This is a genomic window from Kitasatospora sp. NPDC088134, assembly GCF_044741705.1.
Lineage (GTDB): Bacteria > Actinomycetota > Actinomycetes > Streptomycetales > Streptomycetaceae > Kitasatospora.
Genome location: NZ_JBIUTD010000019.1, coordinates 1 through 57113, shown reverse-complemented (window position 1 = coordinate 57113; position 57113 = coordinate 1). Strand labels below are relative to the sequence as shown.

General features: G+C 75.3%; 47 protein-coding genes (1 of these 47 running past the window's edge). 24 read left to right on the top strand and 23 right to left on the bottom strand.

Annotated elements, in window-relative coordinates; genetic code table 11:
• The 3 genes from ACIOHG_RS25950 to ACIOHG_RS25940 all read left to right on the top strand — a co-directional run.
• Positions 1-512, top strand: the 3' portion of a protein-coding gene (locus ACIOHG_RS25950) for a DUF4262 domain-containing protein (protein ID WP_400954011.1). The gene continues 43 nt to the left of window position 1, outside the view; 512 of the gene's 555 nt are visible here — the last part of the coding sequence; the start codon falls outside the window, past its left edge; it ends in the stop codon at positions 510-512.
• 78 nt (positions 513-590) lie between these two features.
• Positions 591-1577: a GlxA family transcriptional regulator gene (locus tag ACIOHG_RS25945; RefSeq protein ID WP_400954010.1), complete on the top strand. Its 987-nt coding sequence runs from the start codon at positions 591-593 to the stop codon at positions 1575-1577.
• Positions 1578-1649: 72 nt separating this feature from the next.
• Positions 1650-2270, top strand: coding sequence for an isochorismatase family protein (locus ACIOHG_RS25940; RefSeq protein ID WP_400954009.1), 621 nt, complete (start codon positions 1650-1652; stop codon positions 2268-2270).
• Here ACIOHG_RS25940 and ACIOHG_RS25935 read toward each other — a convergent pair.
• Together ACIOHG_RS25935 and ACIOHG_RS25930 are read right to left on the bottom strand one after the other, a co-directional pair.
• The gene (locus ACIOHG_RS25935; protein WP_400954008.1) at positions 2260-3579 is read right to left on the bottom strand and encodes an MFS transporter; all 1320 of its coding nucleotides are present in this window, start codon (positions 3577-3579) and stop codon (positions 2260-2262) included. The genes ACIOHG_RS25940 and ACIOHG_RS25935 overlap by 11 nt on opposite strands.
• 64 nt (positions 3580-3643) lie before the next feature.
• On the bottom strand, positions 3644-5059 hold the full coding sequence (locus ACIOHG_RS25930; RefSeq protein ID WP_400954007.1) for an MFS transporter: 1416 nt from the start codon (positions 5057-5059) through the stop codon (positions 3644-3646).
• A 146-nt stretch (positions 5060-5205) separates the two neighbouring features.
• Here ACIOHG_RS25930 and ACIOHG_RS25925 point away from each other — a divergent pair, with 146 nt between their 5' ends.
• Positions 5206-6156: a LysR family transcriptional regulator gene (locus ACIOHG_RS25925; RefSeq protein ID WP_400954006.1), complete on the top strand. Its 951-nt coding sequence runs from the start codon at positions 5206-5208 to the stop codon at positions 6154-6156.
• A gap of 67 nt (positions 6157-6223) precedes the next feature.
• Here the strand turns inward: ACIOHG_RS25925 and ACIOHG_RS25920 are convergent, their stop codons facing one another.
• Positions 6224-7060 carry a GntR family transcriptional regulator gene (locus tag ACIOHG_RS25920; RefSeq protein WP_400954097.1) on the bottom strand — a complete coding sequence of 279 codons (837 nt, stop codon included), beginning with the start codon at positions 7058-7060 and terminating at the stop codon, positions 6224-6226.
• 251 nt (positions 7061-7311) lie between these two features.
• Here ACIOHG_RS25920 and ACIOHG_RS25915 point away from each other — a divergent pair, with 251 nt between their 5' ends.
• Positions 7312-8949, top strand: a complete 1638-nt coding sequence (locus tag ACIOHG_RS25915; protein WP_400954005.1) for a beta-N-acetylhexosaminidase — start codon at positions 7312-7314, stop codon at positions 8947-8949.
• A 62-nt stretch (positions 8950-9011) separates the two neighbouring features.
• Here ACIOHG_RS25915 and ACIOHG_RS25910 read toward each other — a convergent pair whose 3' ends face one another.
• Complete coding sequence (locus ACIOHG_RS25910) at positions 9012-10778, bottom strand: oleate hydratase (RefSeq protein WP_400954004.1); 1767 nt, start codon at positions 10776-10778, stop codon at positions 9012-9014.
• A gap of 240 nt (positions 10779-11018) precedes the next feature.
• On the opposite strand from ACIOHG_RS25910, the gene ACIOHG_RS25905 reads away from it, so the two are divergent.
• Positions 11019-11462, top strand: a complete 444-nt coding sequence (locus ACIOHG_RS25905; protein ID WP_400954003.1) for an NUDIX hydrolase — start codon at positions 11019-11021, stop codon at positions 11460-11462.
• A gap of 138 nt (positions 11463-11600) precedes the next feature.
• On the opposite strand, the gene ACIOHG_RS25900 is transcribed toward ACIOHG_RS25905, so the two are convergent.
• Positions 11601-12044 carry a hypothetical protein gene (locus ACIOHG_RS25900; protein ID WP_400954002.1) on the bottom strand — a complete coding sequence of 148 codons (444 nt, stop codon included), beginning with the start codon at positions 12042-12044 and terminating at the stop codon, positions 11601-11603.
• A 386-nt stretch (positions 12045-12430) separates the two neighbouring features.
• Here ACIOHG_RS25900 and ACIOHG_RS25895 point away from each other — a divergent pair, with 386 nt between their 5' ends.
• Positions 12431-13003, top strand: coding sequence for a hypothetical protein (locus ACIOHG_RS25895; protein WP_400954001.1), 573 nt, complete (start codon positions 12431-12433; stop codon positions 13001-13003).
• Positions 13004-13069: 66 nt separating this feature from the next.
• Here the strand turns inward: ACIOHG_RS25895 and ACIOHG_RS25890 are convergent, their stop codons facing one another.
• The 3 genes from ACIOHG_RS25890 to ACIOHG_RS25880 form a co-directional block, all read right to left on the bottom strand.
• The gene (locus ACIOHG_RS25890) at positions 13070-14053 is read right to left on the bottom strand and encodes an ABC transporter ATP-binding protein (RefSeq protein WP_400954000.1); all 984 of its coding nucleotides are present in this window, start codon (positions 14051-14053) and stop codon (positions 13070-13072) included.
• Positions 14054-14216: 163 nt separating this feature from the next.
• Positions 14217-16934 (bottom strand): hypothetical protein, encoded by a 2718-nt coding sequence (locus tag ACIOHG_RS25885; protein WP_400953999.1) that lies wholly within the window; start codon positions 16932-16934, stop codon positions 14217-14219.
• Positions 16931-20197: an FtsX-like permease family protein gene (locus ACIOHG_RS25880; RefSeq protein WP_400953998.1), complete on the bottom strand. Its 3267-nt coding sequence runs from the start codon at positions 20195-20197 to the stop codon at positions 16931-16933. Before ACIOHG_RS25880 ends, ACIOHG_RS25885 begins: the two co-directional genes overlap by 4 nt.
• Positions 20198-20452: 255 nt before the next feature.
• Between ACIOHG_RS25880 and ACIOHG_RS25875 the strand changes: the two genes are divergently transcribed.
• Together ACIOHG_RS25875 and ACIOHG_RS25870 are read left to right on the top strand one after the other, a co-directional pair.
• Positions 20453-21127 carry a peptidylprolyl isomerase gene (locus tag ACIOHG_RS25875; RefSeq protein WP_400953997.1) on the top strand — a complete coding sequence of 225 codons (675 nt, stop codon included), beginning with the start codon at positions 20453-20455 and terminating at the stop codon, positions 21125-21127.
• Positions 21128-21240: 113 nt separating this feature from the next.
• Entirely contained in the window at positions 21241-22560 is a 1320-nt protein-coding gene (locus tag ACIOHG_RS25870) for an MFS transporter (RefSeq protein WP_400953996.1), read from the top strand.
• Positions 22561-22600: 40 nt separating this feature from the next.
• Here the strand turns inward: ACIOHG_RS25870 and ACIOHG_RS25865 are convergent, their stop codons facing one another.
• A complete protein-coding gene (locus ACIOHG_RS25865) occupies positions 22601-23296 on the bottom strand; it encodes a 2-phosphosulfolactate phosphatase (RefSeq protein ID WP_400953995.1) in 696 nt (231 codons plus the stop codon).
• A gap of 180 nt (positions 23297-23476) precedes the next feature.
• On the opposite strand from ACIOHG_RS25865, the gene ACIOHG_RS25860 reads away from it, so the two are divergent.
• On the top strand, positions 23477-23932 hold the full coding sequence (locus ACIOHG_RS25860) for an SSI family serine proteinase inhibitor (RefSeq protein WP_400953994.1): 456 nt from the start codon (positions 23477-23479) through the stop codon (positions 23930-23932).
• Between the two features lie 7 nt (positions 23933-23939).
• Here the strand turns inward: ACIOHG_RS25860 and ACIOHG_RS25855 are convergent, their stop codons facing one another.
• From ACIOHG_RS25855 to ACIOHG_RS25845, 3 genes are all read right to left on the bottom strand, one after another.
• Entirely contained in the window at positions 23940-26867 is a 2928-nt protein-coding gene (locus tag ACIOHG_RS25855) for a hypothetical protein (protein WP_400953993.1), read from the bottom strand.
• Between the two features lie 177 nt (positions 26868-27044).
• Entirely contained in the window at positions 27045-27677 is a 633-nt protein-coding gene (locus ACIOHG_RS25850; protein WP_400953992.1) for a hypothetical protein, read from the bottom strand.
• Positions 27678-27770: 93 nt separating this feature from the next.
• Positions 27771-28472: a TetR/AcrR family transcriptional regulator gene (locus ACIOHG_RS25845; RefSeq protein WP_400953991.1), complete on the bottom strand. Its 702-nt coding sequence runs from the start codon at positions 28470-28472 to the stop codon at positions 27771-27773.
• 196 nt (positions 28473-28668) lie between these two features.
• On the opposite strand from ACIOHG_RS25845, the gene ACIOHG_RS25840 reads away from it, so the two are divergent.
• The 3 genes from ACIOHG_RS25840 (at position 28669) to ACIOHG_RS25830 (ending at position 31863) form a co-directional block, all read left to right on the top strand.
• Positions 28669-29967 carry a YncE family protein gene (locus ACIOHG_RS25840; protein WP_400953990.1) on the top strand — a complete coding sequence of 433 codons (1299 nt, stop codon included), beginning with the start codon at positions 28669-28671 and terminating at the stop codon, positions 29965-29967.
• A 71-nt stretch (positions 29968-30038) separates the two neighbouring features.
• Positions 30039-31007, top strand: a complete 969-nt coding sequence (locus tag ACIOHG_RS25835; RefSeq protein WP_400953989.1) for an SMI1/KNR4 family protein — start codon at positions 30039-30041, stop codon at positions 31005-31007.
• Positions 31008-31092: 85 nt separating this feature from the next.
• Positions 31093-31863, top strand: coding sequence for an NPP1 family protein (locus ACIOHG_RS25830; protein WP_400953988.1), 771 nt, complete (start codon positions 31093-31095; stop codon positions 31861-31863).
• A gap of 273 nt (positions 31864-32136) precedes the next feature.
• Here ACIOHG_RS25830 and ACIOHG_RS25825 read toward each other — a convergent pair whose 3' ends face one another.
• Positions 32137-32751: a hypothetical protein gene (locus ACIOHG_RS25825; RefSeq protein ID WP_400953987.1), complete on the bottom strand. Its 615-nt coding sequence runs from the start codon at positions 32749-32751 to the stop codon at positions 32137-32139.
• A 65-nt stretch (positions 32752-32816) separates the two neighbouring features.
• The gene (locus tag ACIOHG_RS25820; RefSeq protein WP_400953986.1) at positions 32817-33467 is read right to left on the bottom strand and encodes a hypothetical protein; all 651 of its coding nucleotides are present in this window, start codon (positions 33465-33467) and stop codon (positions 32817-32819) included.
• Positions 33468-33755: 288 nt separating this feature from the next.
• On the opposite strand from ACIOHG_RS25820, the gene ACIOHG_RS25815 reads away from it, so the two are divergent.
• Positions 33756-34952 (top strand): aminotransferase class V-fold PLP-dependent enzyme, encoded by a 1197-nt coding sequence (locus tag ACIOHG_RS25815; protein ID WP_400953985.1) that lies wholly within the window; start codon positions 33756-33758, stop codon positions 34950-34952.
• Positions 34953-34992: 40 nt separating this feature from the next.
• Here ACIOHG_RS25815 and ACIOHG_RS25810 read toward each other — a convergent pair whose 3' ends face one another.
• Positions 34993-35382: a hypothetical protein gene (locus tag ACIOHG_RS25810; RefSeq protein ID WP_400953984.1), complete on the bottom strand. Its 390-nt coding sequence runs from the start codon at positions 35380-35382 to the stop codon at positions 34993-34995.
• A gap of 385 nt (positions 35383-35767) precedes the next feature.
• Here ACIOHG_RS25810 and ACIOHG_RS25805 point away from each other — a divergent pair, with 385 nt between their 5' ends.
• Positions 35768-36292 (top strand): hypothetical protein, encoded by a 525-nt coding sequence (locus tag ACIOHG_RS25805; protein ID WP_400953983.1) that lies wholly within the window; start codon positions 35768-35770, stop codon positions 36290-36292.
• Between the two features lie 98 nt (positions 36293-36390).
• Positions 36391-37113 (top strand): methyltransferase domain-containing protein, encoded by a 723-nt coding sequence (locus tag ACIOHG_RS25800; protein ID WP_400953982.1) that lies wholly within the window; start codon positions 36391-36393, stop codon positions 37111-37113.
• Between the two features lie 49 nt (positions 37114-37162).
• On the opposite strand, the gene ACIOHG_RS25795 is transcribed toward ACIOHG_RS25800, so the two are convergent.
• Positions 37163-38410 (bottom strand): cytochrome P450, encoded by a 1248-nt coding sequence (locus tag ACIOHG_RS25795; RefSeq protein WP_400954096.1) that lies wholly within the window; start codon positions 38408-38410, stop codon positions 37163-37165.
• Between the two features lie 249 nt (positions 38411-38659).
• Entirely contained in the window at positions 38660-39520 is an 861-nt protein-coding gene (locus ACIOHG_RS25790) for a helix-turn-helix transcriptional regulator (RefSeq protein WP_400953981.1), read from the bottom strand.
• A gap of 103 nt (positions 39521-39623) precedes the next feature.
• Here ACIOHG_RS25790 and ACIOHG_RS25785 point away from each other — a divergent pair, with 103 nt between their 5' ends.
• Entirely contained in the window at positions 39624-41030 is a 1407-nt protein-coding gene (locus tag ACIOHG_RS25785; protein WP_400953980.1) for an MFS transporter, read from the top strand.
• A 273-nt stretch (positions 41031-41303) separates the two neighbouring features.
• A complete protein-coding gene (locus tag ACIOHG_RS25780) occupies positions 41304-42185 on the top strand; it encodes an alpha/beta fold hydrolase (protein WP_400953979.1) in 882 nt (293 codons plus the stop codon).
• A 94-nt stretch (positions 42186-42279) separates the two neighbouring features.
• Here the strand turns inward: ACIOHG_RS25780 and ACIOHG_RS25775 are convergent, their stop codons facing one another.
• Positions 42280-42981 carry a DUF899 domain-containing protein gene (locus ACIOHG_RS25775; RefSeq protein ID WP_400953978.1) on the bottom strand — a complete coding sequence of 234 codons (702 nt, stop codon included), beginning with the start codon at positions 42979-42981 and terminating at the stop codon, positions 42280-42282.
• Positions 42982-43240: 259 nt separating this feature from the next.
• Here ACIOHG_RS25775 and ACIOHG_RS25770 point away from each other — a divergent pair, with 259 nt between their 5' ends.
• Positions 43241-44431: an acyl-CoA dehydrogenase family protein gene (locus ACIOHG_RS25770; protein WP_400953977.1), complete on the top strand. Its 1191-nt coding sequence runs from the start codon at positions 43241-43243 to the stop codon at positions 44429-44431.
• 105 nt (positions 44432-44536) lie between these two features.
• Here the strand turns inward: ACIOHG_RS25770 and ACIOHG_RS25765 are convergent, their stop codons facing one another.
• Both ACIOHG_RS25765 and ACIOHG_RS25760 read right to left on the bottom strand, forming a co-directional pair.
• Positions 44537-45337 (bottom strand): SDR family NAD(P)-dependent oxidoreductase, encoded by an 801-nt coding sequence (locus ACIOHG_RS25765; RefSeq protein ID WP_400953976.1) that lies wholly within the window; start codon positions 45335-45337, stop codon positions 44537-44539.
• A 265-nt stretch (positions 45338-45602) separates the two neighbouring features.
• Positions 45603-46463, bottom strand: a complete 861-nt coding sequence (locus ACIOHG_RS25760; protein WP_400953975.1) for a hypothetical protein — start codon at positions 46461-46463, stop codon at positions 45603-45605.
• 185 nt (positions 46464-46648) lie between these two features.
• Between ACIOHG_RS25760 and ACIOHG_RS25755 the strand changes: the two genes are divergently transcribed.
• The gene (locus tag ACIOHG_RS25755; RefSeq protein ID WP_400953974.1) at positions 46649-46972 is read left to right on the top strand and encodes a nuclear transport factor 2 family protein; all 324 of its coding nucleotides are present in this window, start codon (positions 46649-46651) and stop codon (positions 46970-46972) included.
• Between the two features lie 34 nt (positions 46973-47006).
• Here the strand turns inward: ACIOHG_RS25755 and ACIOHG_RS25750 are convergent, their stop codons facing one another.
• Positions 47007-47720, bottom strand: a complete 714-nt coding sequence (locus ACIOHG_RS25750; RefSeq protein WP_400953973.1) for a DUF2278 family protein — start codon at positions 47718-47720, stop codon at positions 47007-47009.
• A 429-nt stretch (positions 47721-48149) separates the two neighbouring features.
• Between ACIOHG_RS25750 and ACIOHG_RS25745 the strand changes: the two genes are divergently transcribed.
• Positions 48150-49469, top strand: a complete 1320-nt coding sequence (locus ACIOHG_RS25745) for an alpha/beta hydrolase (protein ID WP_400953972.1) — start codon at positions 48150-48152, stop codon at positions 49467-49469.
• Positions 49466-52030, top strand: coding sequence for a rhomboid family intramembrane serine protease (locus ACIOHG_RS25740; RefSeq protein ID WP_400953971.1), 2565 nt, complete (start codon positions 49466-49468; stop codon positions 52028-52030). Before ACIOHG_RS25745 ends, ACIOHG_RS25740 begins: the two co-directional genes overlap by 4 nt.
• 71 nt (positions 52031-52101) lie before the next feature.
• Here ACIOHG_RS25740 and ACIOHG_RS25735 read toward each other — a convergent pair whose 3' ends face one another.
• Positions 52102-54231: a glycoside hydrolase family 27 protein gene (locus tag ACIOHG_RS25735; RefSeq protein WP_400953970.1), complete on the bottom strand. Its 2130-nt coding sequence runs from the start codon at positions 54229-54231 to the stop codon at positions 52102-52104.
• Between the two features lie 215 nt (positions 54232-54446).
• Here ACIOHG_RS25735 and ACIOHG_RS25730 point away from each other — a divergent pair, with 215 nt between their 5' ends.
• Complete coding sequence (locus tag ACIOHG_RS25730) at positions 54447-54680, top strand: hypothetical protein (protein ID WP_400953969.1); 234 nt, start codon at positions 54447-54449, stop codon at positions 54678-54680.
• 29 nt (positions 54681-54709) lie between these two features.
• Here the strand turns inward: ACIOHG_RS25730 and ACIOHG_RS25725 are convergent, their stop codons facing one another.
• A complete protein-coding gene (locus ACIOHG_RS25725) occupies positions 54710-55474 on the bottom strand; it encodes a sporulation protein (protein WP_400953968.1) in 765 nt (254 codons plus the stop codon).
• A gap of 204 nt (positions 55475-55678) precedes the next feature.
• Here ACIOHG_RS25725 and ACIOHG_RS25720 point away from each other — a divergent pair, with 204 nt between their 5' ends.
• A complete protein-coding gene (locus tag ACIOHG_RS25720) occupies positions 55679-55882 on the top strand; it encodes a hypothetical protein (RefSeq protein ID WP_400953967.1) in 204 nt (67 codons plus the stop codon).
• The last annotated feature ends 1231 nt before the right edge of the window (positions 55883-57113 follow it).

Here is a 57113-nt window from a genome sequence, read left to right as displayed (position 1 = left end):
ACTACGGGGACCGGGCGGCGGCCGGGCGGTCCGAGCGGTGGGCGGTCGAGCAGGTCCGGCAGCACGGCTGGGGCGTGGTGATGGTGCCGGCCGACGAGGAGGGGCCGGGGTTCGCGTACACGGTCGGCCTGTGGCACACCCACCGGGCGCCCGAGCTGGCGATGTTCGGACTGGCGGACGTCCACGCGATGCACACGGTGCTCAACGCGCTCGGGGAGCGGGCCGGGGCGGGCGGGCTGGTCGCGGGCCGGGAGCAGCACGGGGTGCTGGCGGACCGGCCGGTGCTGCTGCGGACGGCCGACCTGCGCTGGTACCGGGCGTTCTTCGGGCAGGCGATCGGCTTCCACCGCCGGCCGCCGTTCCCCGTCCTGCAGGTGGTGTGGCCCGACCACCGCGGCCGCCACCCCGGGGACCCGGCCGCCGACCCGGGCTGCCGGGACGCCCAGCCGCAGCTGTGGTTGCGCCCCGCCGAGCACCCGCGCGGGGTCTGGACGGACCTGGCGGAGGGCTGAGCGGGGGCGTCCGTCGTGTCCGGATCCGACAGATCGTTGTCATTGCGGACGGCGCGGGCCCCGGCCGAGGATGGGGGCATGCAGACGGAGCGGCGGGTGGTGATCGCGGTGTTCCCGGACGTCGACCTGCTCGACGTGACCGGGCCGGCCGAGGTGTTCGCGCTGGCGAACCGGGAGAGCGGCGGCCGGGCCGGGTACCGGGTGGAGCTGGCCGCACCGGCCGAGGGGGCGGTGCGCACCTCGGCCGGGGTGCGGCTGGTCGCCGACCTGACGTTCCGCCAGGTCCGGGGCGCGCTGGACACCCTGCTGGTGCCCGGGGCGGTGGAGCCGGGGCCGGACGGGCCCCGGGCCCGGATCGACGCCGAGGTGGTCGACTGGGTCCGCGAGACCGCCCCGCGGGCCCGGCGGGTGGCGTCCGTCTGCGTGGGCGCGCACCTGCTGGCCGCCGCCGGACTGCTGGACGGCCGGACCGCCACCACGCACTGGTCCACCGCCGCGCAACTCGCCGCCGACCACCCCGGCGTGACGGTCGACCCCGACCCGATCTTCGTCCGCTCCGGGCGGGTCTGGACCGGCGCGGGCATCAGCGCCTGCATGGACCTGGCGCTCGCCCTGGTGGCGGAGGACCACGGCGAGGAGCTGGCGCTCGCCGTCGCCCGGCAGCTGGTGATGTACCTCAAGCGGCAGGGCGGGCAGAGCCAGTTCTCGGTGCCGCTCAGCAGCCCGCCCACCGCCCGCCGCGACATCGACGAGCTGCGCCTGTACGTCGCCGAGCACCTGGACGCCGACCTGTCCGCCGCCGCGCTCGCCGGACGGATGTGCCTGAGCGAACGCCACTTCGCCCGGGTCTTCCGCCAGGAGACCGGCAGCACCCCCGCCGCCTACGTGGAGGCCGCCCGGGTCGAGGCCGCCCGCCGCCTGCTGGAAGGCACCGACCACCCGCTCGACCGGGTCGCCGCCGCCTGCGGCCTCGGCTCCGTCGAGACCCTGCACCGCGCGCTGCGCCGCCGCCTGGGCACCACGCCCGCCGCGTACCGCCGCCGCTTCCGCACCGCCGACGCCTGAGCGCAGGCGCATCCCCCCAGGACTTCTGACCGACGGTCAGGGACCCACCCGCACGACGAGGAGATTAATGTCATGAGCACGACCGAAGCGTCCACCACGCTGCGCCGGGTGATCGGACTGGACGACACCCCGCCCCGGCTGGCCGACGCCACCCTGGTCCTGATCGACTACCAGAACACCTACCGCGAGGGCGTGATGGCGCTGGCGGGCGCCGAGCAGGCGCTCGCCGCCGGGGCCCGGCTGCTCGCGGCGGCCCGCGCCGCCGGGACCCCGGTGGTGCACGTGGTCAACGACGGCGGCCCCGGCACGCCGTACGACGTCCGGGCCGAGATCGGGGCGATCAGCGGGCCGGTGGCCCCGGTGGCGGGGGAGCCGGTGGTGGTCAAGGGGTTCCCGGACGCCTTCCACGACACCGGGCTGGCGAAGGCGCTGGCGGCCGCCGGGGCCGGTCCGGACCGCCCCGACCTGGTGATCGCCGGGTTCATGACCCACATGTGCGTGCAGTTCACCGCCCAGGGCGCCTTCCGCGAGGGCTACCGCCCGACGGTGGTCGCCGAAGCCTGCGCCACCCGCGCTCTCCCCGGCCCGGACGGGACGACCGTGCCGGCGGCCGCGCTGCACGAGGCGGCGCTGACCACCGTCGGGGACCTGTTCGGCACCGTGGTCCGGACGGTCGCCGACCTCAGCGACTGAGGACGGCGGCCGGCCCGGTGGCGGCCCCGGGCGCGGGGGCGGGGGCCTGCGCGGCCAGGCGGGCGGCGGCGGAGCGGCGCTGCGCGTAGGCCGCCGCCGCGGTCGCCGCGCCCAGGGCGAGCCAGCCCGCCGGGCCGGCGGCCAGCACCGCGCCGGTCAGCAGCAGCGGGCCCGCCGCCTTCTCGGTGGACTGCGCCATCCCCGCCACGCCCAGGTACTCGGCCCGGGCCCGCTCCGGGGCGAGCGCGACCGACAGCTCCCAGGACACCACCGAGCGCAGCAGCTCGGCGAAGGTCACCAGGACGGCCGCGAGCAGCAGGAGCAGCGAGGCGGCGACCGGCCCGCTCGGCGCGGCGAGGGCCGCCGCCGCGCAGGTGCCGAGCACCGCGAACCCGTACAGCGGGACGGCGCGCACCGCCTGACGGGGTGTCCGGACCAGGGCCGAGACCCGGAGCTGGCTGACCACCACCAGTACCGTGTTGAGCGCCAGGAAGGCCGGGACCAGGGCGTGCGGCGCGCCGGTCGCGTGGATCAGCCAGAGCGGCAGGCCGACGTTGAGGATCGCGTCGTCGATGGTCAGCGCGCAGTCCAGGGCGACGAAGCGCAGGTAGCCGCCGTCCCGCCACGGGCTGGGCCGGGGCCCGTCCGCGGCGGCCGCCGCCGGCCCGGGGCGGTCGCTGCCCGCGACCACCCGGGCGTCCCGGCGCGGCTCGCGGATCGCCGCCACCAGCGCGGTGGCGACCAGGTAGGAGGCCACGTCGGCGAGCAGCAGTGCCCGGTACGCGGTCGGGGTGCCGACCGCCAGGCCGATCGCGGCCAGGCCCGCGCCCGCCGCGTAGCCCGCGTTCATCGCGGTCCGGGACAGCGCCCGGTAGACCGAGCGCCGCTCGCCCGCGACCTCGGTGGCGAACAGCATCTCCATCGCCCGGGCCGCCCGGTCGCCCAGCGCGTTCACCGCGACCGCGAGCAGCAGCGGCGCGAAGGAGTGGCAGAACAGCACGGCCGCCAGCGCCAGCGCCCGCAACAGGTGACAGCCCATCAGCACCGGCCGCCCCCCGAAGGACGCGGCCAGCCGCCCCGCGATCGGCGACCCGGCGATCCCCGCGACCGAGGCCGCGCCCAGCAGCAGGCCGACCCGGCCCGCCGTCAGGTGGCCGACCTCGGTGAAGTACAGCACGCAGGCCGCCGCCCAGACGCCCGAGCCCGTCCGGTCGGTGAACAGCGACACCAGCATGGTGCGCCCCGCCCGGCCGCCCGGCGGCCTCCGCACCTGGGCCAGCAGCCCCGTCCGGTGCCCGTCCTCGCGCATGGTGCTCCCCGTTCCGTCCGGCCGTCCGTGTACGGGAGCACTCTGCCGCAGAATTGTCTTGATATCAAGATGCTTGATGTCGAGAGGAAGCGGTTCGACGGCGTGCTGGGGAGACCCGCCCCCGCCGGCGGACCAGCACCGCCGCGCCCGCGCACACCGGCACCGGCAGCAGCAACGCCAGCGCCGCACCCGGCCGGTCCGGCGGCGCCGACGCCGCGCCCAGCACCGCCACCCCCAGCGAGGAACCCACCTGTCGGACGGCGTTCAACAGGCCGCTCGCCGACCCCGCCGCCCCGGCCGGGGCCGCCCCCACCACCGCCGCCACCAGGGCCGGCAGCGCCAGCGCCACCCCGAACCCGACCGCCCCCAGCGCCACCGCCAGCACCGGGTACGGCGCCCCGCCGCCCACCGCGGCCGCCGCCCCCGCACAGCCCGCCGCCAGCAGCACCAGCCCCGCCGCCACCGGACGCCACGGCCCCAGCCGCGCCACCAGACGACCCGTCAGCAGCAGCGGCACGCAGGCCGGCGACAGCGTCATCGGCAGGAACGCCGCCCCCGCCCCCGCCACCGACCAGGACCACACCCGGACGAACAGCAGCGGCAGCACGAACAGCACCCCCAGCAGCGTGAACCCCACCGCCGCGCCCGCCAGCAGCGCCGTCCGCATCCCCGGCACCAGCACCGTCCGCGCCAACTCCCCGCCGCCCCGCCGCTCCCGGCGGACGAAGCCGCCGCCCGCCAGCAGCGCGCCCGCCCCCGACAGCACCGCGTGCCACCCCGCGCCCGCGCCCGCCGCGATCAGCGCGTCCGTCAGCAGCGCCAGCGCCGCCGCCAGCGCGCCCTGCGACCACCAGTCCGTCCGCCGCGCCCGGCGCGGCACCCGCAGACCCCGGGACGCCGTCAGCGCCAGCACCAGCACGGTCAGCGGCACGTTCAGCCAGAACACCGACCGCCAGCCGAACCAGCCCACCAGCGCGCCGCCGACCACCGGACCGCAGGCCATCGCCGCGCCGCTCACCCCCGCCCACACCGACACCGCCCGGGCCCGCTCCGCCGCCACCGGGTACAGCACCCCCAGCAGCGCCGTCCCCGCCGGCACCGACAGCGCCGCCGCCACCCCCAGCAGCGCCCGCAACCCCACCAGCGCCCACAGCCCCGGCGCCAGCGCACACCCCAGCGAGAGTGCGCCGAACGCCGCCGCGCCCCACCGGAACAGCCGGTCCGCGCCGCACCGGTCCGCCGCCGCGCCCGCCGCCGGCAGCGCCGCCCCGAACGCCACCAGGTACGCCGACACCACCCACTGCAGCGCCGCCGTCGAACTCCCCGGCTCCCGGGCCAGCCCGGGCTCCGCGACCGCGAGCACCGTGGTGTCCAGCAGCACCGCGAAGTAGGAGAGCGCGAGCCCGAGCAGCACCCGGGAGCGGACCCGCCCGCCCGGCGGGGCGGCGACGGCAGTGGCGGCAGTGGCGGTACTGGACACGGAGCATTCCCCCGGTGGAGTTCGACGTCGATGCGGCCCCAACTCTGCTGGCGACGGCGTACCTTGATCCACCGGCGGCGGCGAACGCGGCGTTCGGAAGAACCGAACGCGTATCCTGGGCAGCCCCGGCGGAAAGGGAACGGGCCATGGAACTACGGCAGCTGCGGACCTTCGAGGCGGTCGTCGCGCACCGCACCGTCACCGAGGCCGCCGCCGCGCTCGGCCTCGCCCCCTCCTCGGTCTCCGAACAGGTCCGCGCCCTCGAAACCTCCCTCGGCACCGCCCTGTTCGACCGCCGCCCGCGCGGCATGACCCTCACCCCCGCCGGGCGGCGCCTGCTGCCCTGGGCCGCCCGGCTGCGCGAACAGGCCGAACGGGCCCGGCGCGAGACCGTCGCCGCGCACCCCGTCGTCCGGCTCGGCGCGCTGGAGACCCTGGCGGCCGTCCACCTCCCCGCCCTGCTCGCCGAACTCGCCGACCGGCGGCCGGAGTTGTCCACCGAAGTGCACACCGGGCAGGTCCGCGACGCGCTGCTCGCCGAACTCGCCGACGGCGCCCTCGACGCCGTCCTGCTGCTCGACACCGCCGGACCGCTCGGCGAACTCGGCTTCCCCGTACCGCCCGTGGCCCTCGACCACCTCGACCTCCAGGACGTCCCGCTCGCCCTGGTCGCCGCCCCCGACCACCCCCACCGCCGCACCACCGGGCTGCGCCCCGCCGACCTCCGCCCCGCCCGCCTGCTGGTCGGCGACCCCGCCTGCTCCTTCACCCTGGCCGGCCACCGCCACTTCGGCCCCCACCTCGAACGCCTCCGCACCGGCGGCCCCGCGGTCACCCGCGCCTGCGTCGAACGCGGCCTCGGCGTCGCCCTGCTGCCGGAGTTCACCGTCCACGACCACCTCGCCGCCGGCACCCTCACCCGCCTCCGGCTCGCCGACCCGCCACCCCCGCTCCGGCTCCGGCTGGTCTGGCGCCACGGCGAGGACGCCACCCTCCCCGGCCTCCGCGAAGTCCTCTACGCCATCGGCGCCACCACCCCGGCGGGCGGGACGCCCCCCACTGAGCGCCCGACGCACGCGGTCGGCCGGCAGCCGTAGCGGCCGGGCCCGGGCACGACGTCCCCACGGCGCTGTCCGTGCTGTTCACGGGACCTCCGGGCTGGGGTCAGAGCACCGGTTGGATGTCGCCCGTGGTGACGGTGGCGCGGGTGGTCAGGTCGCCCGGCGGGATGCCGGGGTGGTGGCGGGGGCCGCCGGGGGCGGTGGGGGAGGGGGCGGCCAGCGAGATCCGGGAGACGATCCGGTAGCGGTCGCCCCGGTAGAGGGAGTGGACGTACTCGACCGGGCGGCCCGTCGCGTCGGTGGTCAGCCGCTCGAAGCGGAGCGCCGGGGAGAGCGGCGGGACGGACAGCACCCGGGCCTCGCGCTCGGAGACGACGGTCGGCTCGATCGCCTGGACGGCCTCGTGCACCCGGACCCCGTGCGCCGCCAGCAACTCGTAGAAGTCGCCGCCCTCCAGGTCCGCCGGGGACAGGCCGGGGACCAGCTCGGCCGGGACGTGCAGGTGCTCGATCGCCATCGGCTCGCCGTCCACCAGCCGCAGCAGCGCGACCCGCAGGACGCCCGCGGCGGGGGAGAGCCGCAGCTTGCGGCCGATCGCCGCCCCCGCCGGCAGCGGGGTGAACTCCAGCACCCGGCTGGTCCAACTCCCCGCCGCGCGCGGCACGGTGAAGGCCGGCTCCGGGCCGCCGGCCGGGGCCAGCTCCTGCACGATCCTGGCGGGGGCGACGAACATGCCCCGCCCGTGCTCGCGCACCAGCAGCCCCGCCCCGACCAGGTCGTCCACCCCCGCGCGCAGCGTCGGCCGGGAGACGCCGAGCCGGGCGCAGAGCGTGCGCTCGGACGGGACCGGGTCGCCGGGCGTCAACGACTCGACCAGCTCGCGCAGGTACTCCCGGACCTGGTCCCGCTTCAGCCCCGCGCCGCCGGACACCTCGGACACCTCGGACACCGTGGCCCACCCCTTCGCCGCCCACCGGTCACGCCGTACCAGACCAGTTCACGGATGTTACCAGTGCGGGGGAGCCGCGCCGAGTGCCCGGCAACAGATGGTTTCAGCAGGTGGGACGAAGTTTCGGGGGCCTTGACGAGGGGTCACGTCCGTGCCACCGTCTCCCAAGGTGCACCTGACCAGTTGGCACAACTGGTAAAGCGCCGGTTCCCCGCCGCTCCCACCGGAAGAAGAGCACCCCCGTGATCCTGCCGACCCCGGTCGACCTCGTCCCCGCCGCCGGGCGGTTCACCCTCACCGAACGGACCACCGTCCGCGCCGAGGGCGAGGCCGCCGCCGTCGCCGACCTGCTGCGCACCCTGCTCCGCCCCGCCACCGGCCTGCCCCTGGCCCCCGGCGCGGACAGCACGGACGACGCCGACGGCGCGGACGGCACCGTGGTCCTCACCCTCGACCCCGCCGCGCGGGACCTCGGCGAGGAGGGCTACCGGCTCACCGTCGACCCGTCCCGGGCGGTGCTGCTCGCCGCCCGGCCCGCCGGCCTGCGGCACGCCGTCCAGACGCTCCGTCAACTGCTGCCGCCCGAGGCCCTCGGCGGACGCCCCGCCCCCGGCACCGCGTGGAGCCTGCCCGCCGTCCGGATCACCGACCGGCCCCGGCACGCCTGGCGCGGATTCATGATCGACACGGCCCGGCACTTCCAGCCGGTCGACCGCCTGCTCGCCGCCGTCGACCGGATCGCCCTGCACAAGCTGAACGTGCTGCACCTGCACCTGACCGACGACCAGGGCTGGCGGCTGCCCGTCGACGCCTACCCCCGCCTCACCGAGGTCGGTTCCGTCCGCGCCCGCAGCATGGTCGGCCGGGCCGGCTCCCCGCACTACGACGACCTGCCGCACGGAGGCGCCTACACCAAGGCCGAACTGCGCCACCTGGTGGCGTACGCGGCCGAGCGCGGCGTCACCGTCGTCCCCGAGATCGACATGCCCGGCCACACCCGGGCCGCGCTCGCCGCCTACCCGCACCTCGGCAACCACCCGGAGCGGCGGCTCGACGTGTGGACCGAGTGGGGCGTGTGCGAGACCGTGCTCGGCGTGCACGACGAGGTGCTCGCGTTCTGCCGCACCGTGCTGGACGAGACCATGGAGCTGTTCCCCTCCCGCTACGTCCACCTCGGCGGGGACGAGTGCCCCAGCACCGAGTGGGAGACCGCCCCCGCCGCCCGGGCCCGGGCCGCCGAGCTCGGCCTGGCCGCACCCGCCCGGCTGCGCGGCTGGTTCCTCGGCGAGGTCGGCCGGCACCTGCTGGCGGCCGGCCGGACCCCGGTCTGCTGGGCCGAGGCCGACGGCGCCACCCTGCCCGTCGAGTTCACCGTGATGCCCTGGCGGGACGCCGAGCACGGCCGGGAGGCCGCCCGGCGCGGCCACGACATCGTGATGGCCCCGCACCGCGCCACCTACCTCGACTACCCCCGCTCCGACCGCCCCGAGGAACCGCTCGGCCAGGCCGGACACGTCCTCGACCTGCCCACCGCGCACGCCCACCGGGCCGCCCCCGCGCACTGGAGCGACGCCGAACGGGCCCGGGTCCTCGGCACCCAGGCCCAGCTGTGGACCGAATTCGTCACCACCGCCGAGCACTTCGACCGTCTCGCCTACCCCCGCCTGTGCGCCCTCGCCGACCGCGCCTGGAACCCCGACAGCGACTACGCCCGGGACTTCCTGCCCGCGCTCGCCGCCCACCGCCACCGGCTCGCCGCCCTCGGCGTCCAGGGCGTGCTCGACGGCCGGGACGTGCTCGACGGCCGGGACGTGCTCGACGGCCGGGGCGTGCTCGGCGGTCGGGGTGGGCTCGGCGCCCGGTCCGACGTCCGCTGCTGACGGCCGGTCACCGGCACCGGGGCGCCCCGGGACCGCACGGTCCCGGGGCGCCCCGCGGCGGATCACTCCGGCAGCAGGTTGTACTCCTTCAGCAGGGCGCCGATCTCGGTGGTCTCCAGCCGGGCGTCCAGCCGCTTGCGCAGCACGTGCGGCCCGGGCAGGCCGACCGGCTTCCCGTCCCGCAGCCGGCTGGCCGCGTTCAGCAGCGACCGGACGTCGTACGTCGACCCGAACACCTCCGGGACGCCGCGCTCCACCCCCAGCAGCCGGTAGGCCGCCTCCATGCCGGTGCGCACCGAGTACTCGGTGGTGAAGATGCAGTCCCGGTCGCCCGCCTCGGCGAACTGCCCGATGAACGCGAAGTTCACCGCCCCCGGCGGCACCACGTCCGGCCGGTCCCCGGCCCGGCGCGGCATGAAGAACGAGGTCACGTACGGCATCATCACCGGCACGCACTTCGCCGCCTCCGCCGCCAGCGGGTCGATCAGCTCCACCGGCACGCCCAGGTGGTAGAGCCACTCCCGGGTGATCTCCTCGCCGGTGCACTCCTGCATCGGCTTGCGCACGTAGTCGCCGGGCCGGTCCACGAACAGCGAGTACAGCCAGACCACGATCTGGTCCTTCGGCTGCTGCTTGAAGTGCGGCTGCCGGTTCACCGTCCAACTCAGCAGCCAGGACGAGTCCTTGACGGTCACGATGCCGCCCGTCACCACCCGGCCGGAGAACGGGTCCCGCCCGCACACCTTCCGGATGTACTCCGGGACGCGGTGGTCCAGCGTGGTCACCGTCGCCGACTCCCACTTGGTCTCCGGAATGTGCGCCCCGAACACGTCCGGGCGGCCGAAGTCCGGATGCTTGGCCGCGATCCGCCGCCACAGGTCCCAGGCCGGGGCCGGACCCTCGTCCAGCTTCGCCGGGGTGTGCTGGTCGCCGTTGTCGGAGTTCTCGGTCAGCGAGCCGATCGTCGTGAACAGCAGGTCGTCGTCGGTGAGGTCGACCCCGCCCGCCTCGCCCGCCGACACCCAGTGCAGGCGGGTCGCGTGCTTGCGGCCGTCCGCGAAGTCGAAGTCCACGTCGGTGACCTCGGTGTCGAACCGGAACACCACGCCCTGGTCCAGCAGCCAGCGGTACAGCGGCAGCACCAGCGACTCGTACTGGTTGTACTTGGTGAACTTCAGCGCCGAGAAGTCCGGCAGCCCGCCGATGTGGTGGACGAAGCGGTGCAGGTACAGCTTCATCTCCAGCGCCGAGTGCCACTGCTCGAAGGCGAACATGGTCCGCCAGTAGAGCCAGAAGTTCGACGCCAGGAACTCCTCGCCGAACACCTCGTCGATCCGCTTGCCCTCCATCTCCTGACGGGTCGCCAGGAACACCTTCAGCAGGTCGCGCTGCGCCCGGTCGCCGAGCGCGAACAGGCCGTCGGTGCCCGCGTCCCGGCCCTGCTGGTGGGTGACGCGCCGGAGCGAGAAGTTCGGGTCGTCCTTGTTCAGCCAGTAGAACTCGTCCAGCACGGACGCCCCCTCGACCTCGATCGACGGGATCGAGCGGAACAGGTCCCACAGGCACTCGAAGTGGTCCTCCATCTCCCGGCCGCCGCGCACCACGAAACCGCGCTTCGGCTCCTTGATGCCGTCCAGCGCACCGCCCGGCAGCTTCAGCCGCTCCAGCACGGTGATCCGCTCGCCCGCCAGCTGCCCGTCCCGGATCAGGAACGCCGCCCCCGCCATCGAGGCCAGGCCCGCCCCCACGAACCACGCGCTCTTCCCGTCCACCCCGGCCGGCTTGCGGGGCCGGGCGAACGCCTCGTAGTTGCCGCTGCTGTAGTACACCGACCGCACTCCCTCTCGGTACCCGGCGGACCCCGGCCGGGCCCGCCCGGGCACCACCCAACCCGGGCCCGCGACCCGGCGCGCCCGCGGTGCGCCGTCCGGGCGAGACGTCCGGGCAGGCCGTGCGGGCGGGCCGTCCGGGCCGTGCCCCCGGTGCTCCGGCGGGGGGTGACCCGGGGCGCGGGCGGTGTCGGCGGCGCTCGATAGGGTCGGGCGAGGGACCGACGGAGGGGGAGCGGTGTGACGCGTTTTCAGGAGCTGGTCCGGCAGGGGCGGGCCGAGGGCATCGAGGCGTTCCTGGTCGGGGTCGTGGTGCTGGACGGGCAGGGGCGGGCGCTGATGGTGCGGCGCCGACCGGAGGACCGGTTCGGCGGGCTGTGGGAGTTCCCCGGCGGCTCGCTGGAGCCGGAGGAGGACCCGGAAGCCGGGGCGGCCCGGGAGCTGGCCGAGGAGACCGGGCTGACCGGGCTGGAGCTGACCTACCTGCGCGCGGTCGACTTCACCGGCCGGCACGGGCTGCGGTTCCGCCAGTTCGCCTTCACCACCGCCGTCCCCGACGGCACGCCCGTCGCGCTCACCGAGCACGACGCCCACCACTGGGCGCCGCTCGACGACCTGCCGCAGGTCGGCGGCCACCACGCCGAGGTCCTCGACCACCTGCGCCGGCACGGAGCAGGGCGATAGACCCCGAAGCAATCGTTAGACCTTATAACGCACGACAGAGGGCGTAACGAACGCTTGATGCCGTAACGGGCGAGAGGCCCCGGAACGGCGGACGGCCCGCCCCCGGCGCAGGGGGCGGGCCGTCCGGCTGACGAGGTGTCAGCAGGGCACGACCGCGTCGATCGAGACCGGGTGCGGCGGCAGGCCGTAGGACTGCACGGAGAAGGTGCCCTGGACGGGGGTGTTGCAGGCCACGGTGCCGGTGACGTCGCCGACCGTGATGGTGGAGGCGTTGTAGACCGGGTTGCTGGAGAGCGTGCCGGCCGGGCTGGTGCCCGTGATGACGGTGAACAGCTGCTGGCTGGGCGGCCACGGGGTGCCGGGGGAGACCGGGCCGGCCAGGCTCACCACGCCGTAGAGGCGGACCTGGTCGCCGTTGCGCTCAGCGCACAGCTTGGTGTTGCGGCCCGCCTGCAGCGCGGTGGCGCCGCAGACGGTGGTGGAGGTGGTGCTCGCCTCGGCCGAAGTGGCGGCCGTCGCGGGAACCGCGAGGGTCAGGGACAGCGCGGCGGCGCCGGCCAGGGCGGCCAGGGGCTTGGTCATGTGCGTTCACTCCCGGTGACTCGGTGCGTGGCGGCCGGGCTCAGTCCCGACCGCTGTGCAATGTCATATGTGATTTCTGTGCCGGATCGGTAATCGAGCGGCAGCGGAACGCCACATTCCAGCCAAACGATCGGGTTCGGTGCCCCGGCAGGGAAAACCGGCCCGCACGGGGCCGGCGCCGGGCCGCGCCGGGTCGCGAAGGCCGGTTCCGGCCGCCCGACCGATTTGTCCGCCCTGGCCGCTTCCGGCCACCGTTCCGGGAGCTGACCCGGCGTCATGTTCAGGCCACCGCAAGGGCGGTGTGGGCACACCCCGCAGTGGATATCCTTCGAGGCAGCACGGCCGGAAGGAGTCTCGGCCGACCATCGAGGGGGAAGCCGAATCCCATGTCGTACCTGCGCACATTCCTGCCCTGGATCGTCTTCGCACTGATCCCGTCCGCCCACTGGCAGTGGGGCGCCCTGGCCGGCCTGGTGGTCGCCGCCGCCGTCACCCTCCAGCAGCGCGCCGCCGGGACGGCCTGGGACGCGCTGATCATCGAGACCGGCTCGGCGCTGTACTTCGCCGTCCTGGCCGCGATCGCCTTCGCCGACCCGCACTCCGGCGTCCGCGACTACTCGGCCACGCTGTCCTCCGCCGTCCTCGCGCTGATCGCCGGCGTCTCGCTGCTGATCGGCAAGCCCTTCACACTCGGCATCGCCAAGCGCACCACCCCGCAGGAGTTCTGGAACCTCAAGCCGTTCATCCGGGTCAACACCCTGATCACCACCGTCTGGACGGCCGCCTTCGCCGTCACCGCCGTCGTCCTCGGCATCCTCGCCAAGGGCGGCCACGGCCACTCCGTCACCTCGCTGATCGTGCAGATCGCCGGCTTCGTGGTCCCGATGGTCTTCACCGTCCGCTACGTCGCCGTCGTCCGCGCCCGCGCCCCGCAGGCCCCGGGCGCCCCGCAGTCCTAGTCCTGACGACGAGCGGCCCGGCCCCGCGCACACGCGCGGGGCCGGGCCGCTCCGTCGGGGCTCCGCTCAGCGGCCGGAGTCGTCCGGCCGGACCTCGATGTGGTCCGGGGCCAGGTCGACCGCGACCCGGTGCTCCATGCCGAGGGCGGCCAGGAACGCCGCCGGGAGCTGGACCCGGCCGGTGCGGTCGAGCATCACGTACTCGCGCTCGCTGACCCGCTCCTGGCCGTGCTCGTCCACCTCGGTGCGGCGCAGCACCTCGGACGAGGTCCGGCCGTCGCGGATCGCCACCGAACGGCGGACCTCCGCCGCCACCATCGGGTCGTGCGTGACGATCACCACCGTCGCCCCCAACTCCCGGTTGACGGTGCGGAAGGCCTCGAAAATGCCCGCCGCCGTCTCGCTGTCCAGCTCACCCGTCGGCTCGTCCGCCAGCAGCACCGTCGGATCGTTGGCCATCGCCACCGCGATCGCCACCCGCTGCTGCTGGCCGCCCGACAGCTGGGCCGGGCGGCGGTGCGCCAGCTCGCCGATGTCCAGCGCCTCCAGCAGCTCCGCCACCCGCGCCCTGCGGCGCTTGGTCGCCGCCGGCGTGGACCGCTCCCCGCGCAACTGCATCGGCAGCGCCACGTTCTGGGCCGCCGTCAGGAACGGCAGCAGGTTGCGGGCGGTCTGCTGCCAGACGAAGCCCACCACGTCCCGGCGGTAGCGCAGCCGCTCCTTCGCCGACATGGTCAGCAGGTCGCAGCCGTCCACCGTCGCCGAACCGGCCGTCGGCACGTCCAGGCCCGCCAGGATGTTCAGCAGCGTCGACTTGCCGCTGCCCGAGGCGCCGACCAGGGCGATCATGTCGCCCCGGTCGACCAGCAGGTCCAGGCCCTGCAGGGCCTGCACCTCCACCTTGTCCGCGGTGAAGATCCGCACCACCCGGTCGCAGGCGATCGCCGCGTCCTCGCCGTACCGGCGCGGCGAAGCCTTCGCCAGCGCCGCGGCCTGCAGCTCCTGCAGGGTCGGGGTCTGCGCGCCGCCCGGCGCGCGCTCGCTGCTCAACTCTGGTCTCCCGCTCGCAATCCGGTGCCCGACGGGCAATCAGGGATACATCCGCACTTGAGGAACCCGGTGCCCGACGGGCAGTCGGGGACACGTCCGCACTCGACCCACCCGCTGCCCGACGGGCAGCCGGTGGCACGTCCGTGCGCGGGGAACCGGGCGCTCACCGCTCGTCCCCCGCACGCAGCTCGGCGGCGATCTGGCGGCGGCCCGACACCAGCGCCTCCGCCAGCACGGTGACCGAGAACAGCGCCAGCAGCACCAGCGCCTGCCCCAGCAGCGTCGGCACCGAGGGCGCCATCCGGTCCGCGGTCACCACGCCCACCAGCGCCGACAGGTCCACCGCCGGGCCCAGCAGCAGCACCGCGCCCAGCGCCAGCAGCGCACCCGCCACCGCCGCGCCCAGCGCCGTCGGCAGCGCCTCCACCAGGATCACCGCCAGCCCCTGCCGGGGCCGCAGGCCCATCGTCCGCAGCCGGGCCAGCAGCGCCGCCCGCTCCGGGCCGGAGCGCACCAGCGTCAGCAGCACCGCCAGCACCGCGAAACCGCCCGCCGCCGCCACCGACGACAGGAACACCTTCGCCGCCGCGTGCTGCATCGGGTCGTCCGCCAGCGCCGCCGCCTCGTCCGCCGCGGACCGGACGCCGTAGTGCGCGCCCTTCTCCGCCGCGCGCGGGTCCAGGCGCTGCAGCAGCGCCCGCAGCTCGTCCGCGTGCACCGAACCGGTGCCCAGCCACAGGTTCGCCGCCGCGAACTGCGGCACCAGCGCGATGCTCTGCCGGGCCGGCACCACGACCGCCTCGCCCTGGGTCAGCGCCGGGCCCCCGGTGATCGTCCCGACCTTGCGGAACGTCAGCGACCACGGATTGGTGTGCAGCGACCGGGACGCGTCGTCCAGCCGGGAGGCCAGCGCGGGCGTCACCAGCGCCGGCACCCAGTCCGGGCCGCCGCCCGCCAGCAGCGCCGGGTCGAACCCGCCGCGGCCGTTGCGGTCGGCCAGCTCCGCGTACTTCACCGGATCGACCACCACCACCGTCACGTTCGACATCAGGCCCGAGTCCGCCGTCCCGACCGAGGCCTCCCGGTCCGTCCACGCCGACAGCCCGCCGCGCACACCCGGCAACTGCTCCGCCGCCGCCGCGAACCCGGACGGCAGCGGCGTGTCCGCCAGCACCCGGGCGTCCGCGCCCGCGTCCGCCCGCACCGCCCGCAGCCGGCCCTGGTCCACCGAGTCCAGCAGCGTCCCGCCGAAGCCCGCCGTCGTCACCGCCAGCATCAGCGCCAGCAGCGGCAGCAGCGTCGGCCGCCGCTCCCCGCGGCCCGCCGCCCGGGTCAGCGCCAGGAAACCCACCGCGCCCGACCGGGCCGCCACCACCCGGGCCGCCAGCCGCACCAGCGCCGGCAGCACCCGGGCCAGCAGCAGCGCACCCGCCAGCGCGATCAGCAGCGGGGCCGACACCAGCAGCAGGTCCACGCCCGCACCGGCCGGCGCCACCCCGCGCCGGCGCACCGCCACCGCCGCGGCCGCCGCCAGCAGCAGCACCAGCAGCTCCGCCACCACCCGGCGGCGGCCGCCCGCCCGCCCGGCGTCCGGGAACAGCGCCGCCCGCAGCGGGAACACCAGCAGCGCCACCAGCGTCGTCGTCGCCGCGCACACCAGCGCCCCGCCCCAGCGCGGCGTCGGCAGCAGCACCAGCGCCAGCACCGTCGCCACCAGCGCCGCCGGCAGCGCCGTCACCGCGCTCTCGCCCAGCAGCCGCCGCAGCACCCCCGGCCGGGAGGCGCCGCGGGCCCGCAGCAGCCGCAGCTCGCCGACCCGCCGCTCATCCGTCAGCGCCGCCGCCAGCAGCAGCACCGTCAGCGCCACCCCGGCCGCGCCCGCCGGGCCCAGCACCGTCAGCGGCGTCACCGCCTCCTGCCGCTGCTGGGCCTCGTCCAGCAGCCTCGGCAGCCCCGAACGCATCACCAGGTCCCGCCGGCCGGTGGCGTTCTGCAGGTCCGTCAGCTTCGGGCCGCCGGTCAGCGTGCCCAGCGCCTTCCGCAGCTGCGGCACCTGGTCCGCCCGCGCCTTCGACACGTCGATCGGCACCCGGACGAAGTCCTGCGGCTCACGGGACGACCAGATGCCCATGACGTTCCCGATCTCCTTCGGGCCGACCAGCGCCGAAGCCTTCCAGTAGTCCACGCTGTCGCCGCCGACCCCCGAGGTGGCCAGGCAGGCCGACAGCAGGCAGTCGGTGCCCGACCAGAACGACGAGGCCGCCGCGGTGGGCCGGAACAGGCCGACCACGGTGGCCCGGAACCGGGTGAACGACGTCCCGCCCGCGTCCAGCACCGTGCCCACCGACACGCCCAGCTTCGCCGCCACCTGCTCCGAGAGCGCCACCTCGAAGTCCGTCACCGGACCGGTGGAGACCTTCTCCGGCCAGCGGCCCGCCGCCAGGGCGGCCTGCCCGTCCACCGCGTGCAGGTAGCTCAGGCCGAGCACCGGGGGCTTGCTCATCGGACGCGGCAGCTCCGGGTTGTCCAGGTCCCGGCCGTCCACGGTGTTCGTCCCGTAGACCACCCCGCCCGGCTCCTGCACCAGCGGAGCCCGCACCGCGTCGCCCATGCTCCGGGCGAACACGTCCAGCCGCTCGGCGAAGTCGCTCTTCGGGTCCATGGCCAGCCGCATCGAGACCGCGGACACCACCGAGCCGTCCCTGTCGCCGGACCGCAGGTGGGCCCGCAGCGCGCCGTCCGCACTGCGGTCCAGGGCGCGCGGCAGGGCCGCCGCCAGGAACACCGACACCAGGACCAGCGCGGCCGCCAGCCAGGCCGCCGCCGGGGTCGCCCGCAACCGGGTCGAAACCCAGGGCGCGACCGTGCGCGGGGTACTCACATCTCCTCCACGTGCCGCAGACGGGCCGTCAGATCACGGTTGCGGCGGCCGGCCAGCAGCGTCGGCACCACCAGCGCCAACCCCACCACCACCGCCAACAGGGACACCTGGCCCAGCGGCAGCCGCACCAGCACCTCCGGCAGCGGACGCGCCGCCGCCGGGGTCAGCACCACCAGCGGCACCACCAGGTGCACCAGCAGCGTTCCGAGCAGCAGGCCGGTGCCCAGCCCCAGCAGGGCCAGCACCCCCTGCTCCGCGGCCACCGTCCGCAGCAGCACCCGGCGCGGCGAACCCAGCGCCATCAGCACCGCGAACTCACCGGCCCGCTCGGCGGCCGCGCCGACCGCCGACGCCGCGAAACCGATCGCGGCCAGCAGCGCCGCCGCTACCGCCAGCGCCGCCAGCGCCGACTGCGGGGCCGAACCCAGCGGGTCGCTGCGCAGCGTGTCCGCCAGCGCGTCCCGCTCCAGCAACTGCTGCGCGTACGGCACGCCCTTCAGCGCCGCCGCCGCCCGGGCCGGCGTGTCGTCGCCCGGGCCGGAGGCCGGCAGCCACCACTCGGACGCGGTCAGGGCCGGCTCGCCCTGCGCCTCCATCAGGCGGTCCACCGACGCCAAGTCCAGCGCCACCGCCGGGCCGCTCACCGTCGGCAGCGCCGTCACCGCGGCCGTCACCCGGACGTCCAGCTTCGCCGTCCCGAACTGCACCGGCACGCTCTGCCCGACCGAGGCGCCCACCGCCTCCAGGTAGGAGGTGGTGGCCACCGCCGTCAGCGCCGGCGCGGCGCCGAGCCCCGCGCCGCCGGTCGGCACCAGGGTGAACCGCCAGGAGGGATCCCCCGGCGAAGCGGTCCGGTATGCCAGCTTCAACAGGTGCCCGTCGCCCGCGGACGCTTCGGCCGTGCCGGTCTTCGCCTGAGCGACCTTCCCCCGGCTGTCCTTCAGCGCCACCGACCAGTCCAGACCCGCCGGGGCCGGCACCGGCACGGCCGGTGCGCCCGCCGAATCGGCGGCCGCGACCCGGTCGAGCACGAACTCACCGCTCAGCTCGTGCACGGAGCCCCACGAGGCGTCCAGCATCACCCCGACCAGGGCCAGCGGGCCGGACAGCCGGCCGGCCGGCGCGCCCGACAGGGTCGTCAGGTCCACCGACACGTGCTGCTCCGCGCTCGCCGCGATCTCCGGCACCACCACCCGGTAGGTCACGCCGAACCCGTCCCGCAGCAGCAGCGACATCGCCAGCGGCACCCGCGACGGGCCCTTGTCGAAGGCGTCCGGATAGTACTCCACGGAGGTCAGCGTGCTGCGCACGTCCAGCTCCAGGCGCTGGGGCGTGCCCGGCAGCGGCAGGCCGCCGCCCGGCGTCCAGGCCAGCGGACCGAACACCTCGCGCGCCGTTCGGCCGCCCAGCAGGTCGGGGCGGACCGTCACCCGCTCCGCCGCGCCCTTGGCGTCCAGCGCCAGCACCGTCCCCGCCGCGCCGTGCGGCAGCGGGACGTCCCGGCGCGCCACCGGCACCAGCCGGTCGCCGCCCGGCAGCGCCGCGTACGTGCCGCCCTGGCCCGCCGAGGGCAGCGAGGAGGCCGAGATCCGCAGGCCGCCCGCCGTGTTGAAGGACGCCTGGTCCTGCTGCGAGGCCGTCCAGGAGGCGCGCTGGCCGATCGCCAGCATGCCGATCGACACCGCCAGCACCAGCAGCAGCACCGGCCCCGCCGCCCGGCCCGGCCGGCGCGAGAACTGCCAGCCCGCCAGCGCCGGGCCCAGGCCCGTCACCCGGTGGGCCAGCCGCTCGCCCAGCTTCGCCGCGAACGGCAGCAGCCGCAGCACCAGCACGGTGCCCGCGCACAGCGCCAGCGTCGGCGCGGCCACCAGGATCGGGTCGATCCCGTCGGTGGCGCCCGCGCCCGAGTACGTCGTCATCTGCCGGTAGGCGACCGCCGCCAGCACCAGCAGCGCCACGTCGGCGCCCGAGCGCACCACCGAGGAGACCGCCGCCTGCCGGCGCCCGGCCCGGCGCAGCACCGCCGCACCCGCCGAGCGCAGCAGCGCGGGCAGCGAGGTCAGCAGCACGCAGGCCGCCGCGCAGAGCGCCGCCACCGGCCAGACCACCCAGCCCGTCGCCAGGTCCGCGTCGGCCAGCGGGCCGTCGCCCGCCAGCAGCCGCAGCAGCAGCGGGGTCAGCAGCGGCGCCAGCACCGCCGCGGGCAGCGCCAGCAGCACCGCCTCGGCCGCCGCGAAACCGCCCACCCGCCGCCGGGAGGCGCCGCGCGCCGCCAGCAGCTGGTTCTCGGCCGCCTGGCGGTCCGCCAGCAGGTGCACCACCAGCAGCATCGCGGCGCCGGCCAGCACCACCAGTTGCAGCGCGCCCACCAGCAGGGTCGAGCGGGCCACCCGGGCGTTGGAGACGAGTTCGCCCAGCAGGGCCGGCAGGTCCGTGGTCGCCAGCACCGAGGTCCGCCGCTGCAGGGCGTCGACCGCGCCGGCCGCCCCGTCGCGCAGCTCGGCGGCGCGCTCCGGCGTCACCGCCGACAGGTCGGGCCGCACCAGCCAACTGCGGGCGCCCTGCGCCACCGCGCCCGAGGTGAAGACGGCGTCGTCGACCAGCAGCGGGCCGTAGGTGGTGTACGCCAGCACCTGCACGCCGCGGCCCGCCGACGGGTCGGTGCGCCAGTACGGGTCGGACTGGTCGTTCACCCGGTAGACGCCGGTGACCGTCACGGTCAGCGGCTTGCCGGTGAAACGGTCCGTCAGCTTCAGCTGCGCGGGCAGCGCGCCCGCCTCCAGGTGCAGGCCGGGCAGCGCGTTCTGCGGCACCGCGGCCTCCACCGGGCCGCCCGCGTCGCCGCCCGGGCCGGACGGCGCCTTCGGCCAGGCGCCGGACAGCAGCGAGGTGTGCTCCCGGTCCACCGCGGCCAGCACCGTCAGGTCCGGCTGGGTCTGCCCCGCGGCCTGCGGCAGGCCGTAGGAGCGGCTGCGGGCGACGCTCGACACCGCCGTCGGCAGGCCGCCGTACAGCTCGCGGGCGAAGTCCGCGACCGCAGCGTCGTCCTTGGCCCGGTCGTCCAGCGCCCGGTCCCCGGTCACCAGCGCGGTGGTCCGGGACAACCCCGCCCCTTGCAGTGCGCGCCGCAGGCCCGCCTCCTCCGCCCCCCGGTCGAACGCCACCAGCGCGGTCAGCACCGAGGTGGTGATCAACACCGTGAGCAGGGCAGCGGTTGCCAGCGGCAGTCGCCCGCGCAGTCGGCGCACGACGAAGCCGATCATCGGTACCTTCCCCCGTTGTTCTGTTGCCCGGCCCCGTTGATCACCGGATAGCGGATGATGTTGTCAGATCGAACGGGTTTACCGAAAGGGTCTTGCGCGAAGGATGTTTCGAAAGCGGTAAATCGCGCACTTCCGCGCAGAGTGCTTCGGGCCGGAACAAGGGGAGGACGAGGGGCGGGCCGGGTGTGGAAAGCGTTCCGGCGGGCATGCATGGCAGGTCCTTGCCAATTCGGACCGAATTCCGGGAGCCGTCGAATGCACCGAAAGACCTGGGCCCTGCTCACCGCCGCCGCCTGCGCCCTGCCGCTCGCCCTCGCCACCACCGGCACCGCCGCGGCCGAAACCGCCGCGGCCCCGGCGGCCCCCGCGGTGAACTGCACCTACACCCCGGCCGTGCCCGCCGACAACTTCAAGGGCATCCCGGTGTTCGACGCCAAGAAGGCCGCCAAGCCGTACAGCGCCACCCTGCACACCAGCCAGGGCAACATCACCTTCCAGGCCCTCACCGAGCAGGCCCCCTGCACCACCTTCTCGTTCCGCTTCCTCGCCGAGCACGACTACTACGACCGCACCCACTGCCACCGCCTCACCACCCAGCGGCTCTACGTCCTGCAGTGCGGCGACCCCACCGGCACCGGCAGCGGCGGCCCCGGCTACTCCTTCCCCGACGAGAACCTGACCGGCGCCACCTACCCCGCCGGCACCGTCGCCATGGCCAACGCCGGCCCGAACACCAACGGCAGCCAGTTCTTCGTCGTCTGGAAGGACACCAAGCTCTCCCCGAACTACACCCCCTTCGGCCGGATCACCGCCGGACTCGACGTCCTGCAGAAGATCGCCGCCGGCGGCGAGGACGACCAGAACGGCCCCGGCGACGGCTACCCGACGCTGCCCGTGAACATCCGCAACGTCAGCCTGTCCAAGCACTGACCCCCCGTCCGTCCGAGCACTGACCCCCGTCGGGCCCGGGTGCCGAAAAACGGTGCCCGGGCCCGGCCCCCGGTGCGCTAGGGTCTGCGGATGCCCGCCTCCCGCACCCGCTCGTGAAGCCCGCCCGGTCCCTGGCCGACACCCTGACCGGTTCCCTGATCGACGTACGGCCGCTGCGGAGCTCCCCACCGTTCCGCCGCCTGCTGATCGGCCGGACGGTCTCCACCCTCGGCTCCTTCATGACCATGGTCACCGTCATGTACCAGGTCTGGGAGAGCACCCGCAGCCCGGCCTGGAGCGGCGCCGTCGGCCTCGCCCAGGCCCTGCCGATGATCGGCGTCGGCCTGTTCGCCGGCTCCTGGGCCGACCGCACCGACCGCCGCCGCACCTACCTGCTCGCCAACGCCGGCCAGGCGTCCTGCTCCGCGCTGCTCGCCGTCCAGGGCTTCACCGGCCACGTCCCGGTCGCCGCCGTGCTCGCCCTGGTCGCCGCCCAGTCCGGCTTCGGCGCGCTCGGCGCCCCCGCCGCCGGCGTCTTCGTCCCCCGCCTGGTCCCCAAGGAGCAGGTCGCCGCCGCGCTCGCCCTCCAGCAGGCCACCGGCCAGGCCATGATGCTGCTCGGCCCCGCCGCCGCCGGACTCGTCCTCGGCCGCTGGGGCATCGGCACCTGCTACCTGCTGGACGCGCTCAGCTTCGGCGTCTCCTTCGCCGCCGCCTTCGCCCTCCCCGCGCTGCCCCCCGAGGGCGGCCGGGCCCGGCCCGGCCTGGACGGCGTCCTCGACGGGCTGCGCTTCCTCACCGGCCACCGGGTGGTGCGCGGCGCGCTGCTCACCGACCTCGCCGCCACCCTGCTCTCGATGCCCGCCGGCCTGTTCCCGCTGGTCAACGGCGAACGCTTCGACGGCGATCCGCGCACCCTCGGCCTGTTCCTGTCCGCGCTCGCCGTCGGCGGCGTCCTCGCCACCGCCTTCTCCGGCCCCGTCACCCGGCTCGGCCGGCCCGGCCCCGTGATGCTCGGCTCCGCCGCGCTCTGGGGCGCCGCGCTCGCCGCCTTCGGCCTCACCCGCTCCGCCTGGACCGGACTCGCCCTGCTCGCCGTGGCCGGCGCCGCGGACTCGATCGCCGTGCTCTGCCGCACCACCATCGTGCAGACCCGCACCCCCGACGCCCTGCTCGGCCGGGTCACCGCCGCCGAGACCGTCGTCGGCCAGGCCGGCCCGCAGCTCGGCAACCTCCGGGCCGGCCTGGTCGCCGGCTGGACCTCCGGCACCACCGCCCTGGTCACCGGCGGCCTGCTCTGCCTCGCCGCGGTCGCCGCCGTGGCCGCGAGCACGCCCCAACTCCGGCGCGGCGAAGCCGCACCGGGGGAGCGGGCGGAGCTCCCGGCGACCCGGACGCCCCCGCAGGACACCGCACCGGCACAACCGGGCTGACGGGGCGCCGGAGTCCGGGCCGCCGCGGGCCGACGGCCGGTCAGGCCGACGGCCGGTACGGGCGCAGGACCATGAGCGGGGAGCCGTCCGGGCCGCGCTCCCGGGTCGCGGCCATCGCAAAGGGGAAGCGGTCGAGCTCCAGACAGAGCGCCACGTCCTCCGGGTGCGACCCCGCCCGGACACCCGCCGCCAGCTCGGCGGCGGCCCGGGACTCCGCGCCCCGGCGGAGGAAACCCGCCGGGTCCGGCTCGGCACCGGCGGCCCGCAGCGCGACGTACTCGGCACAGGCCAGGTCCTCCTCGGCCCGGCCGTCCTCGCCCGTCACCACGAACGTGACGCTGTCGCAGCCGCGTTCGCGCAGCACCGCGGCGGTGGCGCCCGCGACCACGAACGAGGCGCACAGCACCAGCGGGGCGTCCCGGACGGCGAGCGCCCCGACCGTCCCGGCCGTGGTCTTCTGCACCACCGTCCGCCCGGTGAGGTCCGAATCCCGGAGCAGGGCCGGGGAGTTGACCGCGTCGAACCCCGGCGCGGGCGCGCCGTCCTTCACCGCGACCCAGCCGGGGTGACGCCGCTTCAGCTCCAGGGCCTCCTCCGGCGACGCGGCCAGCACGATCCGTTCGGCGCCCCGCGCGAAGGCCCACGCCGCCACCGTGTAGGCCCGCATGACGTCCACCACCACCGCCACCGGCGGCACTCCGACCAGCCCGGGTATCCCGAGGAAACGCGCATCCATCCGTGCATGGTCGGACACGACCCGTCCCCGGCGCACCCCGTTTTCCGCCGCTCCGTGCCCCGAACGGCCCTGCCGCGCGTAACCGGCCCGTCTGCGGCGCGTTGGGCGTACGGTCCGCGTCCGCCCGTCCGCCCGTCCGCCCGTCCGCCCGTCCGCCCGTCCGCCCGAGAGGTGCCCCCCATGGCGTTCCGCCGCCCCGCCGTCGTCCTGGCGCTCGCCGCCGTCGCGCTCTGCCAGTCCGTGCTGCCCGCGGCCGCCGCCGGGAGGGCGGGGGACCGGCTCACCGTCACGGTCACCGACGGCCGGGACGGGGACGGCGCGTTCGTCCTGCAGTGCCACCCCGCCGGGGGCAGCCACCCCGAGGCGCGGGCGGCCTGCGAGCGGCTGGACGCGCTCACCCGGCCGGGCGGCGACCCGTTCGCGCCGCCCCCGGCGGGCGAGCTCTGCTCGATGCGCTACGGCGGCCCCGCCCGGGCGCACGTCACCGGCCGCTGGCGGGGCCGCCCCGTCGACGCCGCCTACGGCCGGGCCGACGGCTGCCAGAGCGCCCGCTGGGACCGCCTGGTCCCCGTCCTGCCCGACCAGCGCCCCGGGACGCCCCTGACGGCCCCCGTGACGGCCCCCGGCGCGCCCTGACGGACCGTCAGGGCGCGCAGCCGCCCAGCGGGGCCGTCTCGCCCGCCGGACGCCCGCACAGGTGCTCGGTGACCGGGGCGCCCTGCGGGTCGCGGCGGACCCGGATGATGTGGATGCCGTGCCCCGGCTGCGTCTCGGTGACCAGCGGGGCGGCCTCGCGCAGGTCGACCGTCCCCGTGGCCCGGTTGTTCAACTGCACGGCCCGCAGCGCCGCCATCACCGACCCGGTGCCGTTCAGCTGCGACGCCCCCGCCTTCGCCGCGCCCGCCTGCAGCGCCGCCGTCGCGTCGTAGGCCAGCGCCAGCGAACCGTCCGAGAAGACGTCGTCCTCGTACGGGTTGCCGCCCGCGCCGTGCGGGACCAGGCCCAGCACGCTCGCCGCGGTGTCCGCCAGGTCCGAGCCGCGGGCCGTGGTCGCCGGATCGGCGAGCGCCGTGTAGTACAGCGTCGCCTGCGGGGCGATCCCCGTGCCGCCGGTGCGGAACTGGGCCTTCGTCAGGTCGTCGCCGGTCAGCACCGCCAGCCTCCCCGCGCAGCCCTTGTCGTCGGACAGCCGCCGCATCAGCTGGTTCACGTCGTCGGCCCGGCCCGCCAGGTACAGCACCGTCGGCGGGTGCCCGCCGTGGCAGGTCGCGGCCAGCGCGCTCTCGTAGTCCGGATCGCCGTTGCTGGTCAGGCCGTACTCGATCGGGCCGCCGGTGATCAGCCGGTAGCCCGCGCCCGTCAGCATCGCCGAACCGTACCGGGCCTGCTCCGCGCTGTACCGGTCGTCCGGCGTGGGCACCCGGGTCAGCACCGCCGCCCAGCGGTCGTCCGGCGGCGTCGCCAGCCCGTCCACGATCTGCCGCAGCGCATCCGCCTCCTCCTGGTCGGTGGCGGCCAGGCCGAAGTAGTTGACGTGGTCGCGGGCCAGGTAGCTCGCCGAGTTGGTGGTGCTGACCACCGCCAGGCCCGCCTGCTGCAGCAGCGTCAGGGTGCTGCCGCTGTCCGCCGTGTCCCGGCCCAGGCCCACCACCCCGGCGATCGAGCGGTCCCGCCCCGCCAGGTCGACGATCCGCCGCACCATGTCGGCCTGGAAGTACATGTCCTGGCCGCCGTTGGCCACCAGCACCTTGATCTTCAACGGGTCGCCGGCATTGTTGCGCATCTGCGCCAGGTACACCCCCGCCAGCTCCTTCAGGCTGTTCAGCGCCCGCCCCTGCTGCCCCGCCGCCGTGGTCAGCGAACCCGCGTACACCACCGTCACGAAGCGGACGTCCGGCAGCGCCGCCACCCGGTCGTTCTCCCGCCGGATCGCCTCCTCCAGCGACCCCACCCCGACCCCGGCCCCCGTCCGGTCGGGCGCCGCGTCCGGCAGCGCCCCGTTCAACCGGACGCCGCCGTCCGTGCCGAACCCCACCGACCCGGTCGCCACGCCCACGCACTCCCGGGTGCCGCCCGGGTCGGTCCGCCACACCGCGTCCGGGTTCGAACCGACCAGCCGGGCCTCGCAGTACTGCCCGCCCAGCTGCTGCACCCGCAGCCCCGCCGCCCCCGCCAGCAGCACCATCACCAGCAGCAGCGTCCAGCGCGACCACAGGAACCACCCCGACCCGCGCACCGGCACCGGCGCCAGCCGGGTCGTCTCGCCCGCCTGCAACTGCATCCCGGTCAGCCGCACCGGCAGCGTCCACGCCAACGCCCGCCCCCGGCTCGGCGCCTGACGGATCCGCAGATCGCTCACCCAGTCCTCGTACGGGCCGCGCCGCGCCCCCACCGCGTGCACGTTCACCGGCGCCGTCCGGTCGTCCAGCAGCCAGGCCGCCACGTCCGCGTGCGCCACCGCCGCCAGCACCAGCAGCGGGTCCTGCTCGCTGCGCCGGCTGCGGACGTCCGAGATCGCGCCCAGCACCCGCAGCGCCCCGCCGTCCGCGTCCGCCCGCGGCACGAACACCACCGGCGGCACCCGCCGCTTGCGGCCCCGCGCGTCCGGCGCCCAGGAGCGGTGCGCCCGGCGCAGGTCCTCCAGCAGCGCCAGCGTGCGCAGCTGCAGGTGGAACTGCTGCGCCCGGTCCCGGTCCGCCGGCGCGGTGTCCGGCAGCCGGGCCTTCAGGATCTCCCCGGCCACCTCGCGGGCCCGGGCCTGCGTGACGTCCCAGGACATCCGGGGCCGCCACAGCGACCAGGCCGCGGCCTGCCGCCCCGAGGCCGCCAGGAAGGTCGTGGTGGCGAACCAGCGGCTGGCCGACCCCAGCCAGGACAGCGGCGCCGTGTTGCGCCGCACCCAGCCGCTGGCGCCCAGCACCGCCAGCGAACCCAGCAGCACCGCCGTGACGAACTGCCAGGTCGCCTGCGTCAGCAGGCTGGTGAGCGCCGCCAGCACGAACGCCCCGATCAGCGTGGTCGAGTTCAGCACCGGCGACAGCAGCCGCTGCAGCTCGCCGCCCGCCCCCCGCGGCTCCGGCCGCCAGTGCAGGTCGCGCAGCCGGGCCAGCACCGGCTCCACCAGGTCCTCCGGCGAGCGCCCCGCCACCGGCCCGGTCGCCGGATCGTCCAGCACGTGCCGGACCGCCGCCTCGATCGCCGCCACCAGCCGCGACCGCGGCGCCGGGTACTCCCGGTACCAGGACGGCCCGCGCCGCGCCCACGGCCCCTTCGCCAGCCCGTCCAGGATGCCGATCGCGTTCTCGTGCGGATCGCCGCCCGCGGTGTGCGGCACCGTCCGGTGCGGCAGGTCGCCGCCCTCCTGCGCCTCCTGGACCGCCCGGACCACCGCCCGGACCTCGGCGTCCAGCACCGGATCGTCGTCCTCCGCGTACAGCACCACCACCGGCATCGGCAGCCGGGCGCGGCTGAACTGCGCCACCAGGTCCTGCACCAGCGCGTCCACCTCGTACTTGGCGGTGGTCCGCACCCCGCCGATCCCCGCGCCGCCCCGCACCGAGCCCGAAGTCATCAGCCACCCCCCGCAGTCGCCGCCGCCCCCGCGGCAGGCGCCGCGCCGGGCCCGATCCGACGTCAGACCGCGAGTGTAGACCCACGCTCCGACACCGAACACAGGGACGCGGAAGGGCCGTTGGGGGTTCCGGGCAGGTGGGCAGGCGGGCGGGCGCGCCCGGCGGGCCGGCCGGTGTCAGAGCCGGTGCACCGGGCAGGGGGAGTGCTCGAACGGGGCCTTGAGCCCGCGCACCGGGCGCAGCCCCGCCGTCCACCGGCCCGAGATGACGCCGCGCTCCAGCAGGAACAGCTGGTTGGCGCGGTGCCGCAGCAGGACCCGGTACTCCTCGACCACCTCCGGCCCGTTGTCCGCGAGTTCGGCCACCACGCCCTCCAGGAAGCAGGTCGCGCACCCGGGCCCCGGCCGGTACCGGTGCCGCGGCACCCCCTGCGCCTCCAGCCCCCACACCGTGACGGTGCCGTCCGGCCCGACCCCCAGCAGCACGGTGTCCGGCGGCCCCGCCCCGTCCCCGAGCGCCAGCAGCCGGGCCCGGAACTCCGCCGGGTCCACCACGACCAGCGGCCGGCTCAGCGCGGCCCCGATCAGCGGCACCAACAGCGCCAGCACGGTCAGCCCCGCCACCGCCCACCCCGTCACCAGCAGCCAGCGCGGCCCGTCGCCCCACCCCAGCACCACCGCCGCGGCCGACCACAGGAACGCCGAGAGCACGTCCCCCACCCGGGGCCCCTCCCGGACCCACACCCGCACCACCGACGACCCCGCCAGCAGCGCGATCGCCGCCTGGCCGACGACCTGCCCGAACTCCACGGCCCGCCACCCCCTCGCTGCGCCCCCACCGTGATGCATGTCCATCCGACGACTTGATCAACCTGGCAGCGGAGAAAGTGAATTGACGTAGCGTCAGGAATGCGGGCCCGGGGTACGGACGGTGCCGAGCAGCAGGGAGGTGAGCTCGGCGACGATCTGCTCCGAGGTGGCCTCGAACTGGCCGGCGATCCAGTCGTGCAGCAGGCCGTTGACGGCGCCGATGAAGGCGGTCGCGGCGATCCGGAAGTCCCGGGCGGCGAGCTCGCCCCGCTCGGCGGCGGCCGCCGCCTCGGCCAGCAGCAGGTCCACCCAGCGGGCCCGGCGGACCAGCCGCTGCCGCTCCAACTCCTCGCTGACGCCGACGATCTCGACGAAGGTGATCCGCAGTCGGCGCGGGTCCTCGACGACGGCCGTGACGTAGCCGCGCAGCACGGCCGCGATCCGCTGCTCGAAGGGCAGCCCCGCCGCCCCCGCCAGGGCGCGCAGCACCGCCCGCTCCTGCTGGTCGTTCACCGCCAGGTGCAGCCGGGCCAGCACCTCCTCCAGGTTGCGGAACTCCTCGTAGAACTGCCGGGTCGACAGCCCCGCCGCCTCGCACAGCCCCGCCACCGAGGCGCGCCGGTAGCCCGGACGGTCGCCGAACTGGGCCAGCCCCGCCGCGAGGAAGCGCTCGCGCCGCTCCTCCCGCCGCTCCCGTGCCGAGCGCCCGCCGTACGTCCCGCCGCCGTACGTCCCGCCCGCGCCGTTCTCCGCGCCGCTGTCCGTGCCGCCGTCCGCCGTTCCCGTCCGCCCCATCCGTCCCCCTCGCCCCACCCGGTACGGCGCGTGCCGTCCGCGCCCCGATTGTCGCCGATCGTCGCCCACCGACGTCTTGTCAGGCCCCCGGAGCCTCCCTACCGTCGAGTAGCAACGATCTGACTATCCGTCGTTTCAGACTGCGTGCGCCCCGGCGCCGTGGCGCGCCGCGCCGCGCACGCGGGAAGGAGTCCCGATGCCCGGAACCCCCGCCGGTCGCCCCCGCCGACTGTGGCAACTCGCCGCGACCGCAGCCGTGTTGACCCTCGCCCTGCCCGGCACGGCCGGTACGGCCCACGCCGGGGCCGCACCGGCCGCGTCCGCTGCCTCCACAGCCTCTGCCGCTCCGCTGCGGGAGGTGATGTTCGTCGGCAACAACTGGGACGGCACCGCCGACGTGATCACCTCGCGCGGCGAACTCTCCCGGATCGGCCGGATCAACGTCATCCCCGACAAGGACCAGCGGCTCGCCGAGATCTACCTGAACCCCGTCAAGCTCGGCTACTTCCTCGGCGTCCGGCTCGGCCCCGGCGAGGGCCACGACCAGTTCGTCGACGACATGTACGCCACCCCCGACGGCACCGCCGTGGTGGTCTCCCGGCCCAGCTTCGCCGACGTGGTCTCCCTCGACCTCGCCACCGGCCGGATCAACTGGCGCTTCCCGGTGGCCGGTTACCGCTCCGACCACATGGCCCTGTCGCCCGACGGCACCCGGGTCGCGGTCTCCGCCTCCACCGCCAACACCGTGCACGTGCTGGACGTCGCCACCGGCCGCCAGCTCGGCTCGTTCGCCACCGGCGACAAGCCGCACGAGAACCTGTTCACCGACGGCGGCAAACAGATCTGGAACATGTCGATCGGCGACGTCACCACCGCCCTCGACGCCCCCTGGCTCGACTGGACCAAGGGCGACCGGCACATCACCGTCGTCGACGCCGCCACCTTCCGGACGGTGCGCACCATCGACATGCGCCAACGGCTGGACGCCTTCGGCCGCGCCGACCTGTCCAACGCGGTGCGCCCGGCCGCGTTCAGCCCCGACGGCTCCGCGCTGTACTTCCAGGTCTCGTTCTTCAACGGCTTCATCGAGTACGACGTCGCCGGCGACCGGGTCACCCGGGTCAAGACCCTCCCGAAGAACCCCGCCACCAGCGAGGACCGCACCACCTGGGTCAACGACTCCCGCCACCACGGCCTGGCGATCAGCCCCGCCGGCGACCGGCTCTGCGTGGCCGGGACGATGGACGACTACGCCACCGTGGTCGACCGCGCCACCCTCCAGGAAGGCCCGCTGGTGCCCGCCGTCAAGCCCTACTGGGCGACGGTCAGCGGCGACGGCGCCTCCTGCATCATCTCGGAGAGCGGCGCCGACCGGGTCACCGCCATCGACTTCGCCACCGGCCGGGTCACCTCCTCCGTCCCGGTCGGCGACCACCCCCAGCGGGTCCGCCTCGGCCACGTCCCCGCCGACTGGACCGGCCCGCAGACGGGCTGACGCCCCGTCACCCGGTCGCCGCCCCGACCCCGCACTGGCCACGGCGGTGCGAGACCCGGTTGACTGGCCCGATGCCGACCACGCCGCACCCCGCCGGGCCGCCCGTCGACCTCCTCGCGCTCCTGGAGGAGCTGACGGGCGGCCACCGCACCGGGCACCGGGAGCACCCCGTCGCCCACCCGCTCCCCGTGGACACCGACCCGGCCGAACTGGCCGCCCTCCGGGACGCGCTGGGGGAGCGGGCCGGTCGGCCCCGGAGCCTGGCCCGGGACGGCGCCGTCGCCCCGGACGCCACCCGGGAACGGGGCGGCGCGCTGCTGGAACCGTTCGGCGGGGAACTGCTCGAACTGTCCGCCTGGGGGCACCGGGCGCACTGGATCGGCCTGGGTCGGATCGCCACCGCCACCGCCACCGCCACCGCCACCGCCACCGGCAGCGGGCCGGTGCTGGTCGTCGCGGACCGCCCCGACCCCGCCCGGGCCGGGCTCCCCGCGACCAGCAGCTGGGTCGAGTGCCTGGCCGCGCTGACGGGGTGGACGCCGCAGCCGCGCCCCGCCGTCGACTGGCCGGCGGTGGAGGCCGCGCTGGGCACCGCCCTGCCGCCGGACTACCGGGAACTCGTCGAGACCTTCGGTCCCGGCAGCTTCGACGGTTACGTCGACCTGCTCACCCCGGGCGGCGGCAGCCTTGACCTCCGGCGCTGGGCCGCCGAGGTGCCCGCCGACCTGTTCGCCCCGCACCCGGCCTTCCCGGCGCCGGGCGGACTGCTCCGCTGGGGCGGTTCCGAGCAGGAGACCGACTTCACCTGGCGGACCGGCGCGGCCGACCCGGCCGACTGGCCCGTGCTGGTCCGCGAGGACCACGCCGGCGCATGGCGGCGGTTCGACTGCGGGCTGGCCGAGTTCCTCGCCCGGATGCTCACCGAGGTCGGACTCGGCTTCGAGCCCAGCCACCTGGTGGACCACCACTTCTTCGAGACCTTCGAGGGCTTCGAGGACTCCGGAGGCTCCGACGGCTCCGGGGCTTTCTTCAAGGCTTGACGCGGACATGCGGCGCTTCTAGATTGCGCCCGGGCCGTCGGGCCCGCGCCACCCTCCCCGCCCCACCCGGACCGAGCGAGGAACCATGAAACGCACACCGAGCGCCCCCGTCGGGACCCTGCTCGCCCTGGCCGGGGCCCTGGCCCTCGTCGTCGCCGTCCCGGCCGGCGCCGACGCCGCCGTGCTGACCCGGCTGCCGCAGAACGCCCCGGGCCTCGACCAGACCTTCTCGCCCGCCTACGACTACGACAAGGACGGCTGCTACGCCACCGCCGCGATCGGCCTCGACGGCACGATCAACCCGGGGCTGAAGCTCGGCGGCGACGTCAACGGCCACTGCCACGACTACGCCCAGCTCGCCGACTCCAACACCTACTCGCGCGCCAAGTGCAACAACGGCTGGTGCGCCGTCGTGTACGCCAGCTACTTCGAGAAGGACCAGGCCACCCTGGGCCCCGCCGCGATCGGGCACCGCCACGACTGGGAGCACGTGGTGGTCTGGATCAAGGACGACGCCGTCCAGTACGTCTCGGTCTCCCAGCACAGCGGCTACCAGGTGGCCGCCCGCTCGGCGATCCGCTTCGACGGCACCCACCCGAAGATCGTCTACCACAAGGACGGCATCTCCACCCACGACTTCCGGTTCGCCAACGGCAACGACGAACCGCCGGAGAACGCCACCGGCGCCTGGTTCTACCCCCGCCTGGTCGGCTGGGACGGCTACCCCGCCGGCTACCGCGACAAGCTGCTCCAGGCCGACTTCGGGGCCGCCACCATCAAGATCGGCGACGGCCCGTTCCAGTACGCGCTGGCCCACTCGATGCCCGCGGGCCTCCCCTTCGACCCCAACGGCTGAGGGACCTGACGGGCCGTCAGATCCGCTTGGCGCTGCGCAGGCCGCGGGCGTAGTAGCCGTTGTCGTCGAGGCGGGCGGTGCCGGGCGGAGCCCCGGCAGTCGAAGGCGCCACCGGCTGGGCGGCGCCACCGGCCGGGCGGCGCCACCGGCCGGGCGGCGCCACCGGCCGGGCGGAACCGCCGAACAGGGCCGGCCCCCGACCTGTGGTGCGGTCGGGGGCCGGAGTCGATCGTCCGTCGGGGTGCCGCCGGGGTGCCGGTCGGCGGGCGGGCATCAGAGCGCGAGCACCCGCCGGAGCAGGTCGCGGTACTCGCGCAGCGACAGCCGCAGGGCCTCGGTGTGCGAGTCGGTGTGCGAGGAGTCCTCGGCGACCCGCCCGTTCACCTCGTCCACCGCGTCCGTCCGGTCCGCCCCGCCGACGCTCCGCCAGGACGCCCCCAGCGCGGTGCGGCGCTCGCGCAGGCCGTCGGCGAGCCGCTGCATCGCCTCCTCCAGGACCCCGTCCGCCTCCTGGACGGCGGCCCGCGGATCGTCCACGAAACCGCCCACCGCGCGGTCCAGCCGTTCCGTCAGCCGGGTCGACAGCTCCGTGGGCAGGACCGGCGAACCGTCACCCTCCGCAGACCCGGAGCGCGCGGGCCGCTCGGTCCCGAAGGCGGGCCCCGCGGTCGCTCCGGTCCCTGCCGCCGTGCTCCCGGCCGCCGTGCTCCCGGCTGCGGTCGTCGGGGCACCGGGGGCGGGGACGGGGACGGTCGGGTGGACCGGGTCGGTCGTCCCGGTGCGGTCGGGGCGCTCGGTCGCACCGGTACGGTCGGTCGTTCCGCCGAGGTCGGCGCGGTCGGTGGTCCCGGTGCGGTCGCTGCGGTGGTCCTGGTCGCTGACGGTCATCGTGTCCTCCGTAAGGTGTTGGTCGGCCCGGGAGGGGGAAGCCGGAGCCGGGCCCCGGGCCCCGTTCATGCGTGGTGCTCGCGCTGCGCCGGCACGTGGCCCGTCCGGTGGGCGGCCGTGACCTGCGCCCGCGGCTTCGACAGTGCGCTCCGGGAGTTCCCGGCGGCCCCGGCGGTCCGGTCCGCGCCGATCAGCGCGGCGAACAGGGCCCGCGCCCGGACCAGCGCCACCCGCTGCTCCTCGGTGCTCGCGGCGGGCGCCGACGCCCCCCGCCCGGGGGCCGCCCGCAGCACCCGGTAGGACTCCACCTCCTCGCCGTGGTCGACCGAGATCGCGTCGATCTGCGCGTCCACGTCGGAGTCCGGGTAGCCGCGCTCCCGGGCCACCCGGCCCAGCAGCGCCCCGGCCTCGGCCAGCGCCTGCGCGGGGGAGTCCACGAAGCGCGCCTGCACCGCCGCCCACGCCCGCTCGGCCCGCTCCCGCTCGGCGTCCCCGAGCGGAGTCAGCGTCAACTCCCGGTGACGCTCCACCCGCTGCGCCAACTCCCGCTCCGCCGCGGCGGTGTCCCCGCCGTGCCGCTCCACCGTGCGCCCGTACTCGGACCCGAACCACCGCCGCAGATCGGGCTGTTGCCGACGGCGCAGGGCGAACACCCCGAACCCCGCCGCCACCACCAGGGCGATCACCAGGACCGCCACGATCGGACCGCTGGACATGCTGCGCCTCCTCACCCGGGCGGCCACCCCTCGGTCCCCGCCCCGCACTTGCGTCCGTTCATCGGTTCACTCGCCCGCTCGGCTGACCCGAATCGCCGCCCCCAAACACCGCGGCCGCGGCCTGACGGCCCGTCAGCCTGGCGCGTGCGCCACGCAAGCGGGCCCGCCCGCGGGCGCACCGTGGCAGGATGCGACGGGCGCCCGGGGGTGGACCGGCCGTCGGCGGGGAAGACGGACCACCGGAACCGGGGACCACCGGAACCGGGGACGGGCGAGAGAGGGAAGAACGTGCCGATCGATGTCGAGCGGGTCCGGCGGGAGACGGCCGGGGTCGCCAAGGTGGTGCACCTCAACAACGCGGGCTCGGCGCTGCCGCCGCGCCCCGTCGTCGAGGCCGTGATCGAGCACCTGCGCCTGGAGGAGGAGATCGGCGGCTACGAGGCCGCGGACGCGCGGGCCGGGCGGATCGAGCACGCCTACGACGCGGTGGCCCGCCTGATCGGCGCCGGCCGGGACGACATCGCGCTGGTGGAGAACGCCACCCAGGCGTGGGACCTCGCCTTCCACGCGCTGCCCTGGCAGCCGGGCGACCGCATCCTGACCTCCCGGGCCGAGTACGCCAGCAACGCCATCGCCTTCCTGCAGGTCGGCCGCCGCCACGGCGTGCGGGTCGAGGTGGTCCCCGACGACGCGCACGGCCAGCTCGACGTGGACGCGCTGCGGGCGGCGGTCGACGAGCGGGTCCGGCTGATCGCGGTCACCCACGTGCCCACCCAGGGCGGCCTGGTCAACCCCGCCGCCGAGATCGGCCGGGTGGCCCGCGAGGCCGGCGTGGTCTACCTGCTGGACGCCTGCCAATCCGTCGGCCAACTCCCGGTCGACGTCGACGAGATCGGCTGCGACCTGCTCAGCGCGACCGGCCGCAAGTTCCTCCGCGGCCCGCGCGGCACCGGCTTCCTGTACTGCTCGCCCCGGGTCCGCGCCGAACTGGAGCCCCCGTTCCTGGATCTGCACGCCGCCACCTGGACCGCCGCCGACGACTACCGGGTGCGCGCCGACGCCCGCCGGTTCGAGAACTGGGAGAGCAGCTGCGCCGGCCGGATCGGCCTCGGCGTCGCCGCGGACTACGCCCTCGCCCTCGGCCTGGACGCGATCGAGCAGCGGATCACCCACCTGGCCGCGGAACTGCGCGCCCGCCTGCGCGCGCTGCCCGGCGTACGGGTGCACGACCGGGGCGCGCGCACGTGCGGCATCGTCACCTTCACCGTCGAGGGCCACCGCGCCGAGGACGTCGCCCGCGGGCTCCGGGCCGACGGCGTCAACGTCTCGGTCTCCACCGTGTACTCCGCCCGCTGGGACTTCGAGCAGCGCGGGCTCGACCAGGTGGTCCGCGCCTCCGTGCACTACTACAACACAGAGGCCGAACTCGACCGGCTGGTCGAGGTGCTGCCCGCCCCCGCACCCGTCGGCGGACGGCGGAACTGACGGGGCTGACGGCCTGTCACCGGACCGGTCCCGGCGGGCGTCACGCGGGCTCCTCCGCCCGGGCCCGCTCGGTGCGCCGGCGGGCGGTCCACTCCCGCATCCGCCCGACCATCTCCGGATCGCTGGCGGCGGCCGTGTCCAGCACGGTCGTCGCGCCGTCGCCCAGGTCCACCAGCTGGTGCTCCAGCGTGCCGGTGGCGACGACGGACAGCACGGCCAGCAGTTCGTTCTCCACCTCGGGCGTGAGCCGGGCGGCGTCCTCGGCCGGGACCTCGATCAGGTGCTCCTCGTCGGGCGCGGCCAGCTGGACGACGGCCCGCCGCAGCAGCCGTCCCAACAGCCGGAACTCCTCCGGGTCCATCCGGGCGGCCAGCGTGTCGAGGTAGAAACGGACCAGCTCGGCCCTGGTGGGAGCGGTGTCGTCGTCCATCCGGCCATCCTGCCAGCCCCCCGCGGCGCCCCCCGACACCGGGGCGGGGACCCGTGACGGGCCCGCGCCCCGGCACGGTCGGCTCAGTACGGCAGCGGTCGCCCGGAGGGCGTGCGCAGGTCGAGCGGGGGAAGCGGGCGCTGCGGTGCGGGTCGTCGAACGATTCTGGTCCCGGCCATGATAGGCACCTCATCTCCTCGATCACCGGGCGTGTACCCATCCCCCCGCCGTCCGCAAACGCCCACCCCGCCACCCGCCGCCCGGCCCGACCCGAAAACGCCGCCCGACCGGTCGGAAACGGTCAACGGACCGACAGCGGAAGGACGTTGAGCCGCAATGCCACCGCCGTCCGGATGTGTCGCCTGCACGGGCTAGGGTGCGGGGCATGTCCGCACTGATCGACGCCATCCGCCGCCACCCCGACGCCGCCGACTTCCTCGACTGGCCGGGGGACTTCGACCTCGACCGGGGCGAGCACGTCGAGGAGGTCCACCTCGCCTCCGGTGCCCTCCTGAAGGGTTTCGCCGGGGACGGGGGCGGCGGCACCTACTTCTTCTGCGGCGAGGGCGGGGAGGAGCGCCCCGTCCTGTACGCCGACTCCGAGGGCGGCGCGGCCCTGCTCGCGCTCGGCCTGCCGGAACTGCTGCGGCTGCTCCTGGTCGTCCCCTGGTGGCGGGACTGCCCCGCGCTCACGGTCGAGCAGAGCCGGGAGGCCGCCGCCGAATACTTGGAGGACATGCCGGACCTGGCGGAGCACCGGGACCGGGCCGCCGCCCTGCTCGGCCTCGACCTCCCCACCGAGGCCGAGGCCCTGGCCCGCCTGCGCGAGGTCGCCACCGGCCCGGGGCGCGACCACGCCCTGGTCTTCACCCCGGAGAACACCCCCTACCGGCCGCTGATCCGCGCCTGACCGGAGGGAGCCGCCCCGCCCGCATGCGGGGCGGCCGTCCCGGGTACCGGACCTCCGGCGGCGGGAAGCGCCGCGCGGGCACGGGGGAGGAGCGGCCGGTGAGCGCGTCGGAGCAGCAGGTGAGCGCCTGGGAGGGCTACTGGGCGGAGAACACGGGAGAGCCGGGCGGCCCGTTCTGGGACGCCGACCCGCAGCAGTCCGCCGTCCCGCACCTGGCGCTGCTCGCCCCGTACGTCGACCGCACCCTGCCGATCGTCGACCTCGGCTGCGGCAACGGCACCCAGACCCGCCACCTCGCCCGGCACTTCCCGCGCGCGATCGGCGTCGACCTGGCGCACGCGGCGGTGGCCCACGCCCGGCGGGAGGACCGCGACGGGGTCGCCGAGTTCGAACAGCTCGACCTCGCCGACCCGTTGGCGGTGGCCCGGCTCGGGGCGCGGCTCGGCGGGGCCAACGTCTACCAGCGGGCGGTGCTGCACCAGAGCGACCCGGCGGACCGGGCGGCCGTCGCCGCCGCCGTCCGGCCGCTGCTCGGCCGTCGCGGGCGGGGCTTCGTGATCGAACCCACCGCCGCCGCGCGGCCGGTGATGGCGCGGGTCGCCGCTCGCCCCGGCGGACCGCCCGAGCGCCTGCTCCAGGTCCGCCGCCACCGGATGAGCCCGGCCGCGCTCGCCCCCGGCGAACTCCCCGCGCTGCTGCGGGGCGCCGGACTGGACGTCCTCGCCGAGGGCGAGTGCGGGCTGGCGATGGCCGAACGGCACCCGGACGGCACCCCGGTCACCCTCCCCGCCCACTGGTTCGTGGTCGCGCCGGGGGAGTGAGGCACCGGGCGCCTTATCGCCCTCCGAGCCTCCTGCCGCCCCGAGTCTGTTACCGCCCCGGCTCCCCGCCGTCCAGGAGGACCGGCAGGGTGCGGTGCCCGTTGGAGATCAGCGACTCGACCGGCTCCAGCTCGGTGCCCGGGACGAGGGCCAGGCGCGGGAAGCGCTCGAACAGGCCGCGCAGCGCGGTGCGGGCCTCCAGGCGGGCCAGCGGCGCGCCCAGGCAGAAGTGCGGGCCGTGCCCGAAGGCCAGGTGGTCCTTGGCCTCCCGGGTGACGTCGAACTCCGCGCCGCCGTCCCCGTACCGCGAGGGGTGGCGGCCCGCCGCGGCGTACGAGGCCAGCACCGGCTCGCCCTGATGCACCGTCACCCCGCCCGGCAGCTCGATGTCTGCCAGGGCGTAGCGCATCGGCAGGTGCGCCAGCGGCGACTCCAGGCGCAGCGACTCCTCGACCGCGTCGTCCCAGTCCGCCTTGCCCGCCCGGACCAGGTCGAGCTGGTCGGGGTGGGCGAGCAGCAGGGCGACGGTGTTGTCGATCAGGTTGACGGTGGTCTCGTAGCCGGCGGCGACCACCAGCATGACGGTGTCGAGCAGTTCGTCCTCGGTGAGGGCGCCGCCGTCGCCCTCGGTGTCGCGGGCGGAGATCAGCAGCGAGGTCATGTCGTCGCCGGGCCGCTCGCGCTTGCCCGCCACCAGCGCCGCGATCACCGTGTACAGGGCGACGTTGTTGGCCTGCGCCCGCTCCGGGGTGAGGGTGGTGTCGAAGACCCCCTCCACGTACCGGCCGAAGTCCTCGCGCAGCTCCTCGGGCAGGCCGAGCAGGTCCGAGACGACCAGGATCGGCAGCGCCCGGGCCAGCTGCTGCCGCAGGTCCACCGGCGTCCCGTCGGCCCCGGCGGCGGCGATCCGGTCGAGCAGCCCGGCGGTCATCTCCTCGACCCGGCCGGTCATCGCGGCGACCCGACGGGTGGTCAGGGCCCCGCTCACCAGGCGGCGCAGCCGGCGGTGGTGCTCGGCGTCGGTGGTGGACATGTTGCGGGCCGCCACCCACAGCGCCAGCGGCCAACCGGCCGTCACCGCCTGGTAGTCGGGCCAGTGCTGCGGGGCGTTCTTGGCGATCCGCGGGTCCTTGAGCAGGGACTCCAGCAGGTCGGGGTCGGACACCGCCCAGGCCCGGACGCCGAGGACGTCGGCGGGCGCGACGGGTCCGCGCGCGATCAGCTCGGCGGTCTCGGCGTCCCGGGCCCGCCCGGTCGGGTCCAGGACGAGCGGCGGATGGGCGAACGGGCACTTCAGGGGGCGGTTCAGCGGGGCCGGACGGTTCTCCGACTGACGCTCCACGAGAGCTCCTCACACGGGTCGATGCGACGGGGAAACGCACGTGTGTTCGAGAATGAGTGACTGCCCGTCACTTGTCGACCGCGCATCAACCCGACCCCCGCGTGCCCCCGACGCGCCCCCACCTTGCTGACACTCCGTCAATTCCGTTGCGCATCAGGAATGTTGTTGCACCAGCGGCCCGGGCGGCTCAGGAGACGACGCGGCTCAGGAGACGACCACCCGCCGGTCCGCCCGCTCCCCGGTCAGTGCGCCGAGCAGCCGCAGCGCCGACTCCGAGGGCGAACCGGGCTCCACCGTGAAGGCCACCAGCATCAGTTCCGGCTCCTCCGTCCGCAGCACCTCCTGGAACAGCGTCAGCTCACCCACCTGCGGATGCCGCAGCACATTGGTGAACGAGTCGCAGTTCGCCACCGAGTGGTCCTCCCACAGCTCCCCGAACTCACTGCTGGCGGACGACAGTTCACTCACCAGCGCCTGCACCCGGCCGTCCGCCGGGAAGCGCGCCGCCACCATCCGCAGGTGCGCCACCACCGAGCGGGCCTTCACCTCCCAGTTGGCGAACAGCGCCCGGGTCGACGGATCCAGGAAGATCATCCGCGTCATGTTCGGCAGGCCCTCGTCCGGCGGGCCCTCGTGCTGCGCCCCGAACACCGCGTGCGCCAGCGGGTTCCAGGCCAGCACGTCTGCCGTCGGGGAGAGCGCCATCACCGGCACCTCGTCCATCATCGCCATCAACCGCCTTAAGCCCAACGGGAGTTGGCGCGGCACCTGGCGCGGCCGCCCGGCCGCGGCCCGGTTCGGCCGGGCCAGCGCGACCAGATGGGCGTGCTCCGCCTCGTCCAGCCGCAGCGCCCGGGACAGCGCATCCAGCACCCCGTCCGAGACGTTCTGCCCCAACCCCTGCTCCAGCCGGGCGTAGTAGGAGGCACTGACCCCGGCCAGCTGGGCGAGCTCCTCCCGGCGCAGCCCCGGAACCCGCCGGCGCTCCCCGTAGTGCCCGAGACCGGCATCCGCCGGAAGAAGCCTGGCCCGACGGGACTTGAGGAATTTCCCGAGCTCATCCATGCGCCTCATTATGCTGAAACGAGCACTGGCAAGCCTAGCCTTCCCAGTGGGACGAACAACAGGTGGCTGGCTAACCGGCGGACGATCTCCCACCCTTGCTCGCATGACCACGCCTCCCGACGCGTCGAACCGCATGAGCACCCGGCTGCGACTGACCATGTTCGTCCTGCTCGGCGCCCAGTTCATGCTGTCCGTCGACTTCTCGATCCTCAACGTCGCACTGCCCCAGATAGGTTCCGGGGTCGGGATATCCGCCGACGAGCTCCCGTGGATAGCGTCGGCCTACGCCCTGCCCGCCGCCGGCTTCACCCTCCTGTTCGGCCGGATCGCCGACCTCTTCGGCCGCCGCCGCCTCTTCCTGGCCGGCATCACCCTGCTCACCGCCGCCTCGCTGCTCGGCGGCATGGCCGACAGCGGCGCCCCGCTGCTCACCGCCCGCGTCCTGCAGGGCCTGTCGACCGCGATGGCCGCCCCCGCGGCCCTCTCCCTGCTGACCACCTCGTTCTCCGAGGGCGCGATGCGCGACCGGGTGCTCGGCCTCAACGGCGCGCTGCTGTCCGGCGGCTTCACCGTGGGCGCACTGGTCGGCGGCACCCTGGTCGGCCTGCTCAGCTGGCGCTGGGCCTTCCTGATCAACGTCCCGGTGGCCGTCGCCATCCTGATCGCCACCCCCAAGCTGATCGCCGACAGCCGCGCCCCCGAGAAGGTCAGGCTCGACGTCCCCGGCGCGATCTCCGTCACCGCCGGCCTGCTCGCCTTCATCTACGGCATCATCGACCGGAACGTCGTCATCGCCGCCGTCGGCGTGCTGCTGCTCGGCGTCTTCTGGGCGATCGAACTGCGCGCCCCCGCGCCGCTCGCCTCGGTGCGCATCCTCAAGCGGCCCACCGTCAAGTGGGGCAACTTCGCCGGCCTGGTGGTCTTCACCATGGAGAGCGCGCTCATCTTCCTGATGACGCTCTACCTGCAGGACGTGCTGCACTACGCGCCGCTGGTCACCGGCCTGATCTTCGGCGTCCCCGGCCTCGCCGCCGTCGCCGCCGGCATCATCGCCGGCCGGATGATCGGCCGCTTCGGCACCCGCACCGTCCTCACCGTCGGCCTCTCCGTGCAGGGCCTGGCCACCGCCCCGCTGATCCTGCTCGGCACCGACCGGATCATGCTGGCCGTGCTGCTGCCCGCCCTGTTCATCAGCTTCTTCGGGCACGTCACCTCGATCGTCGCCTACACCGTCACCGCCACCTCCGGCCTGCCCGACTCCGAGCAGGGCCTGGCCACCGGCCTCACCGCGCTCAGCCAGCAGGTCGCCGTCACCATCGGCATCCCGATCCTCAGCGCCGTCGCCGCCACCCGCGCCGTCCAGCTCGACGGCATCCGGCTCGCGCTGGCCGTCGACGTGGCCGTCACCCTGGTCGCCGTCGGCCTGATCTGGATCGGCCTGCGCCCCCGGGTCGAGCCGGTCTCCGAGGACGCCGCCGCCCCCGCCCCGCAGGCCGCCGCCAGCCACTGACGGCCCGTCGGCCGACCGACAGTCTTCCGACGGGCGGTCACTGACGGCCCGTCGGTCGGGGCGTCCCCGTCCGGCCGACGGAACACGGCAGCCGGAACACGGCAGCCAGGGAGAAGATGCCCGGAGGCATCCCCGGGATCATCGGAGAGCGATCGGTGGAGCGGCCGGCGGGAATTCCCGTCGGCCGCTCCACCGCCCGCCGTGCCGCGCGGCCGAATTCCGATTCGGCCGCCGCGCGCATTCCCCCTCCCGCCCCGAGAAACGGACCCGGCAGTGGAAGCGAAGAGAACCACCGTCAACGGCATCGAATTCGCCTACCTGGAACAGGGCGAAGGGCCGCTGGCCCTGCTGATGCACGGATTCCCGATGTCCCCGGCGACCTACCGCCACCTGATGCCCGCACTGGCCGGCGCCGGCTACCGCGCCGTCGCGCCCTACCTGCGCGGCTTCGCGCCCAGCGCGCTCGCCCCCGACGGCTCCTACGCGATCGCCGACCTGGTGGCCGACGTGAACGGCCTGCACGACGCGCTGGGCGGCGACGGCGACGCCGTCCTGGTCGGGCACGACTTCAGCGCCCCCGCGGTGTGGGGCGCCGCCCAGGACGCCGGGCGCTGGGCGAAGGCCGTGGTCTGCGACGTGCCGCCGTTCGCGGTGTTCGGGCCGATGGTGCTGACACCCCGCGGCACCGACGCGCTCAGCCACTTCTGGTTCTTCCAGACCGCGGTGGCCGAACAGGTGGTCGCCGCCGACGACCTGGCCTACGTCGACTGGATCTACCGGAAGTTCACGGCGGACGGCTTCGACGCCGCCGAGGACCTCAAGCACGCCAAGGACGCCCTGCGCGCCCCCGAGAACCTGGCGGCGGCCCTCGCCCTCTACCGGACGGCCTTCCCGCCCGACCGCTTCGGCACCCCCGAGTGGGCCCAGGAGCACGCCGCCGTCTGGGGCGCCCCGCCGAGCTGTCCCACCCTCAACCTGTTCGGCTCCGAGGACCCCAGCTTCGTGATCACCGACGCCGCCCTGGCCGCGATCCTCGACACCCTGCCCGCCGGCTCGCACGCCGAGGTGGTCCCGGGCGCCGGCCACGTCGGTCTGGTCGAGCAGCCCGCCGAGGTCAACCGCCTCGTCCTGGCCTTCCTGGCCGGTCGGCTCTGAGCCCGCCGCGGGCCCGGAACAGCACTGGCGAACGGCACGACGCAACAGCCCGGGTGGCCGACCACCCGGGCTGTTCCACGTGCGCGACGGACCGTCAGGAACGGAACTTGTCCTGGCCGTTCCACCAGTTCTCGCCCGGGCCCTTGGCGTTCGCGTCCTCGTAGCTGTCGTGCAGGCGCCACCAGTCCCAGGGGTGCGCCAGCCCCTCCTCCTGCCGGCCCAGCAGCGTCAGCTCCAGGTAGTTGTAGGTGTTCAGGGTGACCTCGCCGCCCCGGTCGTACACCGAGTTGGTGTGGTAGACCGCGTCGCCCTCGCGGATGAAGGAGCTGATGCCGGGGATCTCGCCCCGGTCGGTGGAGACCTGGAAGTCGCGGTTGAACTCCGTGCCGAAGGAGGACACGAAGGGGAGGTCCCAGCCCATCCGGGCCCGGAACGCCTCGATCTTGGCGATCGGCGCCAGCGCCACCATCACGAACGAGGTGTCGCGGTTGTGCAGGTGGGCCAGGTGCCCCACCGAGTCGGCCTGCATCGAGCAGCCCGGGCAGCCCGCCTCCGCCTCCGGGGCGAACATGAAGTGACGGACGATCAGCTGGCGGCGCCCCTGGAACAGGTCGAGCAGGGTCAGGGTGCCCTCGGGCGACTCGAAGGTGTAGTCCTTCTCGACCAGCACCCGCGGCAGCGCCCGGCGGGCCGCCGAGAGCGCGTCGCGGGCCCGGGTGACCTCCTTCTCCTGCTCCAGCAGCTCCTTGCGGGCGGCGAGCCACTCCTCCTTGGTCACGATGGGCGACAGTTCCACACTTGCCTCCTGGCGTACGGCGCCGCCGCCACGGACGGCGGCGGGCGGAAAGGGTGCTCGTGCCAGGCTGGCACGCACCGTCCGCGCAGATTTCCTCCTGGTTGCCCAATGGGAAATCACCTCCCCTCCGGCACCGGGCAATTCCGAAGAGGTCGGCCCCCACCGCCCGGTGAAAGCATTTCCCGGTGACCCTCCCGGTGACCGCGCGAACGGCAGCCCCGGCCCGGTCACCCACTCCACCGAAGCATTGGAGGAAAAGATGTCGTCCACCGGAATACCGACCCGACCGTCCCGGGAAGAAATCGTCGAACGGGTCTCCGCACTGGTGCCGGTCCTCCGCGAGCAGGCGGCCTGGTCCGAGGAGAACCGCCGGCTGAGCGAGGAGACCGTCGCCACCCTCGCCGAGGCGGGCGTCTTCCGGCTCCGGACGCCGGTCCGCTACGGCGGCTACGAGTGCGACACCAGCACCCTGGTCGAGGTGGCGATGGAACTCGGCCGCGCCGACGGCGCCATCGCCTGGACCTCCTCGGTCTTCTGGATCCCGACCTGGATCGCCGGCCTCTTCCCCGACCGCGCCCAGGACGAGGTGTTCACCTCCGCCGCCCCCCGGGTCTGCGGCACCAACAGCCCCACCGGCACCGCCGTCCCGACCGAGGGCGGCATCGTCCTCAACGGCTCCTGGAAGTTCGTCAGCGGCGCCTGGCACGCCGGCTGGCAGGAGATCGCCGCGATCCTGCTCCGCCCCGACGCCGAACCCGAGCCCATCATGGGCCTGGTCCCGATCGGCGACCTCCAACTCGTCGACGACTGGCACACCAGCGCGCTGCGCGGCAGCGGCAGCGTCACCACCATCGCCGAGAACCTGTTCGTCCCCGAGCACCGGATCATCCCGATGGGTGCCGCGATGCGGCCGCAGGGCCTGTCCGAGGCCAACGCCGACTCCCCGGTCTGGCGCACCCCGGCCTCGCTGGTCGCCGCCGCCTCCGGCGTCGGCGTGGCCGTCGGTCTGGCCAAGGCCGCCCTGGAGGTGTTCTTCGAGCGGCTGCCCGGCCGGAAGATCACCTACACCGACTACACCGTGCAGAGCGAGGCCCCCGTCACCCACCTGCGGATCGCCGAGGCCGTCAACAGCATCGACCAGGCGGAGTTCCACGCCCGGCGCGGCGCCGCCACCGTCGACGCCAAGGCCGCCACCGGCGAGCCCTGGAAGCCCGAGGAGCGGGCCCGGGTCCGCAACGACCAGGGCGAGGCCACCCGGCTCGCCAAGCACGCCATCGACCTGCTGGTGAACATCAGCGGCGGCAGCTCGATCTTCCTCGACGTCCCGCTCCAGCGGATCGCCCGCGACATCCAGGCGGTCTCCCTGCACGCCCTGATCAACCCGGACACCAACACCGAGCTCTACGGCCGGGTCCTGTGCGGGCTGGAGCCCAACACCCTGTACATCTGAGCCCGGCCACCCCGCAGGACCCCGCAGCAGTCGGCCCGGCCACGGCCCGGCGGGCCCGCCGCTCTCCCGGCACGGGGGAGCGGCGGGCCGTCACCCGACGGTCCGTCAGTCGGAGACCATGCCGGCCGACAGGTCGACGGTCGTCCCCGTCGAGACCGCCGCCAGGTCCGAGGCCATGAACGCCGCCATGTTCCCGACGTCCGCCAGCGACGGCCAGCGGCCCAGCAGGTTGCGCGCCGCGGCGCGCTCCTGCCAGCCGGCCGCCCGGGCCGGCAGCTCGGGCAGGTCGGTGGCCAGCGTGGTCTCCACGCTCCGCTGCGCGTCCGGCGACCCGGCCGAGTGCAGCCCGAGCACCCGCACGCCCGCCGGCCCCAACTCGGCCGCCAGGGTGCGGGCGAAGGCCTCCACCGCCGCCCAGGCCGGGCCGAACCCGGCGGTGTAGGGGAAGGGCACCCGGGACGGCGCCGCCGTCGCCATCATGATCACGCCCCGGCCGTTCGGCACCATCCGGGCGGCCGCCGCGTTGGCGGTGGTGAACTGCGCCCGGGTGAAGTCGACGATCGGCAGCGCGAAGTCCTCGTAGGACAGCTCGCCCAGCGCCGAGCCCTGCGAGCCGCCCGGCCGCCGGGTCGCGGTCGCGCAGAACGAGACGTCCAGCCCGCCGGTCCGCTCCACCACCGAGTCCAGGAAGCCGTCGACCGCGTCCCGGTCGAACGCGTCCACCTGCGCGGTCACCAGCGAGCCGCCCGCCGACTCCACGTCGTGCGCCAGCTCCTTGAGCCCGGCCTCGCCCCGGCTCGCCACGAACACCCGGGCGCCCTCCCGGACGAACGCCCGGGCCACCGCGCCCCCGATCGACCCGGCACCGTAGACGACCGCCGTCCGGTCCGCCAGCAGACTCCCCATCGGGTTGCACCTTCCCCTCGGACGGACCGGACCCCGCCGACCCGCACCACCTCGGCGCCGCCCTGCCGGCGGCCGCCTCCGAAACCACGCGGGGCGGGACCCGACCGGCCCACCGAGGGCCACGGCCCCACACAGGACCACGGCGCGCCCGCCCCGGCCAGCATTCCGGACGGCACCGCGGCACGGGGGGAGCGCGCGGCCCGCACACTCGAAGGCGTGCCCGCCGCGGCGGAGGTTGACGAACGGGTGTTCAGCCGACGGGGCGTCACTCCGCCCCGGCGGCAGGCGGATCACCGGCGGCAGGCGGGTCACCGGCGGTCGCGCGCTCCGCCCGGACCCGCTCCGCCCGGACCCGCGCCGCGACCTCGTACGCCCGGCCCGGGTCGTACACCGTCGCCGTCCGGGCGGGGGAGTACAGCGCCGCCGCCCGGGGCGTGTAGTCGTACCGCCGGACGTCGTACTGCTCGGCCAGCCCGTCCACCTCGCCCACGGGCACCTCCCAGTGCGCGGCCAGCTCCTCCGCCGTCCACCACTCGTCCGGGCGGAGGAAGCTCCGCTCGACCTCGGTCCGCAGCTCCACCGTCGCCCCCAGCGCACCGGCCCGCTCGGTCAGCCAGTCCACCAGGATCCCGGTGCGGACCCGGTCGACGGCGGCGCCGAACCCCGGGGCGCAGCTCAGCTTCTCGCCGTCCAGGTGCAGCACCACCGCGATCGACCGCCGCTCGCCCAGCCGGAGCCGCTCCACCACGACCACCCGCTCCAGCCCGCCCGGGGGAACGGTCCGCACCCGGAAGAACCGCGCGACCGCGAGGTGCGCCGCGCCGCCCGTCCCGCAGAACTCGATCCAGCGCACCGTGGTGCTCACCACCGTGGCCAGCAGGAGCGAGGTCAGCACCAGCACGGCCAGCACCGCGAGCCCCAGCGTCCCCCAGCAGAGCGCCCACCCGATGCCGGACCCGGTGAGCACGCTCATCAGCACGCCCCCCAGCATCAGCGGGGCCGCCACCCACAGCGGCAGCAGCACACCCCCGCCCACCGCCAGCCCCAGCTCCCGGAGCCGGCTCGGCACGAACACCAGCCGCTGCTCCGCACTTCCCGCCGCCGGATCGGGACTCCGCATGACCATTCGTCAAATGTAGTCAAAGCAACGGCAGTTGGTAAGGGACGGCGGCCCCGCGGCCCGCCCGTGGGTCCGCCGGACGGGTGACGGTCCCGGCGCGGGGGCCGCCGGGGTGCTCTCCTGGAAACCCGTGGAACCCCGGGCCCCGGACCACCCCGGCGGCCCCTCCGGTGCGACCGAAGGAGACCCCCGTGATCCCGCAGGAGAAGCTCACCGACCCGACCGTGCGCGCCTTCGTCACCGCCGTCAACAGCGGCGACCGGGCGGCCTTCGAGGCCCTGCTCGCCCCCGGCGCGACGATGGCCGACGACGGCTCCGCCCGCGACCTCGCCGACTGGACCGACCGCGAGATCTGGTCCTCGCACGGCCGGATGAGCGTGACCCGCGAGTCCGCCGCCGGCCGCGCCCTGACCGTCGACTACCGCAACGACACCTACGGCGAGATGCGCACCGCCTGGCGCTTCGACCTGGCCGCCGACGGCCGGATCACCCACTTCGAGACCGGCCAGGCCTGAGGGACGGGCCCCGGCCCGGCCGGCCCCGGGGTGCTCAGGAGCGGGACGCCGGGCGCGGCCGGTGCGTGCCGCGCGGCTTGGGCAGCGGGCCGCCCGCGGTGTGCCCGGTGCGGTCGTCGGTGTGCCAGGACTGGGACTGGAAGGCCAGGAAGACCGCCGTCCAGCGCGACTCGCCCGGCAAGTGGATCAGCAGCCCGCCGTCCTGCCACACCCCGTCGTCGCCGGTGAAGCGCCCGCTGTTGCCCTGGTTCATGTGCACGTCGTGCACCCCGTTGCCCGGCCGGAAGCCGAACACCTTGTCCGGCACGGTCGGCTCGGTCGGCCAGCGCTGGCCGAACACGTACAGCACCGCCCGCGGGTCGTCGATCGCCCGCAGCACCTGCCGGTCCAGCAGGTCCGCGAGGTCGTTGTCCGCGCCCGGCCGGTCCGGCGGCAGCGTCCGCAGCGCGGAGCGCTCGAACAGCTTGCCCCGGACGAAGTCCAGCGCCGCCCCGCCCGGCCGGGACGGCAGCGCCGTCCAGCCGGCCGCGGTGGCGGGCAGCAGCCCCGTCACCGGGTGCGAGAAGTTCTCGTCGACCAGGTACAGCAGGTCCGAAGGGGCCTGCTGGGACTCGACGTTGACGGCGGCCCGGAAGTGCGTGCCGGACGCGTCCACCAGGTGGATCTGGTAGTGCGGGGTGTCCGACGCCCCTTCGCGGCGGCGGTCGACGGCCCGGGCGGCGAGCACGCCGTAGTGGGCGATGGGCATGCGGAAATCCTCTCGGCGAACGGCTGCGCGGCGGCCGCGCGACGCTTGCGCCGCAGCTCCGCCACGCTCCTCCCGCCGTACTCTTCCGCACCGCCCGGCCCGCCCGCCGCCCCGTCACCCGATGTTCACCCACGCGGGGCGGCGACCCGCCCCCGGTCCGGACCCCCGCCGAACGACGGGGTGTGATCAAGCCATCGTACGGACGCGGGTAAACTCCCAGTTTGCTTGAATCACTCTCAGGAAGCTCCCAGAAATCGGGGTTTCACCGATCGAGGGAGGCGGCGCCGTGCGCGTCCAGCAGAACACCGACCGGGCCGGGGCCGCCGCCCCCGCCGGGCCCATACCCGCGCCCATGTCCGGGCCCGTTCCCGGGCCCGTACCCGCGCCCGCCGGCGCGGCCTCCGCCACCGCCCGGCCGGGTGGGGCGGCATGACGACCCGTCCGCTCGCCGTCCGCTGGAACCCGCTGGACTGGCCGCTCACCCACGGCCCGATCCCGTACGCCGTGCTCGTCGCCGGCTGGGCCGCGCTGCTCCTGCTCGCCTGGTCCCGCCACCGGAGCTGGCGGGCGCCGCGCCTGCTCGGCGCCCTGCTGCTCGGCGGCGGCCTCACCGCGGCCGTCAAGCTCGGTGTCGACGGCTGGTGGCGGCCCTTCCCCGAGGGCACCCCGGACTTCGTGATGCGCTGGATCGCCGTCGCCCTGTTCGCCGTCGCGCTGCTCTGCTTCCGGCTGCCGCTGCTCACCCGCCACCGCACCCGCCTGCTCGCGGTCGGCGGCGCGGCCCTGGTGCTGGTGATGGCCTCCTCGCAGGTCAACCGCGGTTTCGACCAGTACCCGACGGCCCGGGCCATGCTCACGCCCGACACCGGGGTGCTCACCACCGACCGGGTCGCCGACACCCTCGCCGCCGCGCCCGGCGCCCCGCTGGAGGAGACCTGGCAGGCCCCGCCCGGCCTCCCCGCCAAGGGCACCCTCGCCGTCACCAGCATCCCCGGCCACGCCTCCGGCTTCCGGGCCCGCCCCGCCTACGTCTACCTCCCGCCCGCCTACCAGGCCGCCCCCCGCCCGCTGCTGCCCGTCCTGGTCCTGCTGCCCGGCCAGCCCGGCGGCCCCGAGGACTGGGTCAACTCCGGCGGCATCCAGGGACTGATGGACGACTTCGCCGCCGCCCACCACGGGCTCGCCCCGATCGTCGTCGTCCCCGACCCGATCGGCGCGCCCTTCACCAACACGCTGTGCATGGACTCCCGGATCGCCAAGGCGCAGACCTACCTGGCCGTCGACGTCCCGGCCTGGATCGACCAGCACCTGCAGGCCGCCTCCGGCCGCACCGCGCGCGCCGTCGGCGGGATCTCCTTCGGCGGCACCTGCGCGCTCCAGCTCGCCGTCAACGCCCCCCAGGTGTACGGCAGCTTCCTCGACTACTCCGGCCAGCAGGAACCCACCCTCGGCAGCCGCCAGAAGACCGTGAAGAAGGCCTTCGACGGCGACGAGGCCGCCTTCGCCGCCGTCGACCCGCTGCACCTGATGGCCCGTCAGAAGTACCCCGACACCGCCGGCCGCTTCGTGGTCGGCGCCTGGGACCACGAGTTCCGCCCCATGCAGGAGAAGGTCTACGCGGCCGCCCGCGAGGCCGGCATGGACGTCACCCAACAGGCCTACCCCGGCTGGCACGGCTGGGCGGTCTGGCGGCAGGGCCTCGCACAGGACTTGCCCTGGCTCGCCGCACGGACGGGACTGATCCGATGAACGCCCTGCTCCCCGCCCCCACCCCCGCCGACGACCGCGACCCGGCCCCGGCCGGCCCCGGCACCCCCGCCCCGCGCCCGTCCCGGCGCCGCCGGGCCGCCGCCGCCCTCGGCCGCCGGCTGGGCCGGGCCGGCACCGCGCTCGGCCGCCGCCTGCTGGCCGCCCCGCTCACCCTGGCCCTGCTGGCCGCGCTCGGCACCGTCGGCGCCGCCACCGGCAGCCTCGGCCGGGGCCCCTCCGCCGGGCTGCTGGCCCAGGTCGGGGTCGGCCTGCCGACCCTCGCCGCAGGCCGCTGGTGGACACCGCTGACCTCGCTGTTCTGGTGCCCCGGCACCCTGTCCTACCTGTGCACCGCGCTGCTCCTGCTGCTGGTCGGCCCCGCGGCCGAACAGCGCCTCGGCCGGGCCCGCACCCTCGCCGTCCTGGTCACCGGCCACGCGGCCGGCACCCTGCTCGGCACCTGGCTGGTCGCCGCCGGCTCCCGGCTCGGCGAACCGTGGACCGCCTCGGTGGCCGGCCAGGTCTCGGTCGGCCCCTCGGCCGGCCTGTTCGCGCTCGCCGCCGCGCTCGGCCACCGGCTCACCGCCCCCTGGGACCGCCGCCTGCGCCTGCTGGTGCTGCTCGTCCCGCTCGGCATGACGCTCTACGTCGGCCACCTGCAGAGCGTGCAGCGCTGCGCCGCCGTCCTGGTCGGCCTCGCCCTCGGCGCGCTGCTCCAGCGCGGCCGGCCCCGCCGGCAGGCCCACCGCCCCGCCCACGCCGAGGCCCGCGTCCTGGTCGCGCTCTGCCTGGTCGCCGCCGCCCTCGGCCCGCTCGTCGCCGCGCTCTACGACAACGCCAGCGGCCCCTTCAACACCTTCTCCGACCTCTACTTCTCCCACCCGCTCGGCCCCGACGAGATCGCCGACGCCTGCGCCCGGAGCGTCCACGAGTGCGCCCGCGCGCACGCCGTCCAGCGGATCTTCGGCACCCCCGGCCGACTGATGGCCGCGCTCTTCCCCGCCCTGCTGGTGGTGCTCGCCGACGGACTGCGCCGCGGCCTGCGGCTGGCCTGGCGGATCGCCGTCGCCACCGAACTGAGCTGGCTCACCCTGCTCGGCCTGTTCTACCTGTACCCCGAACCCGTCGACGCCGACGAGGTCGAGTACTTCGTCGAGGCGATGCTGCTGCCGCTGCTCACCCTCGGCCTGCTGCTCGCCACCCGGCAGCGGTTCCGGCTCGGCCTGGCCGACGGGGCCGGCCGCCGACTGGCCCTGACGGTCGGCGGCGCGCTGACGGCCGCCTCCGCCGCGTACGTCGGCATCGGGTCGGCGGTCGCCGACCGCTTCGAACCCGGCGCCACGCCCTGGCGCCTGCTGCACGGCCTGCCCGCCCTGTTCCTGCCGCCCGCCTACAACGACCTCGCCCCCGACTACCCGATCGCCCTCGGCGGCACCGCCGTCCTGCTGGAGACCTACTGCGGACTCGCCTTCTGGACGGTCACCCTGGGCGCGCTGCTGCTCTCCTTCCGGCGGCCCGCGGTGCGCACCGACCACGCCGCGGCGGCCCGGGCCCGCGCCCTGCTGACCGAGCACGGCGGCGGGACGCTCTCCTTCATCACCACCTGGGACGGCAACCACCACTGGTTCGACGAGGACGGCCGGGCCGCCGTCGCCTACCGGGTGCACGGCGGCATCGCGCTGACCGCCGGCGACCCGTTCGGCGCCCCCGACGCCCGGGAGCGGGCGGTGGCCGGCTTCGCCCGCTACTGCGACGCCCGGGGCTGGACGCCGTGCTTCTTCAGCGTCTCCCCGCAGATCCGGGCCGCCGCCGACCGCCTCGGCTGGCGCTCCGTCCAGGTCGCCGAGGACACCGTGGTCGCGCTCCCCGGACTGGCCTTCACCGGCCGCAAGTGGCAGGACATCCGCACCGCCCTCAACAAGGCCGCCAAGCAGGGCATCACCGCCGAGTGGCTGACCTACCGCCAGGCCCCGCCCGCACTGCGGGACCAGATCCGGGAGATCTCCGAGGAGTGGGTCCTGGCCAAGGGCCTGCCCGAGATGGGCTTCACCCTCGGTGGCCTCGGCGAGCTCGACGACCCGGAGGTCCGGGTGCTGATCGCCGTCGACGAGCAGCGCGTCGTGCACGGCCTGACCAGCTGGATGCCGGTGCACGAGAACGGCGTGCCCGTCGGCTGGACCCTCGACTTCATGCGCCGCCGCACCGACGGCTTCCGCGGCGTCAACGAGTTCCTGATCGCCTCGGCGGCCCGGCACTTCCAGGACGAGGGCGCCCGCTTCCTCTCGCTCTCCGGTGCGCCGCTGGCCCGCTCCGCCCGGGACGAGCGCCCCACCGGCCTGCAGCGCCTGCTCGACCGCACCGGCCAACTGCTGGAGCCGGTCTACGGCTTCCGCTCGCTGCTCGCCTTCAAGTCCAAGTTCCAGCCGGAGTACCACCCGATGTACATGGCCTACCCCGACCCGGCCGCGCTGCCCCGGATCAGCCGCGCCATCGGCAAGGCGTACCTGCCCCGGCTGACCCCGGCCCAGGGCGTCCGCCTGGTCCGCCGCCTCTCGGGCTGAGCGCTCCCGGGGCGGCCCCGGACGGCGGGAGGGGCCCCGGCCGGTGCCGCCCGGGGCCCCTCCCGCCGGGGTCAGGCGACGGCCGCCACCGTCAGGTCCGCCGCGTCGGCGGCGTTGCCCGGCACCTGGCTCCAGTCGCTCCAGCGGCCGGTCGCGGTGTCCAGCTCGCTGCCGAACACCAGGCCGCCCGCCGTCCCGTAGACGTGCACCCGGCTGCCGGAGGCGACGCTGGTGAGCGCGCCGAGGCCGCTGCCGGGCAACTGGGTCCAGGTCTGGGCGAAGTGGCCGGCGTTGTAGTCGCCGACCTGCCCGAACATGGTCCGGTTCCCGCCGACGATCTCCAGGTACACCACGTTGCCGACGATGCTCGCGGTGATGTCGTAGGCACCGGTCGCGCCGCCGGGGAGCTCGTGCCAGCCGCTGAACGTGCCCGTCACGGTGTCCAGGTCCTCGCCGTAGACCCGGCCGAGCGAGACGGCGTAGATGTGCACCAGGGTGCCGGACGCCACGCTGGTCAGCCTGGACAGCGGGGCGTTGTCGGCCCGGGTCCACCCGGCGTCGAAGTGGCCGGCGTTGTAGTCGCCGCGCTGGAGCCACATCGACCCGTCCCAGCCCGCGATCAACAGCTGCACCACGTTGTTGACGATGCTCGCACTGAGGTCGCGGACCCCGGTCGCGCCGCCGGGGATCTCCTGCCAGCCGCTCCAGCGGCCGGTCACGGTGTCCAGGTCCTCACCGAACACCCGGCCGCCGGAGACTCCGTAGACGTGCACCAGCGGGCCGGCCGAGATGCTGGTCAGAGCGGTGAGACCGGAACCGTCCGGGTGCGACCACTGCGGGGCGAAGCCCCCGGTGGCGAGGTCGCCGACCTGCGCGGCCATCGCGCCGCCGCCGTCGGACAGCTGCAGCGAAACCCGCCCCGGAGCGCCCGGCGACACCCGGTACATCACGGTGGCGTGCGGGGCCACGGTCGCCGAGACGATCCCGGTGCTGCTGCCGGTGGTGTGCGCCCACAGGTCGGTGAGACGGAACGACGGCGACGCCGGCAGACCGATGTTCGAGGTGGTGGTGGCGATGGTCCGCGCCGTGTCGCTCTCGTTGAACAGCGTCACCGCCACGTCGCCGCCGGCCAGCGGCTTCGCCATGATCGACGTCCCCGGCGCCGACGGCACCGGCACGCCCTGCTTGCCCAGCGGGTCCTGGTCGACCGCGATCACGTCCCGGTTGCCGTAGACGGCCAGGGTGTCGGCGGAGGCGGTGGTCAGGTCCGTCCCGATGATCAGCGGCGCGGCCATCACGGCCCACAGGCTGAACTCGGAGCGCGCCTCGTCGGGCGTCAGCGTGCCCATCGAGGTGGTGGTGCCGATCTCCAGCATGTCGGGGTCGTTCCACGCGCCGGGGCGCGCCGAGGCCGCGAACTTCGCGTTCTCGTGGTAGTTGTCCAGCAGCGACCCGTAGGCGCTGTCGGCCGGCACCGACCAGGTGGGCGAGATGTCCTTGTACGTCCGCCACATGTTCCCGACCTGCGGCGCGAGCGCGACGTTGGGCTCGCCCGGCGAGCACAGGCTGTAGACGATCGGCCGACCGGTGTCCTTCAACGCCCGGCCCATGACCGGGAACCGGTCCGTCCAGTCCTTCCCGGCGGGCACCGACGGGTCGTACGGCTTGTAGAAGTTGCCGCAGTTGTCGTACTTCAGCAGGTCGACGCCCCAGTCCGCGAAGGTCCGGGCGTCGACGGCCTCGTGGCCCATGCTGCCGGGGAAGTACTGCTCGGTCCCCGGGACGGCCGGGAACGCGCACGTCCGCCAGCCCGCGCTCTCGTAGATGCCGAGCTTCAACCCCTTGGCGTGGACGTAGCGCGCCACCCCGTCGATCCCGTGCGGGAACTTCACCGGGTCCGGCTGCAGCCGGCCCGCGGCGTCCCGGCCGTTGGTCGGGTCGTTCCAGCCCGTCGCCGGCTTCATCCAGCAGTCGTCCAGGTTCACGTACTGGTAGCCGGCGTCCCGCAGCCCGGAGGAGACCAGGAAATCGGCCGTCCGCTCCACCAGCCCCTCATTGAGCCCGGCACACCCGAAAGCGTTCCAGTCGTTCCACCCCATCGGCGGCGTGGCCGCCAGACCGTTGTCCAGGGCCTGTGCCGACGACGCGCTCCCCAGCACCAGAGCGACCGGCGCGGCAGTCATGGTCAGGGCCAGCGCCACAGCGGCACCGAACCCCCGCAACCTACGGGTCGGATTCAATCCGTCCTCCCCCGATGAATGCGGGCGGCCCCTCCGGACCGCCTCGGTGACGGCATTCCATCAGGCCGGCCGAAGCACCCGAGAGCCGGGTCGCACACCAACCACCGCCGCGCGCCCACCCGCGCAGACCGCCGGGCCCCCTCCCCGTCGCCCCCGCCTGTCCTAAACTCCTTTGCGTGACCAAGGACTTGAAGTGCACCCACTGCGGGAGCCACGGCCTGGAGCAGGGCTTCGTCGAGGACAGCGGCGAGAACAGCCACGGCGACGCCCGCTGGATCGCCGGCGCCCTGGAGCGCGGCTTCTTCGGCAGGGCCCGGCGGATCGGCCGCCCCCGCCACCAGATCGACGCCTTCCGCTGCCCGGACTGCGGACACCTGGAACTCTTCGCCCGCCAGCGCCTCACCGGCTGACGGGCCGTCGTCCTCCTCGCGGCGCGCGGTCAGTGGCCCAGCGCGCCGCGCACCCAGCCGTCCACCGTGCCGGTCAGGTCGTGCTGCCCGGCCGCGTGGTCCAGGACGAAGGTGCGCACCGAGTCGCCGCCGTGGAAGAGACCGCGCTTGTCGAACTCCAGCACCACCTCGACCCGGTGCGGGTCGGTGACGAAGGACAGCTCGACCTCGTGGCAGCGGTGGGCGAACTGCGGAGCCGCCCGGTACTCGATTTCCTGGTAGAACGGCAGGCGCTGGCCGGTGCCGCGGATGTGCCCCGCCTCCAGGTCCGCCCGGTGGAAGGAGAAGCCGAGCGCCGCCAGCGCCTCCAGCACCCGCTGCTGCACCGGCAGTGGCTGCACCGCGAGCGGATCGGTGTCCCCGCGGTCCAACTGCCCGGCGATGTCCACGTCCGTGCGGACCCCGAGCACCATCCCCGCCAGGTGCCGGCCCCCGATCGAGGTCAGCGGCGTCTCCCACGGCACCGGGAACGCGAACGGCACCGCGCGCTGCTCCTGTGCGGCCAGCCGCAGCGGCCCGCTGACCTGCACCCGGGCGAACTCCCGGGTGGTGTGGCCCTCACCGTCCTCGTGCTCGACCTCGACCCGGGCGGCCAGGCAGAGCGTGATGCCGTTGATCTCCGCCTCCCGCTCGCCGCCGACCAGGTTCACCTGGCCGTGCACGGTGCCGCCGGGGAGAACGGCCGGCGTGGACAGCACCGTGTCGACAGTGGGGCCGCCGACACCCAGGGCACCGAGAAGCCGCTTGAACACCATCCGGGAGCACTCCTTCGCACAGTCGGAACCACGAGCGCGCCGATCCTACTTTGCCAACCCTTTGCCCCCGCCACGCCCCTGGTCACCAGACGGAGCCGCCCCACCGGGGCCGGACGGGAACCGAGGGGCGGGAACGACGCCATGGGAAAACGTGGACGGCCCGCACCCCCTGTTTGGAGGGGGTCCGGCGGTCGCGGGGGTGCGGTGGACGATCTCGACGTCGATGCCGAGGGCGGCGCCGTGTTCGACGACGGCGTTCTTGCAGCCCGGGTCGGTCCGGGCCTTGCGGCTGTTCGGGGTGTTCGGTGGCCGGGTCAGCAACTGCTTGCCGGGGGCGTCGTTTGCGCGTTGTCGGTGGGGTTCGGTGTCGGTACCTGGTGGCTGTACGGGGGCATCGGGGTGGTTTGATGTCGTTGTGGCGCGGGTTCGCGCTCGGTCTGGGCCGTGTGCTCGCGGTGCGGGGGGATTCGCGTGGGCTCGCACTGTGCTGGGCGCGGCCGGCCCGGTGGCGGGTGCGGCAGGGTGGCGGGCGGTGGTGCTGGTGCGGGCAGGGGGGCGGTGCCCTGTCCGGCGGGGGTGCTGTGTCGGTGGCCGCGGCGTGTCCTGGTGCGGTCCGGCCGGGGTGCGGGCGCGCGCCGCCTCGGCGGTGTCGGTGTGGGGCGGTCCCGGTGGCGGGTTGTCCCTGGTGCTGCTACTGAGTGGCGGTGGCTCCTGCGGGGCCGCGTCGGGCCCGGCGCGGGGTCGGGCGCCCCCCGCCCGGCGTCCCCCCGGTGTCCCCGTCCGGCGTTCCGGTGCCTGCGGTCCTGGCTGCTGGCCCTGCATCGTCCGGGCCGTGTCGGCCGGGTCCGCTGCCTGTCCGGGGCGGGCGGGCCTGCGCCTGCGCAGTCCGCCCCCTGCCCGTCGGGGGACCCCGTGTCCGGGCAGTCCTGTCTCGTCCCGTTCGGTGAGGACGGCGCTGTCGGTGGCGTCTTCGTCGGGGTGAGCGTCTGGCGGCTGGTCCTGGTCTTCCTGCTTCTGGTCCTGTCCTTCGTTCTCCTTCTGGGTGTCGTCGGCGGGTTCATCGGCGCGGGCGCGGCGCTGGTGGGCCTGGGGGTTGCCGGGAAGCGGCTGGCCACTTCGGTGGCGGCGCTGGCGATGGTCGGTGTCGGTCTCGCCGCCGCCGTGCTGTGGCCGGTGGTGGCCGTCCTGGTCGGTAGCGCTCTCCGGCGGGGGCGGGCCGTCCCGGTCGGGGGAGGGCTCCTTCCGCCGTCGGTGCGGTGGGCGGCTGTTGCTCAACGGCGGGGGCGGCCCGGGGCGCGGGCCGCTTCGGCACCCGGCACGCGATGGCCGTCAACGAGACCGCGCCGGCCTTCGTCCTGGTCGGCACCGCCCCGGGCATGTCGGGCGGGGTGGGCACCATCGCCGACTGGGCGACGGAGGTCGAGTTCGTCCTGCCGGGCGGCCGCCGCAAGGTCCCGCCCGGACGCCCTGCGGCGGGGGTCCGGTCGGGCGGGGGTCCGGTCGGGCGGTGGGCGTCCGGGCGGTGGGCGTCCGGTCGGACGCCTGTGGTGGTGGTGTCGCCTGTGGTGGTGGTGTTCGGAGTGCGATGCGGACGGTCTTGGCCTGGGTGTAGGCGTCGAGTCCTTCCGGGCCTCTTTCG

Excerpts from the sequence above, each read along its gene's own strand:
- ACIOHG_RS25945 (WP_400954010.1), top strand. The coding sequence starts at position 591 with ATGCAGACGGAGCGGCGGGTGGTGATCGCGGTGTTCCCGGACGTCGAC.
- ACIOHG_RS25940 (WP_400954009.1), top strand. The coding sequence starts at position 1,650 with ATGAGCACGACCGAAGCGTCCACCACGCTGCGCCGGGTGATCGGACTG.
- ACIOHG_RS25935 (WP_400954008.1), bottom strand. The coding sequence starts at position 3,579 with ATGCGCGAGGACGGGCACCGGACGGGGCTGCTGGCCCAGGTGCGGAGG.
- ACIOHG_RS25925 (WP_400954006.1), top strand. The coding sequence starts at position 5,206 with ATGGAACTACGGCAGCTGCGGACCTTCGAGGCGGTCGTCGCGCACCGC.
- ACIOHG_RS25900 (WP_400954002.1), bottom strand. The coding sequence starts at position 12,044 with ATGACCAAGCCCCTGGCCGCCCTGGCCGGCGCCGCCGCGCTGTCCCTG.
- ACIOHG_RS25895 (WP_400954001.1), top strand. The coding sequence starts at position 12,431 with ATGTCGTACCTGCGCACATTCCTGCCCTGGATCGTCTTCGCACTGATC.
- ACIOHG_RS25880 (WP_400953998.1), bottom strand. The coding sequence starts at position 20,197 with ATGATCGGCTTCGTCGTGCGCCGACTGCGCGGGCGACTGCCGCTGGCA.
- ACIOHG_RS25875 (WP_400953997.1), top strand. The coding sequence starts at position 20,453 with ATGCACCGAAAGACCTGGGCCCTGCTCACCGCCGCCGCCTGCGCCCTG.
- ACIOHG_RS25865 (WP_400953995.1), bottom strand. The coding sequence starts at position 23,296 with ATGGATGCGCGTTTCCTCGGGATACCCGGGCTGGTCGGAGTGCCGCCG.
- ACIOHG_RS25860 (WP_400953994.1), top strand. The coding sequence starts at position 23,477 with ATGGCGTTCCGCCGCCCCGCCGTCGTCCTGGCGCTCGCCGCCGTCGCG.
- ACIOHG_RS25855 (WP_400953993.1), bottom strand. The coding sequence starts at position 26,867 with ATGACTTCGGGCTCGGTGCGGGGCGGCGCGGGGATCGGCGGGGTGCGG.
- ACIOHG_RS25845 (WP_400953991.1), bottom strand. The coding sequence starts at position 28,472 with ATGGGGCGGACGGGAACGGCGGACGGCGGCACGGACAGCGGCGCGGAG.
- ACIOHG_RS25840 (WP_400953990.1), top strand. The coding sequence starts at position 28,669 with ATGCCCGGAACCCCCGCCGGTCGCCCCCGCCGACTGTGGCAACTCGCC.
- ACIOHG_RS25835 (WP_400953989.1), top strand. The coding sequence starts at position 30,039 with ATGCCGACCACGCCGCACCCCGCCGGGCCGCCCGTCGACCTCCTCGCG.
- ACIOHG_RS25830 (WP_400953988.1), top strand. The coding sequence starts at position 31,093 with ATGAAACGCACACCGAGCGCCCCCGTCGGGACCCTGCTCGCCCTGGCC.
- ACIOHG_RS25825 (WP_400953987.1), bottom strand. The coding sequence starts at position 32,751 with ATGACCGTCAGCGACCAGGACCACCGCAGCGACCGCACCGGGACCACC.
- ACIOHG_RS25820 (WP_400953986.1), bottom strand. The coding sequence starts at position 33,467 with ATGTCCAGCGGTCCGATCGTGGCGGTCCTGGTGATCGCCCTGGTGGTG.
- ACIOHG_RS25810 (WP_400953984.1), bottom strand. The coding sequence starts at position 35,382 with ATGGACGACGACACCGCTCCCACCAGGGCCGAGCTGGTCCGTTTCTAC.
- ACIOHG_RS25805 (WP_400953983.1), top strand. The coding sequence starts at position 35,768 with ATGTCCGCACTGATCGACGCCATCCGCCGCCACCCCGACGCCGCCGAC.
- ACIOHG_RS25790 (WP_400953981.1), bottom strand. The coding sequence starts at position 39,520 with ATGGATGAGCTCGGGAAATTCCTCAAGTCCCGTCGGGCCAGGCTTCTT.
- ACIOHG_RS25785 (WP_400953980.1), top strand. The coding sequence starts at position 39,624 with ATGACCACGCCTCCCGACGCGTCGAACCGCATGAGCACCCGGCTGCGA.
- ACIOHG_RS25770 (WP_400953977.1), top strand. The coding sequence starts at position 43,241 with ATGTCGTCCACCGGAATACCGACCCGACCGTCCCGGGAAGAAATCGTC.
- ACIOHG_RS25765 (WP_400953976.1), bottom strand. The coding sequence starts at position 45,337 with ATGGGGAGTCTGCTGGCGGACCGGACGGCGGTCGTCTACGGTGCCGGG.
- ACIOHG_RS25760 (WP_400953975.1), bottom strand. The coding sequence starts at position 46,463 with ATGGTCATGCGGAGTCCCGATCCGGCGGCGGGAAGTGCGGAGCAGCGG.
- ACIOHG_RS25750 (WP_400953973.1), bottom strand. The coding sequence starts at position 47,720 with ATGCCCATCGCCCACTACGGCGTGCTCGCCGCCCGGGCCGTCGACCGC.
- ACIOHG_RS25745 (WP_400953972.1), top strand. The coding sequence starts at position 48,150 with ATGACGACCCGTCCGCTCGCCGTCCGCTGGAACCCGCTGGACTGGCCG.
- ACIOHG_RS25740 (WP_400953971.1), top strand. The coding sequence starts at position 49,466 with ATGAACGCCCTGCTCCCCGCCCCCACCCCCGCCGACGACCGCGACCCG.
- ACIOHG_RS25725 (WP_400953968.1), bottom strand. The coding sequence starts at position 55,474 with ATGGTGTTCAAGCGGCTTCTCGGTGCCCTGGGTGTCGGCGGCCCCACT.